This is a genomic window from Paenibacillus sp. J22P165 (assembly GCF_059692015.1).
In genome coordinates this window covers 1-57,671 of sequence record NZ_JCAUAP010000007.1, presented here as the reverse complement: position 1 = coordinate 57,671, position 57,671 = coordinate 1, and the positions used below count along the sequence as shown (strand labels likewise).

54 protein-coding genes and 2 pseudogenes (1 of these 56 running past the window's edge) are annotated in these 57,671 nt (G+C 41.6%); 47 read left to right on the top strand and 9 right to left on the bottom strand.

Going from position 1 to position 57,671, the window contains the following annotated elements:
• The 9 genes from AC58QM_RS17620 to AC58QM_RS17580 form a co-directional block, all read left to right on the top strand.
• Nucleotides 1-1,175, top strand: the 3' portion of a protein-coding gene (locus AC58QM_RS17620; RefSeq protein WP_497286151.1) for a sensor histidine kinase. Its footprint begins 637 nt before the window's first position; only the last 1,175 of its 1,812 coding nucleotides appear in the window; its start codon lies beyond the left edge, outside the window; it ends in the stop codon at nucleotides 1,173-1,175.
• On the top strand, nucleotides 1,172-2,338 hold the full coding sequence (locus AC58QM_RS17615; RefSeq protein WP_497286149.1) for a response regulator: 1,167 nt from the start codon (nucleotides 1,172-1,174) through the stop codon (nucleotides 2,336-2,338). The genes AC58QM_RS17620 and AC58QM_RS17615 overlap by 4 nt, the downstream gene beginning before the upstream one ends.
• A gap of 205 nt (nucleotides 2,339-2,543) precedes the next feature.
• Nucleotides 2,544-3,224, top strand: a complete 681-nt coding sequence (locus AC58QM_RS17610; RefSeq protein ID WP_497286608.1) for an MIP/aquaporin family protein — start codon at nucleotides 2,544-2,546, stop codon at nucleotides 3,222-3,224.
• Nucleotides 3,225-3,470: 246 nt separating this feature from the next.
• Nucleotides 3,471-5,402 (top strand): fructose-1,6-bisphosphatase, encoded by a 1,932-nt coding sequence (locus AC58QM_RS17605; RefSeq protein ID WP_497286148.1) that lies wholly within the window; start codon nucleotides 3,471-3,473, stop codon nucleotides 5,400-5,402.
• Nucleotides 5,403-5,801: 399 nt separating this feature from the next.
• On the top strand, nucleotides 5,802-6,566 hold the full coding sequence (locus tag AC58QM_RS17600; protein WP_497286146.1) for an SDR family oxidoreductase: 765 nt from the start codon (nucleotides 5,802-5,804) through the stop codon (nucleotides 6,564-6,566).
• A 240-nt stretch (nucleotides 6,567-6,806) separates the two neighbouring features.
• A complete protein-coding gene (locus AC58QM_RS17595; RefSeq protein ID WP_497286144.1) occupies nucleotides 6,807-7,427 on the top strand; it encodes a histidine phosphatase family protein in 621 nt (206 codons plus the stop codon).
• Between the two features lie 125 nt (nucleotides 7,428-7,552).
• Nucleotides 7,553-8,269 (top strand): MOSC domain-containing protein, encoded by a 717-nt coding sequence (locus AC58QM_RS17590; RefSeq protein ID WP_497286142.1) that lies wholly within the window; start codon nucleotides 7,553-7,555, stop codon nucleotides 8,267-8,269.
• Nucleotides 8,270-8,764: 495 nt separating this feature from the next.
• A complete protein-coding gene (locus AC58QM_RS17585; RefSeq protein ID WP_497286140.1) occupies nucleotides 8,765-9,196 on the top strand; it encodes a hypothetical protein in 432 nt (143 codons plus the stop codon).
• Nucleotides 9,197-9,562: 366 nt separating this feature from the next.
• Complete coding sequence (locus tag AC58QM_RS17580) at nucleotides 9,563-10,189, top strand: hypothetical protein (RefSeq protein WP_497286138.1); 627 nt, start codon at nucleotides 9,563-9,565, stop codon at nucleotides 10,187-10,189.
• A 224-nt stretch (nucleotides 10,190-10,413) separates the two neighbouring features.
• Here AC58QM_RS17580 and AC58QM_RS17575 read toward each other — a convergent pair whose 3' ends face one another.
• Nucleotides 10,414-11,418 carry a methyltransferase gene (locus AC58QM_RS17575; protein ID WP_497286136.1) on the bottom strand — a complete coding sequence of 335 codons (1,005 nt, stop codon included), beginning with the start codon at nucleotides 11,416-11,418 and terminating at the stop codon, nucleotides 10,414-10,416.
• A gap of 121 nt (nucleotides 11,419-11,539) precedes the next feature.
• Here AC58QM_RS17575 and AC58QM_RS17570 point away from each other — a divergent pair, with 121 nt between their 5' ends.
• The 9 genes from AC58QM_RS17570 to AC58QM_RS17530 all read left to right on the top strand — a co-directional run bounded on the left by AC58QM_RS17570 (nucleotide 11,540) and on the right by AC58QM_RS17530 (nucleotide 20,158).
• Nucleotides 11,540-12,037, top strand: a complete 498-nt coding sequence (locus tag AC58QM_RS17570; protein ID WP_497286134.1) for an ASCH domain-containing protein — start codon at nucleotides 11,540-11,542, stop codon at nucleotides 12,035-12,037.
• A gap of 335 nt (nucleotides 12,038-12,372) precedes the next feature.
• Nucleotides 12,373-13,005 carry a stalk domain-containing protein gene (locus AC58QM_RS17565; RefSeq protein ID WP_497286132.1) on the top strand — a complete coding sequence of 211 codons (633 nt, stop codon included), beginning with the start codon at nucleotides 12,373-12,375 and terminating at the stop codon, nucleotides 13,003-13,005.
• Between the two features lie 144 nt (nucleotides 13,006-13,149).
• Complete coding sequence (locus tag AC58QM_RS17560) at nucleotides 13,150-14,067, top strand: hypothetical protein (RefSeq protein WP_497286130.1); 918 nt, start codon at nucleotides 13,150-13,152, stop codon at nucleotides 14,065-14,067.
• 51 nt (nucleotides 14,068-14,118) lie between these two features.
• Nucleotides 14,119-14,661 (top strand): GNAT family N-acetyltransferase, encoded by a 543-nt coding sequence (locus AC58QM_RS17555; protein WP_497286128.1) that lies wholly within the window; start codon nucleotides 14,119-14,121, stop codon nucleotides 14,659-14,661.
• Between the two features lie 21 nt (nucleotides 14,662-14,682).
• Nucleotides 14,683-15,231, top strand: coding sequence for a GNAT family N-acetyltransferase (locus AC58QM_RS17550; protein ID WP_497286126.1), 549 nt, complete (start codon nucleotides 14,683-14,685; stop codon nucleotides 15,229-15,231).
• Between the two features lie 300 nt (nucleotides 15,232-15,531).
• Nucleotides 15,532-16,545 (top strand): LacI family DNA-binding transcriptional regulator, encoded by a 1,014-nt coding sequence (locus tag AC58QM_RS17545; RefSeq protein WP_497286124.1) that lies wholly within the window; start codon nucleotides 15,532-15,534, stop codon nucleotides 16,543-16,545.
• A gap of 16 nt (nucleotides 16,546-16,561) precedes the next feature.
• On the top strand, nucleotides 16,562-17,698 hold the full coding sequence (locus AC58QM_RS17540) for an amidohydrolase family protein (RefSeq protein WP_497286122.1): 1,137 nt from the start codon (nucleotides 16,562-16,564) through the stop codon (nucleotides 17,696-17,698).
• 133 nt (nucleotides 17,699-17,831) lie between these two features.
• Nucleotides 17,832-18,965 carry a serine hydrolase domain-containing protein gene (locus AC58QM_RS17535; RefSeq protein WP_497286120.1) on the top strand — a complete coding sequence of 378 codons (1,134 nt, stop codon included), beginning with the start codon at nucleotides 17,832-17,834 and terminating at the stop codon, nucleotides 18,963-18,965.
• Nucleotides 18,966-19,567: 602 nt separating this feature from the next.
• The gene (locus AC58QM_RS17530; protein WP_497286118.1) at nucleotides 19,568-20,158 is read left to right on the top strand and encodes a chloramphenicol phosphotransferase CPT family protein; all 591 of its coding nucleotides are present in this window, start codon (nucleotides 19,568-19,570) and stop codon (nucleotides 20,156-20,158) included.
• An 817-nt stretch (nucleotides 20,159-20,975) separates the two neighbouring features.
• On the opposite strand, the gene AC58QM_RS17525 is transcribed toward AC58QM_RS17530, so the two are convergent.
• Nucleotides 20,976-22,208 carry a M16 family metallopeptidase gene (locus AC58QM_RS17525; protein ID WP_497286116.1) on the bottom strand — a complete coding sequence of 411 codons (1,233 nt, stop codon included), beginning with the start codon at nucleotides 22,206-22,208 and terminating at the stop codon, nucleotides 20,976-20,978.
• Nucleotides 22,209-22,673: 465 nt separating this feature from the next.
• On the opposite strand from AC58QM_RS17525, the gene AC58QM_RS17520 reads away from it, so the two are divergent.
• From AC58QM_RS17520 to AC58QM_RS17490, 7 genes are all read left to right on the top strand, one after another.
• Nucleotides 22,674-23,063, top strand: coding sequence for a barstar family protein (locus AC58QM_RS17520; protein WP_497286114.1), 390 nt, complete (start codon nucleotides 22,674-22,676; stop codon nucleotides 23,061-23,063).
• 1,122 nt (nucleotides 23,064-24,185) lie between these two features.
• Nucleotides 24,186-29,162 (top strand): Ig-like domain-containing protein, encoded by a 4,977-nt coding sequence (locus tag AC58QM_RS17515; RefSeq protein WP_497286112.1) that lies wholly within the window; start codon nucleotides 24,186-24,188, stop codon nucleotides 29,160-29,162.
• A 323-nt stretch (nucleotides 29,163-29,485) separates the two neighbouring features.
• On the top strand, nucleotides 29,486-30,421 hold the full coding sequence (locus AC58QM_RS17510; protein ID WP_497286110.1) for a hypothetical protein: 936 nt from the start codon (nucleotides 29,486-29,488) through the stop codon (nucleotides 30,419-30,421).
• 138 nt (nucleotides 30,422-30,559) lie between these two features.
• Complete coding sequence (locus AC58QM_RS17505) at nucleotides 30,560-31,216, top strand: alpha/beta hydrolase (RefSeq protein WP_497286108.1); 657 nt, start codon at nucleotides 30,560-30,562, stop codon at nucleotides 31,214-31,216.
• A gap of 222 nt (nucleotides 31,217-31,438) precedes the next feature.
• Nucleotides 31,439-31,870, top strand: coding sequence for a hypothetical protein (locus AC58QM_RS17500; RefSeq protein ID WP_497286106.1), 432 nt, complete (start codon nucleotides 31,439-31,441; stop codon nucleotides 31,868-31,870).
• A gap of 307 nt (nucleotides 31,871-32,177) precedes the next feature.
• Entirely contained in the window at nucleotides 32,178-32,396 is a 219-nt protein-coding gene (locus AC58QM_RS17495; protein WP_497286104.1) for a hypothetical protein, read from the top strand.
• A gap of 236 nt (nucleotides 32,397-32,632) precedes the next feature.
• Nucleotides 32,633-33,232, top strand: a complete 600-nt coding sequence (locus AC58QM_RS17490; RefSeq protein ID WP_497286102.1) for a hypothetical protein — start codon at nucleotides 32,633-32,635, stop codon at nucleotides 33,230-33,232.
• A gap of 45 nt (nucleotides 33,233-33,277) precedes the next feature.
• Here the strand turns inward: AC58QM_RS17490 and pdxR are convergent, their stop codons facing one another.
• Nucleotides 33,278-34,714 (bottom strand): MocR-like pyridoxine biosynthesis transcription factor PdxR, encoded by a 1,437-nt coding sequence (gene pdxR / locus AC58QM_RS17485; protein ID WP_497286100.1) that lies wholly within the window; start codon nucleotides 34,712-34,714, stop codon nucleotides 33,278-33,280.
• A gap of 157 nt (nucleotides 34,715-34,871) precedes the next feature.
• Here pdxR and AC58QM_RS17480 point away from each other — a divergent pair, with 157 nt between their 5' ends.
• The 15 genes and pseudogenes from AC58QM_RS17480 to AC58QM_RS17410 all read left to right on the top strand — a co-directional run bounded on the left by AC58QM_RS17480 (nucleotide 34,872) and on the right by AC58QM_RS17410 (nucleotide 47,771).
• Entirely contained in the window at nucleotides 34,872-35,000 is a 129-nt protein-coding gene (locus AC58QM_RS17480; RefSeq protein ID WP_497286098.1) for a hypothetical protein, read from the top strand.
• Nucleotides 34,991-35,626, top strand: a complete 636-nt coding sequence (locus tag AC58QM_RS17475; protein ID WP_497286097.1) for a benzoate/H(+) symporter BenE family transporter — start codon at nucleotides 34,991-34,993, stop codon at nucleotides 35,624-35,626. The genes AC58QM_RS17480 and AC58QM_RS17475 overlap by 10 nt, the downstream gene beginning before the upstream one ends.
• Before the next feature lie 627 nt (nucleotides 35,627-36,253).
• Entirely contained in the window at nucleotides 36,254-37,246 is a 993-nt protein-coding gene (locus tag AC58QM_RS17470; protein ID WP_497286095.1) for an LLM class flavin-dependent oxidoreductase, read from the top strand.
• 20 nt (nucleotides 37,247-37,266) lie between these two features.
• Entirely contained in the window at nucleotides 37,267-37,488 is a 222-nt protein-coding gene (locus tag AC58QM_RS17465) for a DUF896 domain-containing protein (RefSeq protein ID WP_497286094.1), read from the top strand.
• Between the two features lie 19 nt (nucleotides 37,489-37,507).
• Entirely contained in the window at nucleotides 37,508-37,786 is a 279-nt protein-coding gene (locus tag AC58QM_RS17460; RefSeq protein ID WP_497286092.1) for a hypothetical protein, read from the top strand.
• Nucleotides 37,787-38,008: 222 nt separating this feature from the next.
• Entirely contained in the window at nucleotides 38,009-38,419 is a 411-nt protein-coding gene (locus tag AC58QM_RS17455; protein ID WP_497286090.1) for a DoxX family protein, read from the top strand.
• Between the two features lie 58 nt (nucleotides 38,420-38,477).
• Nucleotides 38,478-39,146 carry an NAD(P)H:quinone oxidoreductase gene (gene wrbA / locus AC58QM_RS17450; protein ID WP_497286088.1) on the top strand — a complete coding sequence of 223 codons (669 nt, stop codon included), beginning with the start codon at nucleotides 38,478-38,480 and terminating at the stop codon, nucleotides 39,144-39,146.
• 595 nt (nucleotides 39,147-39,741) lie between these two features.
• A pseudogene (locus AC58QM_RS17445) lies at nucleotides 39,742-40,077 on the top strand (fructose-bisphosphatase class III); the annotation flags it as partial.
• Between the two features lie 332 nt (nucleotides 40,078-40,409).
• Nucleotides 40,410-40,949, top strand: a complete 540-nt coding sequence (locus tag AC58QM_RS17440; protein WP_497286086.1) for an NAD(P)H-dependent oxidoreductase — start codon at nucleotides 40,410-40,412, stop codon at nucleotides 40,947-40,949.
• The gene (locus tag AC58QM_RS17435) at nucleotides 40,950-41,582 is read left to right on the top strand and encodes a DsbA family oxidoreductase (RefSeq protein ID WP_497286084.1); all 633 of its coding nucleotides are present in this window, start codon (nucleotides 40,950-40,952) and stop codon (nucleotides 41,580-41,582) included.
• 81 nt (nucleotides 41,583-41,663) lie between these two features.
• Nucleotides 41,664-42,401, top strand: a complete 738-nt coding sequence (locus AC58QM_RS17430; RefSeq protein WP_497286082.1) for an SDR family NAD(P)-dependent oxidoreductase — start codon at nucleotides 41,664-41,666, stop codon at nucleotides 42,399-42,401.
• A gap of 57 nt (nucleotides 42,402-42,458) precedes the next feature.
• Nucleotides 42,459-42,707, top strand: coding sequence for a tautomerase family protein (locus AC58QM_RS17425; RefSeq protein WP_497286081.1), 249 nt, complete (start codon nucleotides 42,459-42,461; stop codon nucleotides 42,705-42,707).
• Nucleotides 42,708-42,875: 168 nt separating this feature from the next.
• On the top strand, nucleotides 42,876-43,478 hold the full coding sequence (locus tag AC58QM_RS17420; protein WP_497286079.1) for a TetR/AcrR family transcriptional regulator: 603 nt from the start codon (nucleotides 42,876-42,878) through the stop codon (nucleotides 43,476-43,478).
• Nucleotides 43,479-43,734: 256 nt separating this feature from the next.
• Entirely contained in the window at nucleotides 43,735-45,969 is a 2,235-nt protein-coding gene (locus tag AC58QM_RS17415) for a discoidin domain-containing protein (RefSeq protein ID WP_497286077.1), read from the top strand.
• A 323-nt stretch (nucleotides 45,970-46,292) separates the two neighbouring features.
• A complete protein-coding gene (locus AC58QM_RS17410; RefSeq protein ID WP_497286076.1) occupies nucleotides 46,293-47,771 on the top strand; it encodes an Lsa family ABC-F type ribosomal protection protein in 1,479 nt (492 codons plus the stop codon).
• 606 nt (nucleotides 47,772-48,377) lie between these two features.
• Here AC58QM_RS17410 and AC58QM_RS17405 read toward each other — a convergent pair.
• Both AC58QM_RS17405 and AC58QM_RS17400 read right to left on the bottom strand, forming a co-directional pair.
• Nucleotides 48,378-49,100, bottom strand: a complete 723-nt coding sequence (locus AC58QM_RS17405) for a hypothetical protein (RefSeq protein ID WP_497286074.1) — start codon at nucleotides 49,098-49,100, stop codon at nucleotides 48,378-48,380.
• 224 nt (nucleotides 49,101-49,324) lie between these two features.
• Nucleotides 49,325-49,918 (bottom strand): TetR/AcrR family transcriptional regulator, encoded by a 594-nt coding sequence (locus AC58QM_RS17400; RefSeq protein ID WP_497286072.1) that lies wholly within the window; start codon nucleotides 49,916-49,918, stop codon nucleotides 49,325-49,327.
• A gap of 148 nt (nucleotides 49,919-50,066) precedes the next feature.
• Between AC58QM_RS17400 and AC58QM_RS17395 the strand changes: the two genes are divergently transcribed.
• Nucleotides 50,067-50,369 (top strand): iron-sulfur cluster assembly accessory protein, encoded by a 303-nt coding sequence (locus tag AC58QM_RS17395; protein WP_497286071.1) that lies wholly within the window; start codon nucleotides 50,067-50,069, stop codon nucleotides 50,367-50,369.
• Between the two features lie 78 nt (nucleotides 50,370-50,447).
• On the opposite strand, the pseudogene AC58QM_RS17390 reads toward AC58QM_RS17395, so the two are convergent.
• Nucleotides 50,448-51,090: pseudogene (locus tag AC58QM_RS17390) on the bottom strand (endonuclease MutS2); the annotation flags it as partial.
• 142 nt (nucleotides 51,091-51,232) lie between these two features.
• On the opposite strand from AC58QM_RS17390, the gene AC58QM_RS17385 reads away from it, so the two are divergent.
• The 4 genes from AC58QM_RS17385 to AC58QM_RS17370 all read left to right on the top strand — a co-directional run bounded on the left by AC58QM_RS17385 (nucleotide 51,233) and on the right by AC58QM_RS17370 (nucleotide 54,276).
• Nucleotides 51,233-51,571, top strand: coding sequence for a L,D-transpeptidase (locus AC58QM_RS17385; protein ID WP_497286069.1), 339 nt, complete (start codon nucleotides 51,233-51,235; stop codon nucleotides 51,569-51,571).
• A gap of 145 nt (nucleotides 51,572-51,716) precedes the next feature.
• A complete protein-coding gene (locus tag AC58QM_RS17380; protein ID WP_497286067.1) occupies nucleotides 51,717-52,199 on the top strand; it encodes a hypothetical protein in 483 nt (160 codons plus the stop codon).
• A 67-nt stretch (nucleotides 52,200-52,266) separates the two neighbouring features.
• Nucleotides 52,267-53,265 (top strand): type I glyceraldehyde-3-phosphate dehydrogenase, encoded by a 999-nt coding sequence (locus tag AC58QM_RS17375; RefSeq protein ID WP_497286066.1) that lies wholly within the window; start codon nucleotides 52,267-52,269, stop codon nucleotides 53,263-53,265.
• A 228-nt stretch (nucleotides 53,266-53,493) separates the two neighbouring features.
• Complete coding sequence (locus tag AC58QM_RS17370; RefSeq protein ID WP_497286064.1) at nucleotides 53,494-54,276, top strand: alpha/beta fold hydrolase; 783 nt, start codon at nucleotides 53,494-53,496, stop codon at nucleotides 54,274-54,276.
• Here AC58QM_RS17370 and AC58QM_RS17365 read toward each other — a convergent pair whose 3' ends face one another.
• Nucleotides 54,277-54,570: a general stress protein gene (locus tag AC58QM_RS17365; protein ID WP_497286062.1), complete on the bottom strand. Its 294-nt coding sequence runs from the start codon at nucleotides 54,568-54,570 to the stop codon at nucleotides 54,277-54,279.
• 45 nt (nucleotides 54,571-54,615) lie between these two features.
• Entirely contained in the window at nucleotides 54,616-55,557 is a 942-nt protein-coding gene (locus AC58QM_RS17360; protein WP_497286060.1) for an alpha/beta hydrolase, read from the bottom strand.
• Nucleotides 55,558-55,751: 194 nt separating this feature from the next.
• Between AC58QM_RS17360 and AC58QM_RS17355 the strand changes: the two genes are divergently transcribed.
• Together AC58QM_RS17355 and AC58QM_RS17350 are read left to right on the top strand one after the other, a co-directional pair.
• Nucleotides 55,752-56,258, top strand: a complete 507-nt coding sequence (locus AC58QM_RS17355) for a hypothetical protein (protein WP_497286058.1) — start codon at nucleotides 55,752-55,754, stop codon at nucleotides 56,256-56,258.
• A 316-nt stretch (nucleotides 56,259-56,574) separates the two neighbouring features.
• Complete coding sequence (locus AC58QM_RS17350) at nucleotides 56,575-56,952, top strand: hypothetical protein (RefSeq protein ID WP_497286057.1); 378 nt, start codon at nucleotides 56,575-56,577, stop codon at nucleotides 56,950-56,952.
• A gap of 226 nt (nucleotides 56,953-57,178) precedes the next feature.
• Here the strand turns inward: AC58QM_RS17350 and AC58QM_RS17345 are convergent.
• Nucleotides 57,179-57,671 (bottom strand): IS110 family RNA-guided transposase (locus tag AC58QM_RS17345; RefSeq protein ID WP_497286055.1); only part of this gene is annotated, 493 nt, incomplete at its 5' end.

The following is a 57,671-nucleotide window of genomic DNA, read 5'->3' as shown; positions in this document are numbered from 1 at the left end:
GGATCGTCTATGTCTGGGGAATTCTGCGATTCAATCTGCTCCGATTTACACCACTTGCGTTGACTCAAGTGTTCGACACCATCCGGGATGGTGTTATCCTACTCGATTACGAGGATCAAATTGTCAGTTACAACAAAGCAGCCGAAGGCGTCTTACCGGAACTCACATTGACGAAACATTACCCTGCCTATGTCGGGGAGGTTCTCTCCGCGAATCCTGAATTGATTCAACCCATTCTTGACGCTCATCACGGTAACGAACGGTTCTCGTTCTACAGATCCCAAGCTGATAGCAATATCAATAAATATTATCAATGCAGTGTATCGTTCATCTATGATTCAGGCACACACATTGGAAAAATGATCCTGTTTAATGATATCACGGAGTTGAAAGAAAACGAGGCAAGGCTACGTGAGAGTGCGAAGCAGCTTTTGGAATTAAATTCGTTTAAGGACAAGATGTTTACTGTTGTGGCACACGACGTTCGTGATCCGATCGCGCACCTAGTCAGTATAACCGAACTGCTTGGTGAAGAACTTGCTGCGGAAAACAATGAGCATGCCGAATTATTCGGAGTACTCCAAGGACAAGTACAGAACACGTTTTATCTTGTCGAGAATTTGCTAGACTGGTATCGCAACCAGAAAGGGAATGTCGTGTTTCGACCGCTAGGCTGGAATTTGCAGCAAGTCGTTCGTCAAGCTCTGTTACTAGCAGAGTCGAAGGCAGGAATGAAGCATATTGTGCTGAGAGAACAAATTGATGAGAAGCTCACAGTTAGCGCAGATAAAGAAATGCTAGATCTCATTCTGCGGAACTTGCTATCGAATGCGATAAAGTTTACTGGAATTGGTGGATGGATTGAAATAGGGGCTAATCAGGATAAAGATAGAATTGTTGTGACTATACGCGATAATGGAGAAGGAATGGACGAAGAGACTGTGAACATGCTGCGCCGTGACGATACATTTATTAAAGTGCCGGACACTGAACAAGGTGCAGGGCATGCCAGATTTGGTCTTATGTTGACTCGTGAATTTATTGCGATTCATGGAGGAATTCTGTCGTTTGACAGCGTGCCGGGAGTAGGAACGACGTTTTACTTCACTTTACACAGTTCAAAAGACCGGATGGATGTAATTGACCCCGATTGGAAGGAAGGCGAAAGTGCTTGAAAGTTATTTTGGTAGACGATGACGCGACAATGCATTTAATTTTAAGCAAAATGTTGCATAAGCTGCCAGAGGTTCATGTTGTTGGTGCTTTCAAGGATGCGAAATCTGCTGCTATCTTTTTACAAGAGAATACAGATATTGGCCTCGCATTCGTTGATATCTCCATGAAAGGTGAGAATGGGCTGGAATTCGCTGCAAGGTTAGGAAACGCTGGATCTCTGGTTCAAATTGTGTTCGTCACCTCTCACAAGGATTTCGCATTAGAAGCTTATGAACTTTCGGTGATCGACTATCTGGTCAAGCCGGTTTCCCAAGAGAGGCTACAGCGAACCGTACATCGTGCGCTTCAGAACTGGCGGGCTTTCCATCCATCAACAATCCAGACACCACCTGCGGAGTATAGAGGAAGGCTTGTTATTACTGTGCTCGGAGACGTTCTTGTAAGCAATGAAATGGGCCGAGTGAAGTGGATCTCACGAAAATGTGCGGAGCTCTTTGCCTATCTCCTGCTTTACCGAGGTAGACGTATTACACGTTCCAAATTGATTACAGATATTTTTGGCGGGATAGAGCAGTCAGGAGCGGTGAGCTATTTAAATACAACCGTGTACCAACTGCGCAAGTCACTAGAACCGCTTGGAATGCGCGAAGTCATACGTTCAGAGAACGATGGCTATGTACTTGAGTGGAAGGACGCTAATATTGATTATGCCGAGTTCGAATCGCAAGTGAAAGAACTGCAAACGATCAATGCCAGTCAAGTGGAACATGCCTTAAGGGTTGAACGGCTTTATACGGGTGATTTGTTCGGAGATAAAGCGTATGTATGGGCTATTCACGAAACGGAACGTTATAGTCAAATGTACACGTCATTCGTCAAACGCCTTGTCGCCGTACTTATTTCGTCGGGAGATACAGCCCCCGCTTCTAAGTTATTGCTTAAGCTGAATGAGAACAATCCGCTAGATGAGTCAGTCATCCACCATTTGATGTTGGTACGCGAAATGACTGGGGACAAAAAGGGATTGACCGTACTGTATACGGATTATGTTCGGCTGCTTCATCAGGAGCTAGGTATTCGCCCTTCTGAAGAGTTGACCGTTCTATACAGTTCGTTAGTTCGTGCATTCACGGATAAAAAGATAAAAACCGCGAAGCCTTGATGCAGCGCATGTCAGTTGTCAAGAACTTTGTCCGATTGCACGATTGATATTGTACTAAATGCTATTGAATTCCAAACAACTTTAAAAGCCGAAATTTCTCCCATTTCGTGGAGCCGTCTAGCGGTTGTTTTCACGCTAATATTTAGAATCTTGTCCAGATCTCTAGCATATAATGACAGCAAACTGATCTTGGGAGGGGTAGAATCTGAAATCATTTCATAAGTATGTGGCTGAATTCATAGGCACGTTCGTACTTGTTCTGTTCGGCTGCGGAAGCGCAGCTACTGCTGGAGGCGAGCTGGGGTATTTGGGCATCGCAATGGCTTTTGGTCTGTCGATCGTAGCACTCGTCTACACGATTGGCCCTATTTCTGGCTGCCACGTTAATCCTGCCGTATCGCTCGTCATGCTCGTCACCCGGAAGCTTTCTGCCAAAGATTTCTTCGGCTACGTCGTCGCCCAGGTCGCTGGTGCTGTCGCTGGTTCGGCGCTGCTGTATGCGATCATCGACTCGACGGGCAAGGCGGTGACAAGCCTAGGGCAGAACGGTTTCGGCGATGGGTACGGTATCGGCATTACGGCGCTGATGGCTTTTGTGGTGGAGATTGTCTTGACGTTCGTTTTCGTCTACGCTATTCTCGGCGTGACCTCGGAGCCCGGCAACGGCAGAGTCGCTGGGCTAGTCATCGGCTTGACGCTCGCGTTCGTACATATTCTCGGCATCGGCTTGACAGGAACTTCGGTCAATCCTGCGAGAAGCTTGGGACCCGCGATTCTGCTAGGGGGAGAAGCGTGGAACGAGTTGTGGGTTTTCGTCACGGCTCCATTCCTTGGGGCACTGCTTGCGGCTGCCGTTTATCGACTGCTGAACGTTCGCAAAGCCTAGGATTCGCCTGGTAGTAAACAAACGGGACACTTTACTTGAATAAACTACAAAAAGAGGCTGCCACCGTGAAAACGTGTGACAGCCTCTTTAAATTATCAGTCGCGTATGACGCGGCTTTTATATTTATGGATACAATCTTTGAAGGTTGTTTTTCCCATTACTGTTTATACTAAGCCTAAAGGTACGTAACTAGCCCATAAAAAACTCTTATACATCACGATATTTCCTTAAAGGGGGACATCTCTTTTGGATGAACAGTTTCTAGATTTATTGGCCGAGATCTATGATACAGAAGAAAAAGTTGTAACAGAAATCATCAACCTTGAAGCGATCTCCAATCTTCCCAAAGGGACTGAGCATTTTGTCAGTGATTTGCATGGGGAGTTCCAGGCTTTTCAGCACGTACTAAGAAACGGTTCGGGTACCGTAAAAGAGAAAATCAAAGCCTTGTTCCGTGAAGTTTGGACGGATCATGAAATCAATGATTTTACGGTGTTAGTTTACTATCCGGAAGAAAAAATACAGATAATTAAAGGAGACTTGTGCAATAAACAAGCCCTGACCACATGGTATCGACAAACGATTGAACAAATGCTTAAGCTCATTTCATACGCCTCTTCGAAATACACGCGCTCGAAACTACGCAAAGCTTTGCCGGAGCAGTTCGTATATATTATTGAAGAGCTTCTATATAAGACGGATTCGACCAACAATAAGGACCCTTACTATGAGGAAATATACCGGCAAATTATTTCCTTGGGTCAGGCGGACAATCTCATTATCGGCCTTGCTTATACGACCCAGCGCTTGGTGGTTGATCATCTTCATGTGGTGGGAGATATCTATGACAGAGGGCCAGACCCCGATAAAATTATGGACACACTGATCAACTACCATTCAGTAGATATTCAATGGGGGAACCATGATGTCCTGTGGATAGGCGCCTATGCCGGTTCCTTGGTCTGCCTTGCGAATATTATTCGGATCTGTGCCAGATACGACAATCTGGACATTATCGAAGACGTATATGGCATCAATCTTCGCCCATTGCTGAATTTGGCAGAGAAATACTATGATGACAATCAGGCCTTTAGACCGAAGCTACAGACCGACCATAGCGGTTCGGAGCAGGAAATCCTGCAGATTACCAAAATTCATCAAGCCATTGCCATGATCCAGTTTAAGCTTGAAATCCCGATTATCAAGAGACGCCCATTCTTTCATATGTCTGAAAGGTGTTTACTTGAGCAAATCGATTATGACAAAACTGAAATCAAGATCGGCGGAAAAACTTACCTGCTGGAAAACACCTGTTTCGCAACCGTAAATCCGCTGAAGCCTGAAGAATTGCTGGAGGAAGAACAGCAGGTGATGGAAAAGCTCTTGTTCTCCGTTCAGCATTCCGAAAAGCTGGCCAGACATATGAATTTTTTTATGAAAAAGGGTAGCCTTTATCTAAAATACAACGGGAATTTGTTATATCATGGCTGTATTCCTTTGGATGAAGAAGGAAACATGAAAGAAATGAAAATTGAAGACAAAACGTATGCGGGCCGTATGCTGCTCGATGTTTTTGAATATTATTTGCGTTATGCCTTTGCGCATCCGGAAGAGACAGATGATCTGGCTACGGATATGGTATGGTACATCTGGACAGGGGAATGCTCCTCACTCTTTGGAAAGAGAGAAATGACCACCTTTGAACGGTACTTTATCCAAGATAAAGAAAGCTATAAAGAGAGAAAGAACCCTTATTACCATTTGCGTGAAAATGAGGAGATCTGCCGGAAAATCCTGCTGGAGTTTGACATGAATCCGGATCATGGACATATCATTAACGGGCACACGCCGGTTAAAGAAATTCGCGGAGAGAACCCCGTTAAAGCAAACGGGAAACTGGTTGTCATTGACGGCGGATTTTCCAAAGCCTATCAATCCACAACGGGCATCGCTGGATATACCTTGTTGTATAATTCGTTTGGTATGCAGCTCGTCGCCCATCAGAAATTTATTTCAAAAAATGATGTGTTATGTAACGGTACAGATGTATTATCTGTAAAGAGGCTGGTAGACAAAGAACTGGAACGAAAGCTGGTGAGGGAAACCAATGTCGGGGAGAAGCTGTTGCAGAAAATCTCGAATTTAAAGAATCTCCTGCAATATCGCTACATGAAATGATTTGGTAAGTAGAGGGGTTTGTTGTTGGTCAGGGACTTAGAGGGTGAACCGAGGTTAGTTGTAGTCAGAATTTTTCTGATTGAGGATGTGGGGTTAGTTTTCATCCTTATCTTTGTCATACGGTTCGCGATCTTCTTCGTAATACATGATATGAACACCTCCTTGAGCCTAGGATGGTTTCATTATAGATGATGTTTATGAACGGGGAATAAACTTGAATGTATTGTATATGTAAAATGGAATGTTTTAACCGTATCAAAAGATTAATAAATAAATACCGCCAATCGTGGTGACATAAACATTATGGGATCTTCCCAACGAATTAGAGAGCAACATTTCAATATTCACCTTGTGTTATAAATATCGTGTACGTATTAAACACAAGAGGTGATTAAAATCATGACTAAATTGAAGGGGAAAGTTGCTTTAGTTACGGGTGCAAGCCGGGGGATTGGTCGTGCCATTGCGACACGATTAGCGCAAGAAGGAGCATTAGTAGCTGTTCATTATGGCGCGAACCGAGAAGCTGCAGAAGAAGTAGTGAATGAAATAGAGCAGAATGGAGGGAGTGCATTCGCAATTGGTACGAAACTTGGATCTTCTGAAAGCATACAGACACTTTATAAGAAATTGGATGAAGTGTTGAAGGAACGTACAGGTGACACTCAATTCGATATACTAGTGAACAATGCAGGGATTGCCCTAGTAGCACCAATCGAGGATACTACGGAAGAGTCGTACGATGAAATCATGGAAATCAATGTGAAGATGCCCTTTTTCCTGACTCAACAAGCTTTGCCACGTTTACGAAACGAAGGTCGAATTATTAACTTGTCATCCTCTATAACGAGAATTTCCCTGCCTGCCATTCCTGCATACAGTATGACCAAGGGGGCAATCAATTCACTAACGCTCGCGCTATCCAACCAACTCGGTCCACGTGGGATTACGATTAATGCCATCCAACCTGGATTCGTTGACACAGATATGAATATCGCAATGCTACAAGATCCTGCCTCTCAAAAGTTTGGTGCAGATTTTTCTATCTTTGGAAGATGGGGGCAACCAGAAGATGTCGCGGATATAGCTGCTTTTCTAGCTTCGCCCGACAGTCGCTGGGTAACAGGGCAATTGATCGATGCCAGTGGGGGCTCTCATTTGTAAAGTCAAGCTTCAGGACTACTTACGGGCTATGTCAGCTTATTTTAAAAAAAGAGGAGCATAGTAACCCAAGATTAAGCTAACAGCAGAACCTTAGTTGAACCCATCATGGAGCAGTTTGCCTAGCGGCACCTGCTCTTTTGTCATTCAAGGGGGAGGATAGTTAGAATCGTCTTTCTAAATAATTAATAGTATTGTATCATCTAATTAGATTATTATCTAATTAGATGAGTGTAAAATTTCATGGACGGAGTGGTGAAAATGAATGCAGATTTTTACCTTGTTAGACATGCTATAAAAGAAAGAAATGTTGGTGATGTCTCCATTACAGCCGATGGTTTAGGGCAAGCCCATGCGACAGCAAGCCATTTTAAACCAATGCCCATATCTAAAATCTTTAGCAGTCCACTTAACAGAGCTAAACAGACCGCTCAGATTATTGGAGATGCTACAAGAATACCGATTCTTGAGGATATTCGCTTACGAGAGCGTGCTAATTGGGGAGACATACCAGGACAAACCTTTCATGAATTTGTTGAAATGTGGAATCGATGCACAAAGGAAAGAGACTATTTGCCTCCCATCGGAGATTCCGCAAGAAGAGCTGGTGAGCGATTATCTTCATTCATATTAGAAAAATCTGTTCTATACCCGCAGGAAAGTACTGTAATAGTAACTCACGGTGGATTAATTACGGACTTTTTGTTAAATGAATTTTCACAAGAAGAGCTTAATTATAAATACCCTAATTTTATTATTGAACAAAGCAATTTGGTTCCTGAATGCTCTATAACTAAAATAAGATGTGGTCCAGATGGATTTACATTTGTTGATTTTGCTAATATTACTCATTTGCATTGTTAGGCTAACGAGGAACTTTAACGTAGTAGCCTTTTAGATATTCAGCAAGAAATTGAGGTGGAATTATTAAAGAAGAAGTATATGGACTATAATAGCTGTATTGTTAGGTAATGGAGGCGAACTTTAATTTGTCATTGCTTGTTGGAGAAGTCAGTGAAATAACACGTTATCCCGTGAAATCGTTTGCGGGAGAAAGTCTGGATGTGTGTAAAGTGGATTCATATGGATTATATGGAGACCGTTTTTGCGCCTTTTATGATGAAAAAAAAGAAGGCTGGGATCGCTTTATCACTGCTAGGGATATCCCTAATATGCTCTCTTATACGGGAAAGCTCGTTGATAACGGAGTAAGCATTACATCGCCAAATGGACAAATCTTTAGCTGGAATGAAGATTTATTAAATGAAATTCAAAGTTACTCCAATAGAAAAATTTCTATGGGGGACTATAAATCGCCGAACCCCGAAGAGCCCAACCTTATGTCTGTCGACCTAGCTAGTGTCCTTATTATTACGGACTCTTCTTTACGAACACTTGAATCTTTATGGGGAAGGAACTTAGATAAACGAAGATTAAGAGCAAATCTAATTGTATCGTTAGAAGAAAACACCTTGAAGGAAAGCGATTGGATAGGAAAGAGACTATTAGTTGGGGATGCAGAACTACAAGTTAATGCTTTTTGCAAGCGCTGTTCGATAATCACGATTGACCCTGATACACTGCGCCGAGATTCTTCACTATTAAAAGTAGTAAATGAGGAAATGAATTTATATTTTGGCGTGTATGCATCAGTAAAAAAGACTGGGCAAATTCAAATCGGTCAGAAAATATATGTATCCGATTGAACAAGTTCTTATTTCGACGGATAACAATTGCTCAATAATTTACACCATGACAAAGCTGCCGCGTTAAAAGGCAGCTTTGTTGCGCTAACAGGTAGTTTAGTTCAATACAGGAGGATGAGTGATGTGGTAAAATTAGTAAGCTAAGGAAGGTGATATATATGAAATCATTTCTGGGGATTGCTTTTTTAAGGGACGTAGATAAGAGTTCAATAATAAACGCTATCGGCAGAAGGGATAGGTATTTAATTGAAAAGGAAAATTATGAATTCACTTGGGGGAGCAGTTGCCTTTGGATTGGTTTGGAGTTTGTTAATTGACGATAAGCAAACTAATTACTCAGGCATCTACGGGGGTATAGTTTATTTTGTGGTTAGCATGTTGATTGCCCTTATTCCTCGAAAAATTGAATGATAGCACAATAAACAGAGAGCAAACTGCCGTGACAGCTGTTCCCTGTTTTCATATGAGGTAGAAAGTGGATAGGGAGGATGAATTATGAAATTCACATTGCGCCATCTCCTATTTATCATTTCTATAATGGGCTTACTAACATTCATCATTGGCTGTAAAGATAGCAACGACACAAAAGAGTTTTCTGAAATCGGAAATGGTTTAGCCAAGAATCTCAATCAACTAAGGGACGAACCAGGTGTCACTCTTACAGGCTTTGCAAGCAATCCTGATGAAAAATTATTCAGTATAGGGATTCGCATTGACCATGACAAAATAACAACTGGACAATTGAAGCTAGCTTTTGATTCTTATTTCAAGAATGCCCTCTCGTATACTCACGAAATAGACCCAATGAAAATGCTACAACCCTACAATTTACGTATTGATGAGATTGTCACCGATAAGGAAATCCATCCCATTTTAGCTGAAAAACAAGCTGGTTCTAACGAAATTAAATGGAATGAAATAAAGTAGTGTAAAAGGGTAGAGATAATCTCGAAGAAACTGGACTAGTGTTTAATTCATTATTTCAAGATGGATGATCTCCTCGAAAGTGTAAAATAAACAACTAATAAATCGGTGCCTATATATGATGATAATGAGGATGATTTCGGTGTTCCATGGATATTTCCATTATATTACTATAAGGAAATTGAGGATTGAACTAGTGTATTATGAAGGGAAGTATAAACGGCACCCTGTCGGATGCCCCAAGTTCTTTCTTACCGTTTCCGATTCAGTACCCCCTTATAAGCAAGACTACCGAGAAGGGGTAGCTAAAGATTTTGAGATGCAAACAGGCAATACAAAATATATTAAACCATTAAATGGGAGGGTCTTATGGAAATTATTAATCAACTATCATCACAGGTTGGCGATCGAACTCAGGAGGCTAATCGGGTTGTCACTTTGCAGTGTCTAGATAATCCAGCGCTACTTTCGGAGGTTGCTGAAGCACTTACAGGCTCAGATGCTTCATTACTTGGCGATTGCTGCGAGGTGATGACAATGGTTGCGAATTCACGGCCTGAGCTGGTTTCGCCCTATTTCGACTTGTTGGTGCCGCTGCTGTCTAGCAAAGTGACACGAGTAAGGTGGGAGGCTATGCATAGCATTGCCTTGACCATTGAACTAGTGTCGGGGAAGGGCAGCGTGTTTCTACCTAAGCTGATTGCGATTATTCAGAAGGATTCCAGCACAATCGTGCGAGATTACGCCGTGGATGCTTTGGGAAATTTGGCGAAAGCCAATGAAGAAGCTGCCCTGTTGGCGTATCCTCATTTGAGGGATGCCATGCATGTTTGGGAAGGCAAACATGTGGGACGGGCACTTGCTGGACTTGGTACAGTTGCGGCAGCCGCGCCATCGTTATCCTTAGAAGTTCTACATATCGCGCACGAGTATGCAGATCATAATAAGCCGACAGTACGCAAGGCGGCCAAGTCGATATTAAAAGCGTTGAAGTAATGATTATTGCAAGGCAAGTGCATCCATGCTAGTTATAACTTCTCCCTGGCACTTTCAATGGCTCCCCGGTGGATGTTTCAAAGAAAAGAAGAATTTCCCCAAGAAAGCAGCTCATCCTGCAATATAAGGATGAGCTGCTTTTCTTTGACCAATGTATCGCGTGTATGTGCGAGGATATTATTTTAGAGTGTTCGGGGTTGCTGCTGTTACTTTTTTCTTGATCCTTATACGGGTATCCCTTCAATAATAAAGTTATTCATTGGTGTAGGGACTATTTTCGATATCTTAAAGCCTGCTTTTTCGAATAGTTCACGAAACTCAACTTCCGTACGCTCTTTGCCAGTTAAGAGAACAGCCATTTCCAAATCCACAAAATTAAGGAATGGATCGGATTTACTATCTGTTTTAATAATATTTTCAATTAAAATAATTTTCCCATGATCAAGTATTCCTTGTCTGCAATGTTGAAGGATCTTGATGGACTCCTCATCACTCCAGTCGTGAATAATACTTCTTAAAATATAAGCATCCCCGCCTACCGGAACAGAATCGAAGAAGCTTCCAGCAATGCATTCGCAACGATTTTCAAGCCCTACGCTCTGAATGAATGTTTTAGTTCCTTCAATTACGGCGGGAAGATCATAAATTGCCCCTTTAACATGAGGGATTTTACACAGTATCGATTCCATCAATCGGCCATGTCCGCCACCGATATCAATAATCTTGTTGAATTGAGAAAAGTCGTAAATTTCCAACATAGGACCAATTACTTTTGATAATCCTGACATCGCATTATTAAAGATTTCTCCAGCTTCTTGATTCTCCGATAAGTAATCGAAGAAGGGAATGCCGTATGTTTTCAGGAATGCTGGCGTCCCGGTTTGAACAGCATGCAGAAGATTACTCCATGAATTCCTATCCCATTCTTCTCCTACCATAATGGCGATGCCTCTGGCAGAGCCTTTAATGTCTGTCTGTAGGAATACACCAAGCGGACCATTTTCAAAATACTTATTGTCCAACTCTTTGAATATCCCTGTAACTGAAAGCGCTCGCAGTAGACGATATAGCGTAGGTGCATGCGTGTTTGTTTCTATAGCAAGTTGCTCATGACTTTTAGGAGAATCTTTTAACAAATCCGGAATGCCCAACTTTGCGGCAACAGATAGGGATTGTTGAATCCATCCACCAAAAATCAGTTGGTATAAATGCTGCGATTCGCCTGCCATGCGATCTCTCCTTCATTTAATAAATTTAAGATAAATTTATTCGCTTCTCATATAATGTAGAACGTAGGATCGGAGAGATCTATATTCAATATTGTCTGAAAGAAAGTAGGTTGATAATAATATGGAAAATGAGTCGGTTATTCATTTATGGGAAGACTACCGTAAAATAAATGCAGACGCACCAAAAGAATATGTCGCATGGGCATTCGGAGATTCAAAAGAAATGGCTGATGAACTTGCTATATTAGTAGTAGAAGGAACTAAAACAGCAACTGCAACTACCTGTACGTTTTTCGAAATACGAAAAGAACCTATACCAGTTGTTGGTCAACATAACATTATTCTTGATGGCAACGATAATGCTGTAGCTATTGTGGTAACCACGCATGTGAAGATTGTTTCTTTTGATGAAGTTACTGCTGAACATGCCTACCTTGAAGGAGAAGGAGACCGTTCATTAACATATTGGCGTCACGTTCACGAACTTTTCTTCAAGAAAGAATTGGAGCACATGAATCTAGAGTTTCATAATAAAATACCGATAGTATGTGAAAGGTTTCAGATAGTTTATAAGAAAAATATGCAGCGATCCGAGCCCAAAGAGCCGGGGAAGCACTGACTTGTAAATTTTCGGGGAGTACATCTGGCAGCTTGGAGACTTATACTTTCTGAGAATGAATGGAAACGACCAGAGAAATTCGTATATTACGATGGCTGTCGGTTGTCAAGAACATTGTCCGAATGAAGTCCGCGTAAACCGCGGGCTTTTTTAATTAATGGCTCAAGTTCTTGTCCGATTGCCGATAAGCAGTACTGTAGACTGACTGAGCGGTAAATTGCTAAACGAACGGGCAGTATATTGAAATAATCTGCGTGAATAAAATATTATATGGAAACTTATTACAATACCGTCCGTCTAATTCATTAGAATTAAACATTGGGAGTGATGAGTTTTTGAAAAAGTTTATTTTAGGATTAATTTGTGGAATCACTTTAACTGCAACATCTGCTGTTTATGCTACTGAATCTATTCAGGCATATTTGTTTCCAGCCAAAATTGAAATTAACGGACAAAGCAAGGAATTACCTAGTGAATACAATGTTTTGAATTACAATGGTCATGCTTATGTTCCTATACGCTTTATAGGTGAAAGTCTTGGTTTAGGCGTAAGATATACAAATAGTTTAGAATCAGGCAAAGTAATTTCGATAATGAATGAACCGACGGACGTGGATGAAACTACAAAAAAAATATGGCAAGTTCAATATCAGTTGAAAATAATGCAAGATCAAGCATCCGTAAAAGGACTTCTTGGAGAACCCACTGTAATCAGCACTGATCAAAAGCAAGAACTAGTATGGAGATACGATATTTCAGCAAAGCCAAATTATCAATTCATGGATTCAGGACAGGGTTATCATATCGATTTCAATGCGTTGGAAAAAGGGGATTTAGGTGCCCAACTTTTTATTCGCTGGTCAGATGAGGGAAGAATTATGCTGATTGATTTAGGGTATAAACAAAAAAGTTGGATATACCACTACTATCTTTCACCTGATAATTCTGGTATAAATCTGATGGAATAACAAAAGGGTAATAAAAAGCCTTGCCATGGCACGGCGAACTATTATTGGAATGTAACAACTGTGTGATTACGCTAACGAGTAACGTTTGTTCAATATACAGCAATAGGAGACTGCCAGCACGATCGGCATACAAGGGGGAATCATATGCAAAAATTTCAGATTAAAATTTGTCTGTTTGTTTTTACGTTTACTATTTTAACTGGATGTACAAATCCCTTTCCGACTTCAACCAATACACCATTAACGTCAACTACACCTGCGCATGAGACAGCTACACCTAAAGCAACAGCTACATCTACAGCAACTCCAACAGAGTCAGAAGGTACATCAATAGCAGCAAATGTCAGGCGGCTTGCCTTTGATACATCATACTTCGACCAAGTTATTGCTGCTTACAATAATGCGCCGGCGTTTGTCGATACACAGCCCTATTTGGTGATGATTGAAGACAACTATCAAAAACTGACATTCCAATACAAACTTAAAAGTCCACTCTTAGATGTTTCACAAATGCTTTCAGATGCGGGCTATGGGCCGGTTACGGATAGCACTTTAATCAACAAGATTTTTGGCAAAACAGAGAATAATGTCTATGGCCGCTCAAGCGATAACACTCTCATAACATGGTCGGTTGAACATGGCATAGATGACGTTCTGACAGTGGTCTACGCGAATTCATCAGATGGAAATTTACCCGACATTAAGTCGGAGCCCAAGGTAAAATATGTTTTTGACCCATCTCTCATCGAAAAGGTTGTAAACGTATATAAGGATATAGCGCCTGATTTCAGCATAGCGATTGGAACTCCTCCGAAAAAGATAGTTATTACCTTTATGGATGAGCTGGTGTATCGCTTCTACGTTAATATTAATAGTAGAGACGCTCATGTAAAATCGCTGCAAACCACATTGGAATCGGCAGGATTCTCACCGACAGGCGAATCATTTTTTAAAGGCTATGTATACAAGAAGGGAAAGATTACCGCAAGATATGATTATGGCGATCCAGTGGATGGTGTTTCGGAAATTGGTGTGATCTTGGATGATGTGCCTCTTGGTTAATGAATGAAGGTAATCAACCTCAATTCTCTTTGTGAAGGAGATAATAGCTTAATGAGCAATCTTATAGGTGACAAAATATATTTACGTGAATTCAATTTTTCCGACTGGTTAGATGTACATAAATATGCATCACAGGATATCGTATGTCGTTTCCAACCTTGGGGACCCAACAATGAAGAACAGACTCAAGCATTTGTTAATCAAATTATAATAGACTCTAAAAAAATACCTAGAACACGTTTTGTTTTTGCGATTATCGAGCAAAGTACGGAAGTTATGATTGGGACGGGAGAATTTAATATAAGAAGTGCAACAAATAAAAGTGGTGAGATAGCCTATATAGTCCATCCTGACTATTGGGGTAAAGGTATAGCTACGGAAGCTGCAAAATTATTAGTAGACTTCGGCTTTAAGGAGTTTCAGCTTCATAGAATCTATGCAACATGTGATCCTAGAAATATTGGATCAGCTAGAGTTATTACTAAATTAGGTATGACACAAGAAGGAAGATTGAGGGATGCACTATTAATCAAAGATGGATGGCGAGATTCCTTAGTATTCAGTATCTTAGAGAATGAATGGGATAGGATTTAACCATATACATGGAGGGGAAATATGCTATACGGACAACGAGTAACATTAAGGCGTGTTGTTGAAGAAGATTGGGAAAAGCGATATGAATGGCTGTCCGATCCTGTAGTTAACCGAACGTTACCATCAGGAAGTGGTATGCCCTTAACACCGGAAGTGGTCAGAGAACGTACACGGAAGTACGCGCAAACAGATCTATCGTCTGTCTATTTTACCATAATAAAAGAAGACGGCATCCCGATTGGCAATACCCAATTGTTTAATATCCATCCTTGGTCCAAGCATGCTGAATTTGGTATTTGGATTGGGGACAAAATGGTATGGGGGCAAGGTTATGCTACAGAAGTGACAGGTGTTGTCCTGGATTTTGCATTCGAGCGTTTAAACCTTCATAAAGTGTATTTGACGGTAGATGCTGATAATCCTGGTGCTATTCGGAGTTATGAAAAGGCTGGTTTCAATAAGGATGGTATACTAAGAGACGAAGTCTATAAAAATGGTCAATATGTCGATCGAATAATGATGAGTATTTTGAAGCATGAATATTTAAAACTATCTAGTTGTTCCAAATAACAAAGCATATTGGAAAATCATTGCTTAGATCTTGAAAATGAACTAAACAAATTCATGGCAGTAAACTATGGAGGAATTATTGACTGGAAGCAGCGTGTATCGGTGGATGATGTACTGAAGATGAGGCGAAGATAAAGCGTGGCGATGGAACAGATCCATCGCCTGTTTTCGTTTCTGGCAATCCGCTTTTGACAACTCAAAATATTTTAGAGAACGTTCCCTAAAATCAGTTGAATTCCTATTGTATATGCATTAGTATGATATTATATTTTGCAAACGTTCCCGAAATGGAGATAGTATATGAGGGTTTCTATTAAAGATATAGCACTTAAGTGCAACTTATCCGTTAGTACGGTATCCAGGGCACTAAATGGTGATTATGGCGTCAAAAGTGCGACAAGAACTAGTGTTATGAAGATAGCCAAAGAACTGGGCTACGTGCCAAATATCGCTGCAAAGGAATTAGTAAGCCAAAAGAGCAAACTAATCGGAATTATACTAAACGAGAGTGACGGTGACGGTGAGGCACGTCCTGCCTTTTTCGAATTACTTCCTCACATCAATAAGACTTTAGCTATTTTTAACTATCGAGCGATCATCTACACAATTAATTCGAACAGTTACTTAAGAGGAGAAATAACCGATATCATAAACCTGCGTAATTTGAGCGGATGTATCGTTGTTAGCGTTTTTAGAGAAAACCACCCGATATATGATGATATCAAAAGCATAAATAATCCGACTGTCGTGCTCGAAAGCTCTATTTTAACTCGATTCTGTTCCAATATTAACACGGATGAAGTCATGGGTGGCTATATGGCAACACGTTACCTGATCGATAACGGTCACAAACAGATCGGTTTCGTTAATGGTCCTAAAAATTTTGAGATTAGCAACGAAAGATTTGAGGGTTTTCAAAAAGCAATGGAAGAATCTCAATTGCAAATATCAGACACTGCAATCATTTGGAGTAATTACACGGGGAGCGGTGGAAAAGATAGCATTCATCAGCTGATTCAAAGCAATCCTGCAATAACAGCTGTTTTTTTTGCGAATGACTTAATGGCTATGGGGGCAATCTCATCAATGGCTGAGTCAGGAATTCTTGTTCCAAAAGACATCTCAATCATTGGATATGACGGTCTATTTGTCTGTAAATATTACAATCCGCCATTGGCATCCGTTGTCATTGATAATGCAGCAATCGGGGTAAGAGCAGCAGAATTGCTTCTTGAATTGATAAATGGTGGCAGCGGTAAAACGGTAAGAGTGATGCCACAATTATTCGAAGGAAAAAGCGTAAGAAAATATTGAAATTGGAGGAATGGTCATGCAACAAAAGAAACGTAAAATGACAGTTTGTATATTTTCGATTAGTTTTCTCGTATTGATTGGATGTTCATCAACAAATTCCGTCAACAATATGTTGATTGAGTCAGCATCGGCTAGTAAATCAATCGTTGTGCCTATAAACGAATATTCTCCTAAGCATGATCTGCAATTAATTCAAAACATTCGTAAAAATAAAAATTCTGGAAAAGAACTATATGAGATTTATCGGGATCTTACGTTAATTGACATCCATAACCACGATGCTGGTAATCCGAATGTCGTAAGTAAGTGGGGGCAATATGGAATAGACAGAATCGTGTTATTTGGGGATATATCAGAACCAAGTGCACAAGCTACGGATCTATTGGCTTGGCAACGCTATCAATTAGAGCCAACTAATATTTATCCCTCCTTCGCAGGTTTTCCAATTTATGAACCAGAAGGCTTATCCATTATTAAGGAAAAATTGGAGCAGGGTTATTTGAACATTGGAGAAGTCGCCGCCGCGTCTACGGCATCGCCAGTTGTGTCCAAAGTAAAGTGGAAAGCCGCTCATCCAAATGACGGATATTTACCGCAAATCTATGAGTTGGCAGCAGATTACCATGTACCGATTCTTTTGCATATCGATCCACCAAACGGTTCAGCAATTGTGCATCTTGAGGAAGCGCTTAATGAGCACCCTAATACCAACATTATTTTTGGGCATGCGAATGCTTATAACTCTCCTGCTAACATTAAAAAGATATTGGAAAAGCACTCAAATTTATATATTGACTTTTTTCCAGGATTTACGTCGTATAACCCCGACAGCAGCAACAAATTAGTGGACTTCATACCACTTATAGAGCAATTTCCAGATCGGTTTATGTTGTCTACCGACTCGGGATATGGTTTAACAACTGAACAAGCAGCAAAGGCACTTTACGAAACTATTGATTTACTTTCACCTGAAACAGCACTTAAAGTAGCTTATCAAAATTACGAAAGATTTATTGAGCTTCAACCACCAACAAATACACAGATCAAAAAGATAACTGAGTTATCCGATAAGCTTGGTAAAGTAGAAAAATATCGTTTAAATAAACGTATGGCGAACGAATTGATTTTTAAGTTGGAAAGTGAAGTAAAGTAATGGTTTATATGAACCGAAACAAATCCAAAATGGATAGCAGCGATGAAATTTATGACTGATGAATGGTTGGAAAAGGGTAGAAAAATTTCAAATCAGAACTAATTTCCCAAATACATGAGTTGGAGGAATTATTATGTATAAATTCGTCTTTTCACTCCCGATCAAATCCCTACTTGTTTTAACAGTAGGATCAGGCATCCTGTTATCTACTGCAGGATGTACGCAAGATGCATCGTCCGTCTCCAGTCACGTTGCCACAGCTAACCTGAATGACGGATTTAAATGGCCAACAGACAAGTGGAATACATCCTCCCCTGAGAAACAGGGCTTGGATTCAAGTATTCTTGCAGCTTCAGAAAAACGAATCAATGAAAACTACCCCAATGTATACAGTTTGCTTGTTGTCCGGCACGGGTACATGGTGTACGAAAAGTACTACCAAGGCATGGATAGTAATAGTTACAATCCTGTTTATTCCGTAACCAAAAGCGTCATGTCGGCTTTGACGGGCATTGCTATTGACCAAAAGCTTCTGAAAGGTCCCGATCAAAAGCTGTCGGACTTACTGCCGCAATATTTTACCGATGGGAACGCTCCTGAAAAAGCATCCATTACTGTCAAGAATGTATTGACTTTGACTGACGGTCTCGAACCTGTTGACAGCAACTATGAAGCCTTTTTTTCCAGCAAGGATTGGATGGACTATACGATTAAGAAGCCGATGAAGGATCAACCCGGCGAGAAATTTTCCTATAATACGGGCATTCCCCAATTCTTATCAGGCGCTATTGCCAAAGCCTCCAAAATGAGCACGAAAGATTTCGCCCAAACAAATCTATTTAAGCCCATGGGGATCCTTCTTCAAAAATGGGACGCCGATGCTACCGGGGTATATGGTGGAGGAAGCGGATTGTACCTAACGCCTCACGAGATGGCAAAATTCGGTTTATTGTATTTGAAGAATGGTTCTTGGGATGGCAAGCAGATCATCCCCAAGGAATGGGTTCAGGAATCCGTGAAGCAACAAGTCATGTCTAAGGACGTTCGCGGTTACGGATATTTGTTCTGGGTGCAGACGCTTAAAAGTAAAACCACTGATAAATCCTACCCTACATTCTTTGCTTCCGGTGCGGGCGGACAGTATATCGTGATAGTCCCTGATCTGGACTTGGTAGCGGTAGTCACGGCCAACCTGCAGTCCTCTTCTTTGGATAAGAAGGATACGAAGGATTTGATCTCCGATTACATCATTGCCTCTGTCAAATAACAGGCTTTTTACGCGAAGGATGAGCGGGCAAATAATTAGTAATTAATGCAGGAAAATGACAAGTCAGGTCATTACTTCATGCAATTTGGAGGATGCCGTCGTGCGCGAAACAAATTTACGAGGAGTCAGTATTGAAAGTTGCGATATTGAAGGGTTGACGATAAACGGTGTCGATATTTCAGCATTGTTGCGGCAGCACAAGTTGGATCTGAGTTGAGCACATTGGAGTGCTCTAACGGATTATGATAGATGAATAAGATACAGCGGCAACTGACATGTTATTAGCTGCCTCTTTTTGTTGAACTAATGGGCAGTTATGCGTGGTCTCGATTTACATGACAGTAAGCAAGTAGTCACATTGGCAATTAATTATTTGTAGTATCACTATTTTAAAAAGTGTACATGCATATCGGGGAAAAGTGTATATCTATTCCATGGAAAATTGTAGATTTACTAATTAAAGTGCTATTAGTAGTATGGTGAATAGAGATTAGATTAGCTTTGCTATTGGATGAAATTAGAAGAAGAATCCATAACAAGTAAGCTCGTATGGTCGTTATCTTAAAAATATGCAATGATTATTAATTGAAGGGATGATTAATTTGAAGCAAGGGATATTAGTTTTTCTAAATGGAACTTCAAGTTCTGGAAAGACCTCCATATCGACAGAATTGATAAATCAGAAAGAGATTCCTTTTTATCATTTATCAATTGATGATTTTTTTAATAATTACAATGATTTTATTAATAATAAATTTCCAGATGAACCGCCAAGAGGAATAGATCATCAAGTTGTCTCACAAATACTTGATGATTCCATTCTCACATTGTACCTTGCGACAATTAAATTGTTATTAGAATTGGGTTTTAATGTAGTAGCAGATACTGTACTCAACAATGACAAAAGGTTTAATGCGTTTCTTGATCAATTTTTCGATCAGCCAACATTATTTATAGGAGTAATATGCTCGAAAGAAGAACTCATAAGAAGAGAGCAAGCAAGAGGAGATAGACAGATTGGACTTGCAGCTTCACAGTTTAGCAAAGTATATCGTTTTAATGAATATGACCTTGAAGTTAATACTGAAGAGTTGAATCCAATAGAGTGTGCCGAAAAGATATTAAGTTTTATTAAGTCTGATCTGGATTACTCTGCATTTAAAAAAATTAGTAAAAAAGAGATTATCAGTTAACAAACAACACAAAACAGAAATACACTTAGTTATAGGAAAATTAGGAGGACAAGTTTTATAAGTTGAAAGTGTAAATAAGGTTAAAACCCCTATAAAAGTAAGAGGTAAGGGGAATGTGTTCTATAAAATTACTTACTCTTTGAATGGTAAACAGAATATTGCTTTTTACAGAGCTATTTTGAATCTACTTGATATTCATACCCCAGCTAAACTAAGGATGTATCCAGAACAGTGGATTTTCCCTGAAAGTTGATTGGGACGTTGGCAAGTCTTCCGTGATTATTTATTGAATGACAATGAGGCATTGTTTGAATACCAAACTCTAAAAGAACTCGAACGCATCAAACCGCTAAAATTGCGTATTCCCACACAAAAACGGATTTTATTAACACGATTATGGAAAAAATAGGATTAAACTAAAGGATAACGATGAAAAATGGGAGTTGGATATAAGACATTTTTAAAATAAATATTGCTTTAAAAAATGTATAGGTATTAAGAGTTTATTTTACCGCTAGCAGGTATAGAGTGGGGTAACCATTGAACTAACGGGATAACGATAGCACAACAATAAACAGGGAGCAGCTTGATGTAGCAGCTTCCTGTTTTCGTTCAAAGAATAGTTCAAACAAAAAGGGTATTGTTAGAGGGAGTTTAATAGTTAAATGATAAAGAAGAAATGGAAATTCAATGATTCGGAGAACACGGCAGTAGTATCAATAAGAGAAGTTATATTTAATAAAAATCCAATATTAGTTGTTCAGTTGTGATTCCAAATTGAAAAACGATTAAGACGGGACCGCATTTTAACAAGGTTTTAAGAAAGTTGTTCGATGGCGCTCCATGTCTTCGGCACCACGGATGCCACATAGACGTTTCCAGCCAAGGCATATTTCTGCGCAACTTGTAGTACCTCATCTGCGGTCACCGCCTCTATTTTGGCTACGAAAGCATCAACATCAAACTCCAGTCCATACAGTGTGCTATAACTCAGAGAATCATTTTGAGTGAGCACATCATCCATACCGATTACCAGCTGTCCGGTCAAACAGGCGATGGCGCGGCGGAGCTCCGCAGCACTGACGAGACTTGTCTCCAGATCCGCCAGGTGCTTAAATAGAATTTCTCTTGCCACGTTTACGTACGTTGCCGGCAGTCCCATATATCCCAAAAGGTAGCCGCGGTCATGAAAAGACTCGTAATCCACATCGACCGCATACGCGAGTCCCTTTTCTTCACGAATCTCATCATACAAACGAGAAGACGCATTTCCATACGCTCCTAAAATCGTGGCAATAACTTCAAGCGCCGGCTCATCGCCGCTCCCGTAACCTGCTACCGGAATTGCCCATGAAATATGCGCCTGTTTGACGCTGCGTTTGACAACCGCCTCTTTTTGCTGCAGATCATATTCACGCCTCTCCTGCTCGGTACGATCCTTTGGTTGATGAACTTTTAGGCGTTCCAAGTAGGAGAGCACCGCAAATTCATCAAAATTGCCCGTCGCTACAAAGATCACAGCGCCTGTGTGATAGTGCGCATTATAAAACTGAAGGAGATGTGAGCGCTGGATCTTCCGCACGCTTTTCTTAGTACCCAGAAGCGAGCTTCGCTTCAACAGACCTTCGAGCACCTCGCCGGAAACCGAAGACGGTTGATCGGCATACATATGAATTTCTTCGATGATGACCTGCTTTTCTTTTTCGATTTCTTCTTCCGGGAGCGCCGGCTGCCAAAAAAAGTCCGATAGAAGGTCAAGCGCTTCCATGCCGTACTTGCTTTGCACCTGGATGTAGTACTTGGTTTCATCCTCCGAGGTATAGGCATTGGGAAGCGTACCGAGGTCCGCTGCGTCCTGGTTAATCTTTTTTGCCGTTTTCGTGGCGCTGCCTTTAAAGAGCATATGTTCGAGAAAATGAGCAGTCCCGGCAGGGACGCTTACTTCCATGTTACATCCTGCTTTAATCGCGTAGGCAAAGACCGCACTGCGCGAAGACGAATCTGGCTTCAGCACGACTTGTAAATGATTTTTTAATGTCATGATCTCCATGCGCAGATCCCCCTTTACTTTTGCATTATGAATTTTCCGGAGGTAACCTTCGTATCTGGCTTCCGTGCTAATTTATATCTATATTACACTATTTTGATTCATACTTGTAGGAGGGTTGGTATCTTCGAGTCGAATAAGGAACTACTCGAAATATTAGAGTCTGTATTAATAAAATATACCTTGAAACAGGACAATTAATTGAGGATATTACTAAGTGTTATAAAGGAAGGATTCATGAATTCCAAACTGATTATGAGCGTTTTTGGGTTATTTAAAGATATGATGAAGTTATCAGGAGAGTGCTTGTCCGTTATAGGGCATTTGTAAATGATGTATTCGAACAATCAACGGATTGCTTTATTATCCTTAAGGATACGAGAACTCCATGGAAACAAGCTGCAGCGCAGCCTATTAAGCTAAAGGGCAGGATTGTTTAAATATGAATAAGGAATAGGAGCATTTCGAATGAGTAAGACATTCATTATAGATGGAAATCAGATTTCCAACTTTGAAGACTTTTGTAAAGAGTCTTCCAAAAATGTATTATCAGGGAATCATAAATGGAATGGAAATTTAGATGCCTTTAACGACATTTTAAAAGGGGGATTCGGTGATATAGAGGACGATGAAACTTTCTCAATCCTTTTGAAGAATTTCAGTAAATTAAAGGAAAGTTTAGGGTACTCGGAGACAGTAAAGCTGCTTGAAGAGCGATTACTAAGATGCCATCCTTCAAATGCTCCCCTCGTTGCGGAAGAACTGCGACAAGCCAAGAGTGGCGTAGGACCTACTATATTTGACTGGCTGCAGGAAATTATTTCAGACCACCAGCATATCACCATTATCTTTGACTAAAGGGTAGATTTCTTCAACAGGTGGGCAGTAGAACGTAGTAGTTGCTCGTTAAACAATTCCCATAATAAGCCAATATATAACCCTAAATATGTCAATATTGTATATCGACTACAAAATATATTGATTTATAATTACAAGCATACTCCTCATTAAAAGGGAAGTAGCTACTATAATGAAGGTATTAATCATTGATGATGAACAACACTCTCGTGATGCAATTATGCTGTTAGTTAATTGGAGTTCCTATGGAATCAAGGAAATTTCGGACTGCAAGCTTTCCTAATGAAGGAAGGAGGTGTAAAGGTGCCTGAAAAAGAAACTGGTCGGCAAAAAAAAGGTTGGTTTTGGGCGTTAAAAGTGTTTTTGATAGAATCTCGGTTGAAGTAACTTAAGAATTTAACGTATTTTGTACAACAATGATTTTCAGTAGAGTTATTAAAACATATGAGCAGACCTAGGGTAACAATGCAGTATTTTACTACATTTAAAGGAACAAGTTGGGAACTTCAAGTTCAATAATGTAAGTTGGATGAACATAATACACTTATCACAAAAGCCGTCGCAACATTGTGCGACGGCTTTTGGTAATGTATCTTTCCATAAGGATCGGAAAAAGCACTGCAATTTGGGCAATGTGACCAGCATGTTATCTATAATAGAAGGTTCAAATAAAAACTTCGAGCGTTCGTAGGATTTGTAGGTATCCGTACTCAGATCTATTTTGACCCTATGCAGTTGTCAGTAGAATGACTTCCTTTTCACGCATCGCAATACAGCAACATTTTAACACAATGCAGGGCAAAGACATTACAAAAGTATGAGGCTACAATGGAATCATAATTACGATTTCAAAAAGGAGCAGACTCAAATGATGACAACAAGGCAATGTATACTCAAAGAGAATTTGTAAACGTTTCCACTTCTGGTTCCGCATTCAAGTGCATTGGAGGAGGTATATAGTGCTCCCATGTAACGGGGGGATGAAAAAAATTGCAATTTCAATAAATAAAGGTGGATTCTTTAATAATTTTAATTAAAGCAGGTTGGAGACCACAAAATGGAACGGCGAACCCAGCGTAATCCCCGAAAATAACAAAAAACTAAGAAAATGAGGGAGTAGGAATGACAAACAGATTTTTTCTAAAAATGAAGTTCTTGGTGGTAGCACTTATCGTGTCGCTGCTGGCCTCGTTCATATCACCTGTTGGCAGCCTAATGGCGCATACAGCGTTCGCGAGTACCATTAGCAACGAAAAGGTTGAGGTGTATGTAAACGGCCTGTTCGTGCGCGTACTTGACAGTAATAAGTACGATGAAAATGGAATCCTTTGGGTAGCGTCGGAGGCAACGGCAAACGACTTTCGCGCGGTATCCTACAATTTGCTTGACGGCAGCGGCTTTGCTATGAAAAATGACTACTATGAAATGATAGCCAAGCATGGCGACAGCTTTGTTACCGTTAATAACGCTAATAGTGGTGTCGGAAGCAATGGGACTAGAATTAATCTACCAACAGGTACGCAGATTTACAGGGAAGGCGATTTAAACTATATACCGCTTGAAACCCTAGTAAAGGTGTATAAAGAGGTATTTGGCGAGGACGCTATAAGCCTGAATATAGAAGCGACTTCCTCGGCGGTAAAAGCTTTTGTTACGCTTGACGTTAATTTGTACGATGTGAATAATATCCCGCAAGCCACAACAAATCAAATAAAAACCGACGGCTTATCCAGAGACGGGAGGTATGAAATCCCGCTTGACGACCCGGACGCTAAAGTAACGGTTTGGCGCCGGTCAAATAATCCTGAGCAGTTATTCAGCCCACAGATGGATACTGTAAACACAGGATTTGCTTGGGTAATCGTGCCCGAACCGCAATTTGTTAATGAGTTGTCAATATTCTTCCCCGGACAGGCGGGTTTTGTAGGTAGCGTGGGGCATCTTAACGAGAATGAAACTCAGCTACTTAGGGTACGGATTGAGCCTAGCGATAGCAGGCCCCCGTATGAATTCCAAACTACCGTTACAACGAAGGCGGGGCGGTTTGGGATCGGTTCAGACGTATATAACGAAAATTTCTTTAGAAAATTTGTTCCTTATACCAATAATGAACTGATGTTGAGAGCCACATTTGAAAATATCAGCGTGTACTTTGACTATAATTATCCGGCCAACGAACGGTTTGATTGGAAACCCACCGCGAGTTGGGTACCATCGGTAACGGCTTCAATCCCCTTTAACACAGATCATACCCTAGAGTACAGAAAACAGGGCGAAAATAATTGGGAAAAAGCTATGAACATGATGTATGACGACCGTTACAATAACTTCAGAGGTTCTATCGTGGGGCTTGAACCGGGCACTACATATGAAGTAAGGCTAACGATTGAAAGTAAAAATATTGTCAAAGAAGCTTCAATCACAACTTTGAGTGAAGAAATCACTTATTCTTCTACTGAATATGACATAAGCGATTTCTACACTCCCGAGATGGCGGAAGCAGGCAAACCTTTATCGCTTCAGGGCTTGAAAGGTACCGCCGACGCATGGATTAAAATAACGAACAAAAACGGAATCGTGATTAACGCCACCGACGAGTTCTTGGATGCGGTCGTCCTGGGCAACTCTGAGTATGTTGAACTTAACGGCTTGATTGTAAGAGGCGGCTTGCGTAACGGTATAACCGTTCACAGCTCGGCAAAACATATTCGCATTGTGAATTGCGATGTCTCTGGCTTCGGCAGGTACGGCACGCATTATCTGGGCAATAATCTTCCTGGTGCGGACGCCGGCGGAAGGACTATAGTGGACAGGCGCACGGGGTGGTTCTATGATGCTAACGTACGGCCTATCAACACCGATGCCGGTATCCGCATCAGCGATGTAGATTATATCCTTGTTGAGAAAAACTATATTCATGACCCGAAAGGCTCAGCCACAGGCTGGGGCAGCAACTCCGGTGTAAATGGATGGAGCGAGCGGCATCCGCTTGGCGTGGACGGTTTCTATTTAAGGGGCGGCGAAGGCGTTGTTATTCGCTATAATGACATTGTAGCGGGCAACGACAAATACTGGAGCTATGGCCTTTCAACCTATAACAACTCCGCTTATGACGGTGGGATAGGCTGGGACTCCGATCTTTACGGGAACTATGTTTTAGGCGCGAACGCCGATGGGCTTGAGGTTGACGGCGGCTCTATGAACGTTAGGGTTTACGGCAATAAAATAGAAGCCGCAAGCCAGCCGATAAGCCTTGACAGCAGTGCGCTAGGCCCTATATACGTGTTCAGAAACCTTATTACCAATCAGGGGGATCAGCTTGAATATACCGTTGGCGGTTTAAAGCATGGCACAGCCGATGCAAGCCCCTCGAAACCTGCGCACTGGTATCACTATCGCGGCCTGGATCATGTATTCAACAATACAATCATACTCCCCGAAGGCGCTGTTGGCGCGCGCGGTGGTATAGCGAATACTAGCGGGCTATTCAACAGGTCATTTTATAGAAATAACATAATTGAACTAGTCAGCCCTCAACTGGTGGGCATGGCCCATGTGTACGCTGTACCCGGCTCCAGCTTCGACTATGATATTTCTAATGGAGCGATACAGCTTAACACATATGTCGGCGAGCCTAAAGAAGAACACGGCTTTACAGCACTTACGGGTTATGACGGCGAAACAGCCAAGGCTGCGTTTGTAAACCCGGAGAGAGGCGACTACCGCCTTATGGCCGATAGCATTGGTGTAGACGACGGTTGGGTGATTCCCAACTTCAGCAAAGGCTATAAAGGCGGGGCCCCCGACATAGGTGCTTTAGAGTATGACGTAAACGGCCATATGGATCTAATGCCATACAGGCCTATCGATTACTTGAACGCAGATGGTTATGAGCTTAAGCTTGATGGTAACCAGACGAAAACCATTGAGATTTTCGTAGGCGACTCAGTGCCCAGTGGTATGGGTTATACCCTGCTCAAGAACAATGAAGCTGAGTTCTTCACCGTTAAAAACGCGTCTGGCCATACATCCGGCACTCTAACGGCCGGTGTGCTTACCCTTACAATAACCAGCGACATGACCAAGATCAAAGAAGATTTTAGGGGCTGGCAATATCCCATTGGTAAAGGAGCTTTCATCATTAAGCTTGACGATGGCAACTCTGTCCCGGTATTGGTTTATGTGAAAAACACCACGGAAGTGGCCGTAAAACAAATCGTGTTGAATCTTGACACTACTACAATTTACGCTGGAGACAAAAGGCAGCTTATCGCCAATGTATTACCCGGCAATGCCACTAATAAGAACGTTGTTTGGACATCGAGCGACTCGGATATAGCTTCAGTAGACCAAAACGGGCTTGTAACCGCATATTTAGAGGGGAAGGCGACCATTACAGCGACGATTGGCAGCATCAGTGCCACTTGTGAGGTTACTGTAAATGCTAAAAAGGGCGAATTGATTGAAATCCGCCAAGCGGATCCGATACCTGGAACAGGTGCGGCCAGTGCTGTTTGGATATCTTGGTTTGTTCTCGGGGATCGCGCTACTCTCTCTTCCGCTAAAGTTTATGATTCCAACGGCAATCTGGTTGTGCCCACTCTAGAAGATTTCAGGGCTCCAGATGCCAACAACCCAAGGGGCTTCTACCGCTGGCAATCGAAGGGCAAAATAAACGATGGGGTATATACAGTTGTAATCACAGCGAAATACGGCAGCAAGTTTGAAACCTATACCGCTACACTCACTGTGAAGAAGGAAGGAAACTCTTATATAAGTTCTGTTCTCTCCAATGAACAGTGGGTAGGTCCGCTTGTCCTTACATTGGATCAACAAAGCAGCTCCATAACTCAAGCGAATTATTCAATTACGGGCACCTTGAATAGGGCGGCGACGGTAAAAGTAAACGGAACTTCTGTTTCAGTTGGTTCAGATTTGAGATTTACCGCTCCCCTGCAGCTTGCGCAAGGCAATAATAAGATTACCGTTGAAGCAATTGATTCGGCGGGAATTTCAGCGGAGCCGGCCTCCATCGAGCTGTTCGTCGATTCCATTGCACCGATCGAAGCCGTGTTGTCAGCTGACGTTACAGTACCAACCAATAAGGACGTTACCGTTACGATCAGTTATCCATCCGATGCGATAGTGAAGGAATTCAAAGTAGGAGATAAGGACGCTTGGAAGGCATATGATTCACCTGTAGTTATCTCCGAGAACAGTACAGTGTACGCAAGAGGAATGGATGCAGTCGGTAATATATCGAATGTTACCAATTATCTCGTAAGCAATATTGATAAATCTTCTCTGACTGCAATGGTAACATACAGCCAAATTACTTCTACATCAGACAAAGTGGTTGCAACCATTACACCGAATAGACCAGTAACCATCACGAATAATGGTGGTGCAAACAGCTATTCCTTCTACTTCAATGGGAGCTTTACTTTCGAGTTTGTCGATATTTACGGGACAAAGGGTACAGCTACGGCGACTGTGAACAATATTGTATCCAAAAGTAAAGCTAAGCCGGGCACAGCTGTCCTTTCCGATGACAATGGGGTTGATACTGGCCTTAAGGATGGTTATTTTAATATTCTGATGAATATGTGGTACGGAGAAAACGGCAAGATTTATAAGCTTTATGAAAATGATGTATTAATCGAAACCAAGATTCTTGCAGAGAACACGCCAAATGCCCAATCAACCGTTACTTCAATTACTTATAAGCCGAATGGCATTTATCGTTACTACGCTGAGCTTACCAATGCGTATGGGACAACGAAGAGCAGTGTGTACACTGTAAACGTAACGCAAGCAGCGCCAGCCAAACCGGTTTTATCCAACGATAACTGGGATGGTAACGGAAGTTTCAATATCAACATGAACATGTGGTGGGGTATGAATGGGACGACGTATAATTTATATGAGAATGGGATTCTCATCTATACACAAGCATTGACGAATAACACTCCGAATGCCCAATCGGCTGTGATGGTTGCAGCCAATAAGGCAAAAGGCACCTTTGTGTATCGCGCTGAGCTTGTCAACTACGCGGGTGCCACATCTAGTGATACGATGATTGTCAATGTAACCAAGTAAGTATTTGCACTATGTTGAGGTAGAGGCATATGTATTAGAAAGCGTATCTTCATTTGATACTGATAAAAAGATCTATCGAACAATCTGGCACCTATAAAGGTGTCAGATTGTTTCTTTTTCAATAGAAAGAGTGGTATTTGCGAAAAACCATGATAACTAGAAAAATGGCATCTGCTCCTTTGGTTTCTATGTTAAAGGGCAGGATAGCGTGACAAGCATAGTAATATGGTAATTCGTGTTGACCATAGCCTATTCTCCTAATATAATATTCTACAAATTTCTAATTCATTGGGTGTCTCCAGACGAGAGAAGGAGTGAGTTATTTGAAACCTACACTTTCAGCAGATCTTGAAAGAATACTGAAAAGACTTGAGAAATCTGATTTGATAACTCTTCTTACAGAACAGATTTCGGGAAGCGATCTGAATACACTTTTTTTGAAGGTATTTAATGAGAAGGTAAAAAAGTCTTCTCCAAATGACCTACTTAAGAGATACATAGAAAATCGGTTTGTCCATCCAGCAAAGCTAGAACCGCTACAGCTAAAACAATTGGAGATGGATATTCTGAAAGTAGCTGTTAGTCAGGGAGTAACCCCACTACAGTTGTCACCTGTTGCCCCATTGGGCTGTACCTCTGTAGTGGGTACAGTCGATCAAAATAAGGTTATTTCCGCACTTCGGGGGACGGAAGTTGTTTCAGATGCGACGAATCTTATCGCGTTACATATCGCTGATCTGATTAAATACCATAAATCCTCTAGAGAGGATTATATGCGATTTTGTACTACTCATAGACATGTAAGAGCACAGTATTTTGGTGATACTCCAGGAATGCTCGCTCATTTTCACTTATTCGGTATGGTGACCTCTGGAGTTGACCAGGGATCATACGATTTTGAGAAAAAGGCATTGTGGGAACATATAGAAGTTTACCGAACTATTTTCAAATCACTCTTCAACTCTAAGATCGAGGTTATTTTTAGTGAGCGAGGTGGATATACAGACAGCTCAGGTTTAATAACAAAAATTATTGAATACGGAGATAATTTTGAATTAAATGATGTGGCCGTTAGTGAAGGTTCTCAAAAAGAAAATCAGTACTATAAAGGTCTGCAATTCACTATAAAGACAGTAATCGGGGATAAGGAGTATTACATTGGTGATGGAGGGTTTGTAGACTGGACACAAAAAATGCTCGGAACTAAGAAGGAGCGATTATTAATCAGTGCAATTGGATTGGATCGATTGTTAGTTTGAGATTCAACGAACTGAAAACTATAGTTGAACGCATTTTAGAGCGGTTTATTAAAACACTGAGTTATAATAAATTGGAACATACAGTCCCTCATGCGTTACACGAGATAAGTTTAATTATGAATACAGGAGATGCGAGATATGAAGATCGCAGGAGAGCTCGTCACAGAGACGCTCGAGTATGATGGTGGTCGTCAGGTTACGGTATACGTCCCTCCGGATCCACCCCAGGCAATCGTGTTCGCCGGTGACGGTCAGCTTATCTCACAGTGGGGTGAGTACCTCGAGGCAGCTGACGTACCGCCCACGATGATCGTCGGTGCCTACCGAGCGTCTGATGAAAATGAGATGGTGCGCATCCATGAGTACTCACCGCTGTTCGACCAGGAACGGTTCGCGGCACATGAGAGGTTCTTCGTAGAAGACGTCCGCCGATGGGTGCGATCGCGCTTCAACGTCGCGCTGCCAGCCAAACGCACCGCGGTGTGCGGCGTGTCTGCGAGTGGAGAGCTGTCACTCGCCATAGGGCTTAGGCATCCGGACATTTACGGTACTGTCTTCTCCGCATCGCCAGGCGGCGGCTACCGACCGCCTGCCGTGATGCCAAGCCCGCTACCGCGCACATATCTCGTAGCTGGCACACTGGAGCCGTTCTTCCTCAAGAACGCGACCCGGTGGGCGGCTGCACTGCGCGATGCAGGTGCGGACATTGAAATGAGAGAGCGGATCGCGTCGCACGACGATGTGATGTGGAGAGAAGAGTTCCCGCTGATGGTGGCATGGGCGTTTGGACGATAAACATCCGCCGAGACCGGGTCAAGTAGTCAACATTCCACTAACGGCGAACGTTTGTTCAATACACAGCAATGGGAGGCAGCCGGCACTATAGGCAGCCTTTTTTTTCACCTAACCGGCAGCATAGTTCAACAACCCGAGGTCTTGGTAAAAAGGGTAATATGGGTAAATAGAAGAGGGTTGTAATAAGACAAATATTCTATTAGCTAAGGGGTAAAATGTTAAATGAACAGAGGCAAATTACAAAGCAAGTTTTTAAACGGGGAGATAAATGAAGTAGAATTAAATAAGATTGAAAACGAGTTTGTTTCGGCGATTAAAGAAATTGGATTTGAATTTCATCAGGACATTGTACTTTATGAAGAACATGAAAGTGTATTTAGATATATTAAAGATGGGAGTTTTTATCTACGACTACAGACGTCCGATTCCATTTATGAAGATGAAGATACTCCACCTTTAACTAGCTGGGGTGAATGGCAAATAATTGACGATATTTCTAATTTGCCGATATCGTCTATTGCTTATTATATTTCTCCAACCGAAAAGTCGAATGTCACATCGCCTGAAGGTGAAGCAACAGCTTGTTATGGTTTTTGGATGGAGGGTGTAGACCAAATACCTGAATTCATTAATAAATATAAGCAATTTAAATAAGGAAAAATACAGATTTCGGAGTTACAAGGGATTCAACTTTACCCAGAAATTAACCAAGACATTGTTGATTATTATTGCTATTGTAATTGTCTCAATGATGTTGAAGAACAAGAGATACAGTCTGATGGTCGGCTTGTTTGTATCTAAATATTTAAATGGTTTCGATTCTTTACGGGACCTTTCATCAAAATGATTCGAAATTGGATGGTATAAAATGAACCAAAGTGGTTGATGAGTTGAAGAAGTATTTCATTTATAATTCGATTGAGATTGGAATTTGCAATAAGAAAAAGAAAGGTGGTTGCTTATGAGTTCATCATTGTATTATATAATATTTTCAATTATTTTATTATTTGGTTTAGTTACTACTTTCATTGTCGGTTTTTCTCGTAAAAACCGTGAAGGGGATCAAACATACTTTCAAAAAACTGGTGTGAAATGGGTCAGACTTACTGCTTTTTATGTGATTGCAATTGCTGCTGGATTACTAGCCCTAATCGCATTTATTTGGTACACGGTTGATTAATAAAAAGACAATGTCTTCGCAAAAGTCGAAGTCGTTGTCTTTTTTATTTGTTTTAAATGAATCGCGGATTAGCAAAACTTAAGCAAATACAGCTCATTACTTTAATAATGAACTTGGATGGGGATATTCCAACTTAATTGGATGGTCACATACCAGTCATACAACAGTATGATGAGTACAATTAGTAATGCTAGTTGATCAAGTAAAGAAATTAAGAGTAGGGGTTACGAGTCACGATGAAGCAAAAAAATATGACAATTTGGTTTTGGGCGCGAATATTACTTGCCATCGCTCTTATGATAGCCTTTTTTTCAAGACATCAAGAGCCAAAAGTAGATAATAAATTTGAACGGTTACAATGGGTGGGAGGAGCAGAGTATTGGTTGAACACGCAAGTAGGTACAAGTTCTAATCAACTGGAGGGAGTAATTCCAGCGCTTATTATAAATCATCTAAACCCAAGTGCTAGATTACAATTAAGTCTACGATTAAAGCCTGTCCTAAACAAGGATAGCCCTGAAGTATATCCTGTTGGAAGTGGTGTATTGATGAATGGGAATGAGAAAATATCTATTTTAGTTAATTCTACCTCTATATTAACTAAAACCAAATTACAAGATGGGTCCATATATTTGTATGGATCAATGAATGCAATATTAAATTCAAAATCCAAACAAACAAATGTATCTCTTCAGATCGCTGGACTCATGGGTTCGGATGAATTTGAAGTTAGGTATCCTTACGCAGACAAAGAAGGATACATTGTGTTTGGCAAAGGAATTCATACTCATCTTAATGAGATTTCTATGATAAACAAAATACTAGGGGATAATTAAATAAAACACCTATGTTAAAAGTATGGCTTCCATCTAAAAAAGTTTTCATTCAATCAACTGACGTAATACAAGAGCAAATTTTGATATCCCAAGTGCAATCTCTTCCGGCTTCGTTCTGGCGAATGTAAACCGCACATAACCCAAATCGGAACCATAAACACTTCCGGGTACAAAGACAATCCCTTTCTTAATGGACTCTTCTAACAATTTACTGTCTGAAACATTCGGTATCAATTTGCACCACAGATGCAATCCTCCTTTTGGAATCACGTATTCTATTAGACCTGAAAGCTCTTTCTCTATGGACTGAATGAGTAAATCCCGTTTAAATTGAAGCCCTATACGTAATCGCTCCAAATGTGGACCTAAATATGATGACTGTAAAAATTGTCCGACTACCTGCTGTGGAATAATGCTCAATCCAAAATCCATCTGTTGTCTAGCATCGGCTAGCCGTTCCACAATGGCGTGAGGTGCTACCATCCATCCTATTCGTAAGCCAGAAGCTGCAATCTTGGAGAAGGAGCCAATATATAGCACCGAACCCGTAGAATCCATTGATTTGAGAGGCAGAGGAGGGACGCCTTCATACGAAGTTAAGCTAAATGGATCATCTTCTACAACGGGGATTCCTAATTCAGAAACTATATCAAGAAGTTGTTTGCGCCTTTCATTACTTAGTAATGTTCCAGTTGGATTCTGGTAATTCGGATTCAAGAACACCATCTTTATACGGTGTTTTTTATATAAAGCGCGAATATCTTCTGGCTGTGCGCCATGATTGTCGACCGGTAAGCGGAACAAACGCAGCCCAGCGGATTGAAACATAGGAAGCGAATAGCAATAGGATGGATCTTCAATTGCAACTGCATCACCTGGAGACAGAATACATTGTGCGATTAAAAATAACGATTGCTGAGATCCCGAAGTGATGAGAATTGAGGATGCCGTTGTTCGAATACCTCTATATTTGTTCAGATATTCTACTAAAGCCTCTCTTAATGGCAACGAACCTTGGGGGTTATCGTAACCCAAATAAGATGTATAGGCATTTTCACCCATTAATGCAGTGATTTCATCTGTTGGAGCTAAGTCAGCCGATAGTTCACCACTTGCAAAATCGATCAGTAATGGATTTTGAGCTAGTGCTTCACGGATCCTTCGTAAAAAAGCTGGGTTAGGAAGAAAGTTGCTTCCTTCGGCAAACCGACTCCAGTTTGGAGTATTCTTCGGAGTGGTTCCCCATTTGGATGTACTTACTCGAGTCCCGCTACCTGTGCGGCTTTCGATAATACCCATGGATCGTAGTTCCGCGAATGCCGAAATGACGGTGCTACGATTCACATCAAATTGTTCAGCAAGTTTCCGTTCGGATGGTAGCAAACTGCCCGGAGGAAACTCTCCATATGAGATTCTTTGCTCGAGATGGTCGGCAATTTGCTCGTAAATAGCTATATTACTTTTTCGATCAGGTTTCCACATCTTCTTTTCCCCTTGAATATTCTATCAAACCAGTCAAATTTTATTTTTATAATACCACTTATCTATGAAAAATAACCGATATTTCGACTTTATCATTTAACATTCAGTGACTTTGAATGGTTTTTCTTCTATTAATGGTAAGCGGGAGGATATTATTATGGGTTCAAAAACAATAATGACTGGTGTTATGTCTGCATTTCTAGCTTGTACCAGTGGAGCAATCATGGTCATTCAAGCAGCGGATTCTGCCGGCTTAACACATGCCGAACTGGTCTCATGGTTCTAATCGGCCTTAGTTTCGAATACCAGTATACTGACTTACCGCAGTCCGTGTTTATTCCTCCGTTACTAGTGGTTCCTCAGTTCACATTTGAAGGTTTATTAACAATTGCAGTTCCGATGTCTTTGTTAATTTTGAGTAACGATCTTGCAGTAGCGATTGCATCGTTGAGAGCTAATCAATTTCGTCCTCCTGTGAATAAAGTTCTTACGGCATCCGGATTTTCAAGTGTAGCCGCGGGTCTATTTGGTGGGAGCGCAGCGAATGTCGGAGGATTGATGAGCGCTCTCTGCAGTAGTGAGGATGCGGGACCCAAGGGGAAAAGATATGTGGCAGCAATCATTTCAAGCTTGATTGTCATAGGTTTTGGTGCCTTGTCATGGCGTGTGATTAATCAGATACATGCTTTGCCATCATCATTTGTAACTATGATGACAGGATTCTCTTTATTGGGGTTGTTTTTTAAAGGACTGAAGAGCTCATTTGCCAATAAGGTCCTGATTCTACCTGTTCTCATCACCTTTATTATAGCTGCGCTTCATGTGAATATATTAGGGGTATCTACACCAGTCTGGGCGTTGTTAGCTGGTATGGCAATAATGAAGTTACGGAGGAGGAGTATAACACCGTAATTTGTGTAAACCAAAAACAACCTCAGACCGGTATTATCAGATTAAGTAGTGGATGGCAGTAATAACTGATTAATTGGTTGGTTACTTACGTACTCATTACTATTATGATATTTATGAGTACTAGGTTAATGTCATTAACTATAGAGAGGTGATGGACGAATGGCAGCATTGATTTCTTTTATTATGCTTTGTATTGCACTTGTATCAAGTCCTTTGCTTATCGCTATTGGAGGGGCTATTCTAATCCGAGAAGATGAACTAAATACACCCTAATTTTCAGGGGTCTTTTATTTTGTGAAAAAATCCGTTCAACTAACAGCGGACTATAGCAATTACCAAACCTCAGGCTGCCGCGAGAATGAACGGCAGCCTTGCTTCTATGAATAAACGACAATTTAATTTGTTTGTTGTTTAGGCGATAAAATAGCAATACTGATGATTGAGCATAAATGAAATTTACTTTAGAATCAATCGAGTAAGCAACATTCATTGTTTAAACAAAAGAGTTTGGATTGATCCAAAATGATGACTTTTGGAGAGTTGCTAGTAATTGATTCTTGTTCAATAGAAGGATGCACAATTATAGATATTAAGAATCTATATTAACTATGAAAGAAGGGCTTGTTTATGAAATTAAGCGTTTTGGATCAAACTCCAGTTTCAAATGGACAGGCTCCTCATGAAACTATACAAAATACGATTGAATTAGCTCAACTAGTAGATGATTTAGGATATCAAAGAATATGGTATTCCGAACATCATGGATCAGCAAACTTCGCAAGTGCTTCACCTGAAATATTGATTGCCCATATAGCATCAGTGACCAACCAAATTCGTGTTGGTTCAGGTGGAGTCATGATGATGCATTACTCACCATTAAAAATGGCAGAAATATTTAAAACATTAACGACATTATACCCGAGTAGAATTGATTTCGGTGTAGGCCGTGCACCCGGTGGTGACCAATTTTCTACTCTTGCATTACATGAAGGAAAACAACCGAACCTGTTCAACCAATACGATAAATTAGCAGAAACGATGATGTTTATGTCAGAAACGATGCCTGATGACCATCTATATAATCGTACAGTAGCAGCTCCATTGGGTGCTCCATTACCTGAAGTCTGGCTACTAGGATCTAGTGGCAGCAGCGCTGCACAAGCAGGTCGATTCGGTATTGGTTATTCATTTGCTCAATTCATTAGTGGACAATTATCTGCCGAAATGTTGGAGTCCTATCGTACAAATTTCATTCCTTCGGAGTTTTTACAAAACCCTCAAATTAATGTTGGTTATTTCGTAATGGTAGCAGAAACAGATGAAGAAGCTGAATATCATGCAGCTAGTTTAGATTTAAACTTATTATTTTTAGATAAAGGGATGCCTTTTCAAGTATTATCTCCTGAGGAAGCATTGAATTATTCTTATAGCGAAATGGATAAGATGCATATACAGAATAACCGTAAACGACTCCTGGTAGGGAGTGCAAAAAATGTTGCAAATACCTTGCGTGCACATGAAGAAACCTTTGGCATTAATGAAGCTGTGATTGGGACGATAAGTCATAGTCATGAGGCAAGACTAAAGTCTTATAGATTACTTGCACAAGAACTTTTATAAAAAGAAAGGTGGAGAAAGAAATGATTGAAATTTTAAATCGAATTAACCTATTAGCTAAAAAACAAAAAGAAAATGGTTTAACAGAAACAGAATTAAAGGAGCGACAAGAATTACGTCAAGAATATCTTCAAATTATTCGTGGACAAGTCATCAATACAGTTTCAGGGTTAACAATACTAGACCCTTTAGGTAATGATGTTACACCTGAAAAATTGAAAAAAGAACAGAAAAAGCAATCATAAAAAAAGATGACGCATGAAGATGACAGCTAGAATATATTTGTTCTCATCATCTCTATCATTGTCAAAAGAGATGGACTACGTCATTTTGAGTGTAATGTGGGCGCAAGTTCCTGCAACTTTGTCTGCGGTTCCTGATTGGACAGGCCGGCAAGACATGAAAGCCGCCATCGAGGTGGGAAGCAGTTCGAAGTCCATGCTCGACAACTATAAGGAATTCGATCTATCCGAAATCAAGCATGCCGTGGAAGCTGTTACTGCGCCTGAAAAAAAAGGCAACGTCGTTTTGAAATTCGAATAGCTGCACTTGCGGCGCTGCTGCACCCCAGGGTGTATCAGCGCCGTTTTTTAACATACATGAAGCACAGGCTGGTTTCGTGGAAAGGGGTAGTGCGCGTTCATGGAAATTATCGTAATTGATCAAAAACATTTAAACATAGTTACTTGACAAAAGTAAGTAAACTACGTATTATGCTTATATAAAGTTTATAACTTTAAAAAAATAAGCGAAGGGGTTAAAGGGATGAAAAATTATCCTCAGCTAGGCGTACTAATATTAAGATTTATTTTGGGGATCACCTTCTTTGTGCATGGGGTTTCTAAGTTTCAAGGAGGGATTGACAATATTGCGGGTTGGTTCACTAGTATAGGCATTCCGAGTTACATGGCTTATATCGTCGCACTTATAGAATTAATAGGCGGAATTGCACTGATTCTAGGGTTAGGAACACGATTGGTATCAGCAATCTTGGCAATTTTGTTAGTGATTGCTACGTTCAAAGTGAAAATTGCCGTAGGTTTCTTAGGGAATGGGCAAATGGCTGGTTACGAACTTGATCTGTCCATGATTGGTATTGCTATTTATCTGTTCTTAAATGGCAGTAATATACTTTCTATTGATTCATTATTCAAAAAAGAAAAATCATTTAATTGATTTTAGTTTTATTAATTAGTAATTCAATTTAATAAATAAAATTAGGCGGTGTTTTATAATGGGTTTTTTAGATAAGATTTTTGGAGATGGAACTAAAAAGGAGCGTACTCAAATGGCAAATGTAAACCTAGCAATCATATATTATAGTTCAACTGGAACCAATCATCAGCTTGCTAACTGGGCAGCAGATGGGGCTAAAGAAGCAGGAGCGGATGTTAGAGTTCTGAAGATTCCCGAGCTTGCGCCGCAATCTGCCATTGATTCCAATCCAGTGTGGAAAGCTCATAGTGAAGCTACAAAGGATATTCCAACTGTGGGTTTAAGTGATTTGGAGTGGGCTGATGCTATTATTTTTAGTATTCCAACACGATTTGGTAATATGCCAGGACAGGTGAAACAATTCATTGATTCCACAGGTGGACTATGGTTCCAAGGTAAATTAGCGAATAAAGTAGTTAGTGCCATGACTTCGGCTCAAAACTCTCATGGGGGTCAAGAGCAAACTATTCTTTCTCTATACACGTCAATGTATCACTGGGGAGCAATAGTTGCAGCTCCTGGTTACACAGATCCAGTTATTTTTGCTTCAGGTGGTAATCCTTATGGGACTAGTGTGACCGTGGATCAGTCCGGTAAAATCGTTGAAGATGCTGAAAAGTCAGTTAGACATCAAGCCGTGCGTACAATTCAGGTAGCCCGTGCAATCAAAAATAGTTTTACAAGCTAAGGGATAATATTATTAGGCTGCTCTAAGCAGCCTTTTTTCCTATAGGGGTATCAACAGAAGCTGCGCTTAAACTGGCAAAAGTTGGCGGGTGACAAGAACATTGTCCCATTAATTGCCGCGTAAAACGCGGTCTTTTTTTATGGGATCAAGTTCTTGTCACGAGCCAATGACAAGAACTTGATCCCATTCCCGACGGCTCAGGTCGAAGAATTTCAATTGGCCATATGTTTTCTTGCAGCTATCCCAATCTTACTTCTTTGGGGATATCTTAAATATTTTAAGTAAGAAAAGGATTGAGCTAACGGGAACGATTGTGCAACAAGAAATCAGAAGGAGGCTGCCGGTATGAATAGGCAGCCTCTTTAAAGTCCCGGACAGATTTCATTTATTGAAAGGAACTTAAAATGTTATGGCGAAGCATTATGAATTGAATAGAAGGAGTGATAAAATGTCTTTGCCTATCTATGTGCTCGATGCCTTCACTAATAAAGCATTCAAGGGGAATCCAGCGGCAGTCTGTAACTTCTGAACCTCTTGATGATGTATTAATGCAGAATATCGCAACTGCTGGAGTTTGATATGAATGCGGATTAGACACACGCCAGTTAAAGAGATTCGTGAAGAGAGCCCTGTTAAAGCAAACGGGAAAATGATTGTTATTGACGGCGGCTTTTCCAAAGCCTATCAATCTACAACGGGCATCGCCGGATATACCTTGTTGTATAATTCATTTGGCATGCAACTCGTAGTCCATCAGAAATTTATTTCAAAAGAAGATGTGTTATGTAACGGAACGGATGTATTGTCGGCAAAAAGATTGGTAGACAAAGAACTGGAGCGTAAACTGGTTAGGGAAACGAATGTAGGAAAGAAACTGATGCAGAAAATCTCAAATTTGAAGAAACTCCTGCAATATCGCTATATGAATTGAACTCAAAGAACTTTTGGAACGAAAGAATAATAATGGTCGGGAACTTCTTGCGCGAAGGGTTCCCGGAAATTCATTAACTTGATACTAGTATAGCCGAAAAAGGCTCTTGACATTCTATCTACTGAAAGGTAGAATGCATACATGAACAAAAACAAAACAATATTTCGCGTACTGCTGTGAAAGTCGACATAGGCACCACGTCGAGTATTCATTAGTATTTTGCGAATAAAGAGAATGAGCTGGATTTTTTTGAGCTGTATCTACCTTTTAATAGGTAGATAATGGTGGGAACATTTTCCAAAAAAATCTATAAATTGAATGGAGCGAATCATATGAAAACACTCGTAATCGTCGCACACCCTAATCTAGAATCATCTAACTGGAACAAAGCATGGGTTGACGAACTTAAAAAGAATGGTGATATCACGATCCACGAGCTGTACAAGGAATATCCAAGCGCCAACATCGATGTTCAGCGCGAACAGCAACTGGTCGAAACGCATGACCGTATCATTTTCCAATACCCGCTTTACTGGTACAACATGCCGCCGCTACTTAAAACATGGTTCGATGCAGTTCTGCAATATAACTGGGCTTATGGTCCGGAAGCGACAGCAACAACTGGCAAAGAAATTGGCGTAGCTATCTCGACTTATGGCACAACAGAATCGTATCAGCCTACTGGGTCTAACCGTTTAACATTGGAACAAATTTTGGCACCAATTCAAGCAAGCGCGCGTTTCATCAGCGCCGTGTACTTGCCGCACTTCTCGGTTAACGACACTTCCGATGTAACGCCTGAGCGTTTGGCACAAAGCAGCAAAGCGTATGTTGAGCACATTAAGACAGTTAAACCTGTGGAGGTGGCGTAAATGAAAAACGTAACGATCGACGTATATATGGATACCGTGTGCCCATGGTGCCGAATGGGTGATGCTAGTTTGAGAACTGCTTTAAAAGACCTGCCTGAAGGCATGAATGCTACAGTTCGCTATCATGCGTTTCAGCTGAATCCTGGTATTCGCAAGGAAGGCGAGGATTACCGTAAAGTTATGATCGGCCGCTTAGGTGGAGAAGCCCAATTCGAAGCAAGAATGAAACAATATAATCAAACTGGCGCTCATTTTGACCTGAATTATAATATGGATTTGGTCAGATATACGCCGAATTCCGTATTGTCTCATCAACTGATTGCCATTACGCCGGGGCATCTGCAGTCACAATTACTCGAGCGATTGTATACAGCATATTTTGAGGAAGGCGTTAATATTGGCGATGTGGACAAGCTTGTGGAAATCGCGCAAACGAGTGGGATCACGAATGATCCTGCGGTACTAAAGGCAAGACTCCTCGACGGAGAAGGACTTGACCATGTGGAAGAAGGACAGCGCGATGCGCAGAAGCTTGGTATCAGAGGCGTTCCTTATTACATCATCAACGATAATCACACATTAACTGGCCTTCAGTCGCCTGCAGATCTGATCAATGCATTCAAACAGCAGTAAGAAACCGTCTTATAAAGGCAGCTGAGCATCAACCCAAACGTTTTGAGCAACAATATTAATAGAGACCGGGAGGAAAATAAAATGAGCAATCAAGATAAAGTATATGTGATTACTGGTGGCAGCAGTGGACTTGGTAAAGCAATGGCAGTCGAATTGGTGAAACGCGGCGCAAATGTCGTAATTAACGGACGACGTGAACAAGCGTTGGCCGATGCCGCGAAAGAAATTGATCCTACAGGCAAGCAAGTGCATATCGTAGCTGGTGATGTTATGGAGTCCAATGTCGCGCAGCGTCTAGTCGACGAAGCATTGAGTAAGTTTGGCCGGATCGACACACTGATCAATAATGCGGGCATTTTCATCGCGAAGCCATTCACGGAATACACGGAAGAGGAATTTACGAGATATATGGGTACGAATGTAGTCGGGTTTTTCCATCTGACGCAGCGCGCACTTGTGCAAATGCTGAAACAAGGTGCAGGTCATGTCATCAATATCACGACTAGCCTGACGGATTCGCCATCGGAGCAAGTGCCTTCCGCGCTTGCGAACTTGACGAAGGGCGGCGTGAACTCGACGACGAAAGCTTTGGCGATCGAATATGCGAAACGTGGCATTCGCGTAAACGCGATCTCCCCAGGTGTAATTAAAACACCAATGCATGCTCCTGAAACGTTCGAATTCTTGTCTAAGCTGCATCCAATGGGACGCATGGGTGAGCAGCAAGAGATTGTTGATGCCGTGCTGTACCTAGATTCAGCGAAGTTCGTAACTGGTGAAATTCTTCACGTCGATGGCGGTCAAAGTGCTGGGAACTAATTTTAGATGAAGAAGTGAAGCAAAAATACGATTGTAAACGAATGGAGGAGACTATTTATGCCGATCGTAAACATTCAAATCACACGAGAGGGCACGACGCCGGACCGAGATTCAGTGACTGCCGAAGAAAAAGCAGCGCTCATCAAGGGCGTAAGCGAATTGCTGCTTAAGGTGCTTAATAAGCCGTTGGAATCGACTTTCGTTGTGATTGAGGAAGTAGACACGGACAACTGGGGTTGGGGCGGACTACCGGCATTGGAATATCGCCGTAAGGTTGCTGCTCAGAAGGCAGCCGCTGAAGGCTGACTGTAGAAGGAAAGAAATAAGAAAAGAAGCGCACTTTTTGTGTGCTTCTTTTTTTATTCATGCACCAACTTCAGGGGAATTATTTTATTATAGATTCCATCATTCATTTTTTATTGATCAAACGTTCTTGAAATGGTATTGTTTCTTTTGGAAGGAGGGGATCATACGATGGGAAGGAATAAAGTATTCGATGAAGATGCCGTGTTGCTTAAGGCCATGCATCTATTTTGGAAACAAGGCTACGAAAAGACATCCATGCAAGATCTTGTCTCACACATGGGCATTCATAAAGGGAGCTTATATGATACCTTCGGAGATAAACGATCTCTATATATCAGAGCACTGAAGCGTTATAATGAAAGGTCTGAACAGTCGTTTAAGCTTCGATTAGCGGATACACGTTCTGTCAAAGAGGCAATTCGAATGTTGTTTGATTTAGCCATACACCAGCGGGAAGATATTCCTCAGGGCTGCTTTATCGTGAATACCGCAGTAGAGCTCTCCTTACATGATGAGGAGGCCAGAGACTGCGTACGTTTGAACTGGGAGCGAGTAGAAGAGATAATCGCAGATTTGATTGTGCAAGGAAAACTTGAGGGAGAGCTTGTTGAAATCAGTGACGCTGAACAGCTTGCAAGTTTTTTAAATAATGCGTTAATTGGCCTTCGAATCATGGCTAAAACGATTACTGACAGAGAAAAATTAAATCACATTATTGAAATGAATATGTCCTTATTAAAACAAGAGATTCTAACAGTTTTGTTCTACTAGCACCATAGTTCATAAACCCTATTTTCATCCTCGTTGGTGTTCCATAAAAAAGCAGCACTTTAGGACTTTATTACTCTTCCTAATATGCTGCTTTTTCGTTTTTTGGGTCAAGACTAGTTATTTAGACCAATCGTTCAACTATTTTGTTGACCAAACGTTCTTTTAAATGATAATGTTGCCTTGGGAATAAAAAAGAAATAGTTTCCAATTCCCAGCTCGAGCAATTTGGTCCATTACCAGAGGAGGAAAACGAAGAATGAAAGCACATCTAAGAATTGTAAGAAAAAAAGCACTAATCGTCACTTCAACGTCTATCGCTTTATCTGTGCTTTTGAGTTCCGTTCCCTTGGCATCCGTCACGTACGCTGCCTCAGCCCCCCACCCGACAGCCGTTAAGGTTCCCTTACTCGGAAACCGTGCTCTAAGTGCACAAGAGCTATTGAATCCGCCGAAGCTAGTTGCGGATAGCACAAGGAATATCATTGGGCGGTTTATCGAAATCGAGTTTCCGGATAATGCTGAATGGAGAAACGCGATCTCTGCTGTAAGGATAAATGGATATGCGCTACAAGATCCTTCAAGTTACGGTATTACACCCGGCAAAATTCTGTTGGACGGTGCATTTTTTGGAGGGGAGGGCGATTACGACATCAGCATTGAAGCCAATGGCTATGCGAGTGCAGATCTGAAGCAGCCTATTATTTCGTATTATTCACAAAATCTTGCATTGAATAAACCGGTACTTGCATCGGCAAATGCGCTTCAAGACGCAAAGAATGCGGTTGACGGAAACCCTGAAACAAGATGGGAATCCAAATTCGCCGACAACCAATTCATTACAGTTGATCTAGGTGCCGTGTACGATGACATTACATACATCGTTCTGAACTGGGAAAATGCAGCTGGAAAAAATTATGACATTCAATTTTCAGAGGATGGTTCCACTTGGACGACTGTTTTTACAACCGATCAAGGTGAACCCAACCATAAAGATAAAATTCATCTCGCGCCTAAGAAAGCAAGATATGTGAAAATGAATGGCAACACGCGTGCAACAGACTACGGCTTCTCGATTCGCGAATTGGAAGTGTACGGTGACGCTTTTTCAGGAATTGAGTCAGCTCCAGTATTACACGCGGATCGGACGGAGAATGTGCTCGGTCAACCGATGGATATCGCGTTTGCTGACGACGTAGAGTGGAGAAACGCGATTAGCGAAGTAAAAGTGAACGACGCTGTCATTAGCCCTTCTCAATACCAACTTACTGCAGGTCAATTGACGTTAAGCAGCACTTTGTTTAACGAAGCGAAGCCATATTGGATTTCCGTTCAGTCTCAAGGTTTTAAGAATACGGTAGTCTATCAAACGGTTCTAACGAAAGACGGGGGACCTACGGATCCTACAGATCCGACAGACCCCACAGATCCAACGAATCCGCCAGTGAACCCAGGCAGCAATCTTGCGTTGAATAAGCAAACATCATCATCGCCGGATTACCATCGTGCTAGCTCTGATGCCGTAGACGGCAGGTTGGATCGCCGCTGGGAATCTGCATTCGCGGATAACCAATGGATGAGCGTAGACCTTGGCACGAAGCAAACCATTAACCGCGTACTTCTGAACTGGGAAAATGCTTACGGCAAAGCCTACACCATTGATGTATCTGCTGACGGTGAAACTTGGCATACTGTATATGCGACTGACAAAGAAAATGGCGGCATTGATAACATCTCTTTCTCGCCTGTAGAAGCGAGATACGTGAAGATGAACGGTATTAAGCGTGGTACGCCTTACGGCTTCTCCTTATGGGAGTTCGAAGTATATGCGGGTACTGCTGACTTGATCGATAGTCCAGCTCTTACAGCTAGTACTAAGGCAATAATTGGAGAGCCAGTTGAACTTACTTTCGATGATAACTCGGCATGGAGAGCTGCAATTCATGCTGTAGAATTAGATGGAGTAGCATTGAACTCCTCCCAATATCACTTGGAAGCAGGCAAAATAACATTGGATGCCTCGTTGTTTATTGAAGCTAAAGCTTATGAAATTTCAGTTGCGGCAACTGGCTATAAGAATGACGCAGTTAATCAATCAGTCACGCTAGGATCTTATCATAATCTGGCGTTGAACCAATCAACCACTACTTCTGACGGTGTTTTGCAAAGCGGCAGCTACGCAGTAGATGGCAACAAAGCTACACGTTGGGAGTCCCAACATGGCATAGATCCACAATGGATTAGCGTTGATCTTGGAGAAGCAACTACAATCAAACGTGTTGTACTTAACTGGGAAAACGCGGCTGCGAAATCTTACCGCGTAGAAGTTTCCATTGATGGCGTGACTTGGACGACTGCGTACGCCACAACGAATGGTCACGAAGGCATTGCTAATCTGCTTATCAACCCAACCAATGCTCGCTACGTTAAAGTAACGGGTACAGCGCGCACTACGCAATACGGCTACTCATTGTTTGAACTCGAAGTATATTAATTTGTAAACAAAACCATACCGTACAAACAGAGGCTGGAACACCTATTATAGGTGCACCTGGCCTTTTACTATTTAAGAACTACTATGATGTGGTGGCGATTCATATTGCTATGGAACAGGATTTAACCTATTATATAAACTTGAAATACTCTTTAGTTACTGCTAAAGGAGGGGTCACATGAGTACAGACAGTATTATTACACATGATTTACTCCGTATAAGTCGTTAATATCCATTTAACTTATACGGAGAAATTGAGATTAGATGGATATGAACCGACTTTTTATAAAGAAGTAGTGTGTTATAAAAAGGAGGAACTTACCATGTCAATGATTCATGTACAAAACCTGACATTTTCATATCCCAGCAGCTTTGATCCTATTTTTGAAGATGTTAGCTTTCAAATAGATACGGATTGGAAACTTGGATTTATTGGCCGTAACGGCCGAGGCAAAACAACGTTTTTCAATTTATTATTAGGTAACTATGAATACAACGGAAACATTACTTCTTCAGTCGAATTCAACTATTTTCCATACCCACTCTCAGATAAAAGCAGATTCACATATGAAATACTAGAAGAGATATGTCCAGAGGCAGAAGATTGGGAGTTTCTTCGAGAAATTTCTTATTTAGATGTCGATGCTGAAGTGATGTATCGGCCATTCGAAACATTATCCATTGGGGAACAAACGAAGATATTGTTGGCTGCACTTTTTTTGAATGAAGGGCAATTTTTATTAGTCGATGAGCCCACCAATCACCTAGATATCAATGGACGAAAAATGGTTTCTAATTATTTGAAAAAGAAAAAAGGGTTCATTCTAATATCTCATGATAGGAACTTTTTGGATGGCTGTGTTGACCACATCTTATCCATAAACAAAGCGAATATAGAAGTGCAAAATGGCAATTATTCCTCATGGAAACTGAATTTTGATAGACAGCAAGAACATGAGGAAAAAACAAATGAGCGTTTACAAAAAGACATTGGAAGGCTGCAGCAATCTTCAAAACGTACGGCTAATTGGTCTAACCAAGTAGAAGCTTCCAAGAATGGAACAACGAATTCTGGTTCCAAATTGGACAAGGGATTTGTAGGACATAAAGCTGCAAAAATGATGAAACGTGCAAAAAATCTTGAATCAAGGCAACATAAAGCCATTGAAGAAAAGTCAGCTCTGCTAAAAAATGTGGAAAAAACGGAGTCCTTACAATTGGAGCCCTTAGCATTTAAATCTAAGGAACTCGTTCAGTTAACGGACGTGTCTGTCATGTATAAGGATGAAGTAGTGAATACCCCTATAAGTTTCAAGGTTAAAGAAGGAGAACGGGTCGTTCTAGATGGGAAAAATGGTAGTGGAAAAAGTAGTATTTTAAATTTAATTCTGGGGGAGCCACTTCAACATACAGGTACATTGAACGTTAGTTCTGGTCTTGTCATTTCTTATGTACAACAAGATACCTCTCATTTAAAGGGAAAGTTATCTGACTTTATTGAAGAAAATCAAATTGATGAACCGATATTTAAATCTATTCTAAGAAAAATGGATTTTGAGCGCATCCAGTTTGAAAAAGATATATCCCATTATTCTGGTGGACAAAAGAAAAAGTTACTAATAGCTAAAAGTTTATGTGAAAAAGCTCATTTATATATTTGGGATGAGCCCCTTAATTTTATTGATGTTTATTCTCGCATGCAAATTGAAGAGCTGATCAGAAGCTTTAATCCAACAATGATTTTTGTCGAGCATGATCAAGCATTTCGAGAGAAAATTGCAACGAAAACGGTAACCTTATAAGTAACCGAAAAGAGATGTTGGATTTTATGATTTAACCTCTCCGTAAAGATGAATAAAGGCCGAGAACTTCCTACGTGGAAAGTTCTCGGCCTTTATGTTTAACGTAATAGTTTCGCATGGTTATATGCTATTCCGCAGGAGCAGCGGTGAGTGCCAAACATGGCATCATAGGAGGGAGGGAATTCCGAGTACACCCGGATGACCTGTTGTGCTAAGTGAGCTATAGAGACTCTGTTGCCAATAAAGATAGAATACGACTTGTTAGCCACCTGAATCGTTGTATTAGCTAATCCGTGTAAAATCACGCCATCCTGAATATTAGAGCTCGAAACGATAAAGAATGGCGTTCCTTCATCTCCTCTAAGCGTTGCGCTAGGCGCAACAAACACTTTATCGGAGATGTGCACATCGCCTATAACCGTAGTGAACGGACTAAGAAAAGCCGTTGGATGGATGGAAGGATACCGCGGTGCGGGATTCGCCGCTGTTATAGGATGGGTCCAATTAATCTTGCAAATAGATTAACAGGACCTCTGGGAAAAGAATCGGGACCTTGCTGCCAGGTGCTGCCCTGGATATAGGGCACGATTGTCGATACTCAAAACATTACTCAAACGAGATTTCACTCATATCGATGCTAACAATTAGCGGCTCCGGTTGCTTATGTCCATCTGGTTGAGGGATGTAGACACGGCGTTTTGTTGGCACAAGGATGCCATTGAATTCTTGGTAATCAGAAGCATAATTCGCACCAGCTGCGCCAGGACTTACATCAACTGCATAGTCATGTCTACGCAATATGCCATCTTCGCCGAAATAAGAAATTTGTTCGCGGCTGTGACTGGCGATATAATCTGGGAAAATAACTTTCAGCCGGCGCCAAGTCTCACCATTTTCCTGCCACGGCGTCAACTCTTCCGTCTCGAAGCCGGGATACGTATACAAAAAAGGTTGTGTCAGGTAGGTCCACATGGCATAGCTCGCAAAGTATACTACTTGCAGCTCGTCCCAAGGTGTTTCTAACACATGACCTTCATAAGAGGCACGTGGATTTTCACGGCTTTGAAGGGTTTCTCCTGTGTTGATGTTCAAAATGGAAACGTGGTCCGGGGTATAAGTGCTTCGACGATCAACAGTACCAAATCGATTTATTATAACGTCCTGTTTGTGTGTGTCGGCTTTAAGGTTGTAGTCGTCCAAAAGACCAGGATTCCCTTTTAAATGCCAGAGAACACCGCCACCAGATACGCGTGCATTTATTTTTGAGAATTTCTGCCACTGATCCAAACCACCATGTGCTTTAACCGCAAGTGCCAATAATTCGTTCATTTCGTTTTCGTCTCCTTAAGTAATCTAGATTATGTTGGTACTATCGTTTATTTTGATATAAAAAATACCGACCGTTCATTTTTATTATAGTGAATATTAGTCATTTGTCAACCGACTTGTTTGGTTTGCATGATATCTAAATGGGGATAAAAAAACAGACCTCTCAAATTAATGAGGGTCTGTTTGTGGGGACTTAAATGGACTTACTTCGTGACAGTTGGAATTTAAACATAAAGTTTATCGATGTAATCCATTAATTGATCGTTTACTGTCTTGATATGCGATCGATCGTTAAATACGTTACTTAGTAGAATTCCACCTTCAACCGTAGCCATCATATATACCGCGGATTGCTTCGGATTCACATCAGAACGAATTTCTTTCTCCGTGATTCCATCAGCAATCATGTCCGAGAGAAAATCAATAACATTCTGCATGGCAGATTGTGTTCTTTGCATCAAGGGCTCGGATTGCCCGAAATCTGCTTCAACACTTGCATTCATAATGGGACATCCACCAGGAAGCGTAGGATTCTCTCCAAAGGAAAAATAGGATTCGATAAATGTTACTATTCGTTCTTTTAATGTGCTCTTATGGGTAAGTTCCTTAGCAATGTAATCATGAATGATTCGATTGCATTCATCAAATGCTAATAGAGCCAGTTCTTCTTTATCTTTAAAATGGTTATAGAGCCCACCTTTTTGCATGCCAGTAGCTTCAACAATGTCGGAGAGTGGGGTAGATAAAAAACCTTTTTTATTCATCAGAATCGCTGTTTGCTCAATAATATGCATCTTCGTTTTTTCGCCTTTTTTCATTCTCACCACACCCAAAAAATAAGATCGTTCGTTTTTAAAATTATAGCATTCGCTTTCACTTTGTCAATATTGTGGAGATCTAAAGCTTGACAACACATACTGTAATCGATTAAATTACAGTAATAAAATAAGAATAGAGGACACTACTATGAAATGTAAAATTAATCGAAACGCTGCAACCGTCATAAACAATATGCTGTCTAGTCAAGAAGCGGCCGGGGGGAAGATGATTCGTGTTTTTATAACTCAGAATCATGGCGATCATGGTCATTATGATATAAAGCTCGATACACCTACTGAACATGATGAAATCGTGAAAACAGACAAAGACATTGAGATCCTCTTAGATAAACGCGAACCCCTTTTAGATGGTGTTTGGATTCAGTATTTCTATGTACCTGATCCAGGGTTCTTCATAACAAATCCTTCTACAGGTTTTCTTGAGAAATAAAGAAGCAGGTGCAGAGTTGACTGGCTAAGACTTGATCTAATCAAGTCTTAGCCAGCTGCAATTACCCCAAAACCCCGTTTATTGATTTTCCTTATACTCAATCGTTACCCCCTCAACATGACGTTTGCTCATCTGCTTTCGCTTCTTTCTAGTGCTTTTCGATTCGAATACGATGTCCATATCGTAGTCTCCTTCCGGGTATAACATGCTGCGCTCGATATAGAGAGATAATCTCTTACGGTTGATGCGCACTTTTTCCTTCTGAATTTGCACCGTAATGTCCACGATGATCAGGCTCGCTGCAAACAATGCCTGTACGGCGCAGCGAATGCACCCATACGCAATCACCTATAGCAAAATGGGGTATCGCTGCTCGTTCCTCTTTTTCCTTCAACGGGACTGTCACGGACGGTTTTCCTGCAACAGCGGCAGCTATAGCCGGTGCTTCTGGTGAGTGCTGCGCCACCTCATTTGTGATCTGCTTCGATCTCTCAATGAGCGCAAGCGGCATGCCGAGTTTTTGCGCGATATAGAAGGCATAGGAGGAGCCCGCTTGGCCAATCGTCATTTTGTAAAGGGGCTCCAGTGTTTCCGTATCGAATTCAATGCGTGCATTCTCGAAGCCGGGCGCAGTGGCGGCAAATTTCTTTATTTCGTTAAAATGTGTCGTTGCCATGAGCCGGTACAACTCCTCAAGAACTGCAATCGATAGGCCGATTCCTCCCAGTAGAGCACGACGAAACAAACCTGTCCAATTGAAAGGTTCACACGCGTACGCTAAAGCAAAATAAACTTTCCATTTGTTATCCTCCGTCACTTCTGAAACTAGGCAAGCATAGAATGGTGCTTAGGAGGTGGGAAAAATGCCAAACTATCGAATTATCGTCGATCTGTCTGATCGTAATCTGTATTTGCTTGATGGAAATACGGTTAAACGTTCATTCCCGGTTGGAATCGGCAAAATGATAACGAAGACACCTAAAGGCGAATATACGATTATAAATAAACAAGCTAACCCAGGAGGTCCGTTCGGAGCCTATTGGTTGGGCCTATCTAAACCTCATTACGGCATCCACGGAACCAATGATCCTTCTTCCATCGGAAGGGAAGTTAGTCATGGTTGTATCCGTATGTACAATGAGGATGTCCTACAGCTCGCAGATCTTGTCACCATTCATACTCGGGTTACGATTCGGAGGTAATCAACGCTTTTTGGGTACATAATTTCAAAATAGAGCCAAGCTTCAGGACGCGTAGAGATAATAGTTAATAACCCATTTACTGGGTACATTAAGAATGATGAGCATATAAAATTTCACCCAAATATGTAAGGAGCGATTAATAATAATGACAAAAATAGAGCTATTAGAAACAGAGGAACTAAAAAGAGAAGATTTTGAAAAGCAATACAAGGCATATATGGAAGCGCAGTGCACGAAAGAGTTTGGGATAAACAATGAATCAACATTGTACGTTTGCAAGATCGGATTGGCGCAAGGAGCTGATACGAATGGTGCAGAACCCGGCGAAAATTTCAATACAGGTAACGTTGCTTTAGGTGTTGAGCTTCAGCCAGGCAATAGTAGTACTGTTAATATTGTTGATAGAAACATTGCTGTAAATACAGCAACTCTTTCTATCATATATAGAATAATAGCTACTGGGGAAGAGCTGGTAACGGAATTTGATGAAGTTCGTGTGCCAGATGGCGAATATTTAACTACCATTATGTGGTCAATAAAAGATCCGGAGAATTTCGAACAGGAAGGTTATCCAAAACCAGAAATTGAAGTGATTATTAAAACAAATATTCGGGGAATAATGTATTAATTGGAGGGGGAAAGTAGTGACTTCTTTCAATTGTCATCGAGAACAACAGGTAAATGGAGGATGAGGAATGGGCAAGATTGCAATATTTGGATTTGGACGCATTGGCAGAATACTATTGCGTGTAGCACTTCAGGATAAGCTCTTCGTTCCGGTTTCTGTATCGGATATCAAGGACGAGGGCACGCTTGCCGCGCTGTTTGAAGTGGATTCAAACTATAAACGTTGGCACGAGGACGTATCCACCAAAGAGGGTGTGATTGTCATCGGCGGACGAGAAATTCTATATATTAATTCATCGCAGGAAGTGCCAGACTGGAAGGCGCTAGGTGTGGATCTCGTCGTCGATTGTACAGGCCGTGCCGTTGTCCGTTCCGTGGCACAGATACATTTGGACCGTGGCGCGAAACGTGTCCTAATCAGCGGGCCGAGTAAAACCCTCGACGATTGCGACGCCGTATTGTTGAAAGGTATTAATCTTGACAGTTTCGATCCAGAAAAGCACCGAATCATCAGCGTGGCTAGCTGCACGACTAACGCATTGGCCGCTGTCATCAAGCTGGTCAAAGAAAACTATGGGATCAAATTCGGACTGTTCTCAACAGTCCATTCCTATACGAACACGCAATCGTTGACGGATCAGCCGATGCGTGATCGCCGAGACTCTTGGGCGGCGGCCGAGAACATCATTCCGTCTTCGTCTGGCGCGGCCAGGGCACTTAAGTTCATCTGGCCGGATCTGCAGATCACGGGTAAAGCGTACCGTATACCGACCCGCACGGGCAGTATAGCTGAACTTAACCTAATCACGGAGAAGCCGTGCACTGTGCAGGAAGCGAATGATATGTTCCGCCGCGCCTCGAGAGAAGGCGATCTGAAAGGCGTTATGGATGTGCTTGAAGGAGAATGGGCGTCTTCGCGCATCGTCGGTGATCCGCATACATCGATCATTGATCTACCGCTCACTCACGTGGAGGGTGAACTCTTGTCTGTCGCGACATGGTACGACAATGAATGGGGCTTCGCGACGCGTCTCGCGGAGGTTGCCGCTTTCTTGGCGGGAAAATAACGTCCGGTGAGGTCTCCAATTTAAATAACCATTCGTCGATAATAATGGACGAATGGTTATTTAGTTTAGTTTGAATCGGATCGATCTACAGCACCATATGAGGGTTATTCAGACAGTTATATGGTAGATAGCAAGAAGTCCGAGCCAGGAATTCTCAGAACAGGTATATAGTTATGAACGTTCCAATATATTTCTAAGGTGTTTTACGCTCAGTTAGGAGGGAACATCTTGGAATACTTTATCACGGTAGAACCGGGAGTTCGGGTATTTGTGCAGGATTTGAACCCGACGGGAAAAAAGACGATCTTGTTCATTCACGGCTGGCCTTTAAGCCACAAACAGTACGAATATCAATTTAATATTCTTCCGTCTATGGGCATTCGGTGCATTGGGATGGATTGGAGAGGGTTCGGAAATTCGGATAAACCCTTCGAAGGATACAGCTTCGATAGATTGGCAGATGACATCCGCATTATTATCGAGACGTTGAAATTAAAAGACATCACATTAGCAGGTCATTCGGCAGGCGGAGCACTAGCCATTCGATACATGGCGAGACATCAAAGTCACGGGGTTTCCAAGCTTGTTCTAATTGATGCCCAAGCCCCTGGCACTGTACCGCTTCAAGCTGCTAACATGTTTATTGAAGGAACGTTAACCGATCGGCCTAAAATGCTTGCCGGATTACCTGATTCCTTTTTTTTTAAGCATATTACCGGACCTTTCTCGGTTTGGTTCTTCCAAATTGGATTGCAAGGAGCTGGCTGGTCGACTGCAGCCGTTATGGTTACGTTGAGAGACGAAAACGTGCGAAAAGATCTTGGGAAAATCAACATGCCTACATTGATAATTCACGGTGTCCATGACCAAGTCGTTCCGTTTGCCAATGCCCAGGAAACCAATAGACTCATCCACAATTCAGTTCTTATTCCGTTTCAAAATAGCGGTCATGTTCCTTTCCTTGACGAACGCGATAAGTTCAACCAGCTCTTGATGCAATTTGTCGAATGATTACCCCAACTTAATTGCGATAACGGTCATTGGCGCCGTATGTACTGCTTGTGTACCCGTAGTCAGGAGCCATATGTATCTGCACTGAGCGACCTGTAGTCGCGGAAAATCCGATACGCCAAATTGGCGCGGGCGGGGTCGTTCTGCGCTTGCTACTTCAATGTGATCCAGATCGTCACTGTTGCGACCTACAACCGAGAGTTCATCTGAGTGAAATCCGTCTGCTTTCGATTGGTTAATGACGCGAATCGCTTCTTCTTCCGTGTTGAATACACCGATAATATGTTTGCTCATGGTAATCCCTCCTGGTATGTTGAGTATTTAGCAATGCAATACCCTTCATTCTCGAAGCCAAGCGTTCGCCAGCAAAAGCGCCCCGCGGCACGCAGCGGTATCCGCCAAGGCATGCAGCATCACGAAATCATGGATGATGCCCTGGAACCGCACTGCCGTCACGTGCACGCCGGCTTCTCGCAGCTTATTCGCGTAGGCTTCACCTTCATCGCGGAGCACATCCGCCTCGCCCGTGATGATGAGGGCGGGCGGCAACCCGCTCAGCTGCTCAATCGTGGCGCGGAGCGGCGAAGCCGTGACCTCTTCACACTGTCGCGGATCGGCCGTGTACTGCTTCCAGAACCACTCCATCGCATCGCGGCGGAGGAAATAGCCTTCAGCAAACTGCTGATAGGACTCCGTCTCGAACGAGGAATCCGTGACGGGGTAAAACAGCAGTTGCTTGTGAATAGCGGGACCGCTGCGAGCTTTTGCGGTCAGTGTGATTGCGGCGGCCATATTGCCGCCAACGCTGTCGCCAGCGATGGTCAAGCGGTTGGCGTCGAGGCCGTGAGAGTGCCCACTGGAGGAGACCCACTCCAGCACTGCGTAAATCTCCTCAAGCGCGAACGGATACTTCACCTCTGGCGAGCGTGTATAATTCACAAACACGACAGCCGATTGCGAGCCGACGGCCAGTTCTCTAACGAGCCGGTCGTGTGTATGTGAGTTGCCAAACACCCAGCCTGCGCCATGAATGTACAGGATGACGGGCAGTTGCTCCGGCGCGTTCTTCGGCTTCAAGATACGAATCGATACTTCATCCTTCGGGCCACCTGGAATTATCAAATCTTCGAAATCCACGGGCTCTTTGTGTACAGGCTCAGACTGCACTTTATCGACCGTTTCGCGGCCCTTCTCCGGACCCAGCTCGTGCAGAAACGGCGGTGCACTATTTTGTTCAGCAACTTGTTTCGCAGCTTGTTCTAACTGGAATTTTTTGCTCATAGGGGTAATGCCTCCTTTGATAGTGACCTCGCTTTCTTCTCCTCAGGCCGCAAGTGCCCATGAAGCGGGTATACGCCAATCATTACACGCCATGATGGAATTTGAATCACAGACATGCTGACCAATGAAGTCGGTAGAGTTCATGATGATTGTCTTCGTTGTGTTAGGCCTTGTCCTGTTGGTGATCAAACTAGATGTGGTCAAAAGAGTTTCAACTGCAGGGAATTAACTCATCTGGTGTTGAAAAAAACGTAACGGTTTCTTCTTTTCACCATCTAGATGACGGAGGATACATAGTAGGAGGAACTGTCCCTGGATTTCACTTTCGTTATAATGACTATGTCATTGCCAAAACAGATGAGAATGGAGTCATTCAGTGGACACAGGTAGTTGACTCTGGTGCCTACGGTCACTTTAATATGATCCGAGTTACAAAAGATGGTAGTTATATCGATGCTATTTTATCGGAGAGTCTAAATGTAGGGTCGTTTCAAACTGCTGTTCAAAAAAGGGATCGTAGCGGTACTAACGAGTGGACGACAGTTTTAGGTGCAGGTGCAGGTGGGCCAAATAGTCCGCAAGTACAAGCACGCACGATCGAAGAAATAGCAGATGGCGGCTATATAGTCAGCGGCACTAAGGATACGAATGTTTCCATTTGGAAGCTGGATTCTTCGGGTAAAATAGTGCGCTGGAATTGAGAAAAATATGGGCTATTATTCCATCAGGCCGATAAGATTTTTGAACATTTATATTCAGGTTGAAAACCTTACCTCTTAAAACAAGCAGCTCTGAAATAGTAGTATTTAGGAATGGTATTAATAAAGCCAATTGAGATATGTCGGGTGACAAGAACTTGATCTCATTCCCGACGGCTCAGGTCGAAGAATTTCAATTGGCCAGTGTATCGACTGCCTTTTCTCAACTAACGGGCAGGATTCTTGAGTAAATGCTATACTATCTACAAAAAGAATTGGAAGAAAAAAGTAAAAAAGTAAATGTAATTGAGGTGTCCAAGTGGCGTTGGCATTAATTGGAAGTGTTGCATTTTTGGTGGTTGCTATTTTTTACGTTTTGTTAGCTATGGGTTTACCTTACGGAGAGTTTGCAATGGGTGGTAAGTATAAAGTTATGCCAAAACAAATGAGGGCTGCATGTGCAATTTCAGTATTAGTTCAGTTGGTTGCAATCATCTTTATACTTCAAGCAGGGAATGTAATCTCGATAGATGCTTTAACAACCATTGCAAAAGGAGTATGTTATTTTATTTCATTTTATTTAATAGTAAATACCATAATGAATGCTTTGTCCAAAAGTAAAAAGGAAAAGTTTTTTATGACACCATTATCTTTTCTCATTGCAATTTGTTTCCTAATTACAGCGATGAATGGATAGATAACTCGTTGTAAATTCAGTTAACGAAGAACGTTAGTTCAAAATCAACAAAAGAAGGCAGCCGACCTAGTGATCGGTTGCCTTTTCTCAACTAAACCAGCTAATAACTTGTCAAGATTTTTCAATAGAAAAGCGAGAAGAAGGTGCTATACTAATTACTGAGCATGCCAAATAACCCTCCAAAATTGCTTTGGAAAGTTTTTCTTTGATTTCGTTTGATTTCCAATTAAATTAACTCGAGGTACGCTACTTTTCGTTTAAGCATGGCAAATATCCAATGTAGTAACTTGTTCACACATGCGATCATCGCTACTTTGTGAGGTTTTCCTTCAGCCATTTTTTTGTCGTAAAAAGCTTTGAGCTTCTTACTTCCAGTACGCCTCAGCCCGCAGAGTACAGCCATGTACAAAGCGTGCCTAAGTCTGCTGGAGCCACGTTTTGTGATTCGATTAATCGTAGCCGTAAACTTTCCTGAGATGTGAACACTGGGATCTACGCCAACAAAGGCAACGAGCTTTTTAGGATGATTAAACCGATTAATCTCACCAACTTCAGAGATAATCGTTGCCGCGATTTTCTCACCGATGCCGGGGATGGATTGGATAATTTCATATTCTTCAACTTCATTAGCGAGTGCATCTATTTGCTTTTCTAGGGTCGATAGATGCTCTTTATAATGGAGGAGCATGCTAATGTACATATTTATACTAAATAAGTGA

Coding starts and splice junctions, on each gene's coding strand:
- AC58QM_RS17600 (WP_497286146.1), top strand. CDS start 5,802: ATGACTAAATTGAAGGGGAAAGTTGCTTTAGTTACGGGTGCAAGCCGG.
- AC58QM_RS17595 (WP_497286144.1), top strand. CDS start 6,807: ATGGACGGAGTGGTGAAAATGAATGCAGATTTTTACCTTGTTAGACAT.
- AC58QM_RS17585 (WP_497286140.1), top strand. CDS start 8,765: ATGAAATTCACATTGCGCCATCTCCTATTTATCATTTCTATAATGGGC.
- AC58QM_RS17580 (WP_497286138.1), top strand. CDS start 9,563: ATGGAAATTATTAATCAACTATCATCACAGGTTGGCGATCGAACTCAG.
- AC58QM_RS17575 (WP_497286136.1), bottom strand. CDS start 11,418: ATGGCAGGCGAATCGCAGCATTTATACCAACTGATTTTTGGTGGATGG.
- AC58QM_RS17570 (WP_497286134.1), top strand. CDS start 11,540: ATGGAAAATGAGTCGGTTATTCATTTATGGGAAGACTACCGTAAAATA.
- AC58QM_RS17560 (WP_497286130.1), top strand. CDS start 13,150: ATGCAAAAATTTCAGATTAAAATTTGTCTGTTTGTTTTTACGTTTACT.
- AC58QM_RS17555 (WP_497286128.1), top strand. CDS start 14,119: ATGAGCAATCTTATAGGTGACAAAATATATTTACGTGAATTCAATTTT.
- AC58QM_RS17550 (WP_497286126.1), top strand. CDS start 14,683: ATGCTATACGGACAACGAGTAACATTAAGGCGTGTTGTTGAAGAAGAT.
- AC58QM_RS17545 (WP_497286124.1), top strand. CDS start 15,532: ATGAGGGTTTCTATTAAAGATATAGCACTTAAGTGCAACTTATCCGTT.
- AC58QM_RS17540 (WP_497286122.1), top strand. CDS start 16,562: ATGCAACAAAAGAAACGTAAAATGACAGTTTGTATATTTTCGATTAGT.
- AC58QM_RS17535 (WP_497286120.1), top strand. CDS start 17,832: ATGTATAAATTCGTCTTTTCACTCCCGATCAAATCCCTACTTGTTTTA.
- AC58QM_RS17525 (WP_497286116.1), bottom strand. CDS start 22,208: ATGGAGATCATGACATTAAAAAATCATTTACAAGTCGTGCTGAAGCCA.
- AC58QM_RS17520 (WP_497286114.1), top strand. CDS start 22,674: ATGAGTAAGACATTCATTATAGATGGAAATCAGATTTCCAACTTTGAA.
- AC58QM_RS17515 (WP_497286112.1), top strand. CDS start 24,186: ATGACAAACAGATTTTTTCTAAAAATGAAGTTCTTGGTGGTAGCACTT.
- AC58QM_RS17505 (WP_497286108.1), top strand. CDS start 30,560: ATGAAGATCGCAGGAGAGCTCGTCACAGAGACGCTCGAGTATGATGGT.
- AC58QM_RS17500 (WP_497286106.1), top strand. CDS start 31,439: ATGAACAGAGGCAAATTACAAAGCAAGTTTTTAAACGGGGAGATAAAT.
- AC58QM_RS17495 (WP_497286104.1), top strand. CDS start 32,178: ATGAGTTCATCATTGTATTATATAATATTTTCAATTATTTTATTATTT.
- AC58QM_RS17490 (WP_497286102.1), top strand. CDS start 32,633: ATGAAGCAAAAAAATATGACAATTTGGTTTTGGGCGCGAATATTACTT.
- pdxR (WP_497286100.1), bottom strand. CDS start 34,714: ATGTGGAAACCTGATCGAAAAAGTAATATAGCTATTTACGAGCAAATT.
- AC58QM_RS17480 (WP_497286098.1), top strand. CDS start 34,872: ATGGGTTCAAAAACAATAATGACTGGTGTTATGTCTGCATTTCTAGCT.
- AC58QM_RS17475 (WP_497286097.1), top strand. CDS start 34,991: ATGGTTCTAATCGGCCTTAGTTTCGAATACCAGTATACTGACTTACCG.
- AC58QM_RS17470 (WP_497286095.1), top strand. CDS start 36,254: ATGAAATTAAGCGTTTTGGATCAAACTCCAGTTTCAAATGGACAGGCT.
- AC58QM_RS17465 (WP_497286094.1), top strand. CDS start 37,267: ATGATTGAAATTTTAAATCGAATTAACCTATTAGCTAAAAAACAAAAA.
- AC58QM_RS17460 (WP_497286092.1), top strand. CDS start 37,508: ATGACAGCTAGAATATATTTGTTCTCATCATCTCTATCATTGTCAAAA.
- AC58QM_RS17455 (WP_497286090.1), top strand. CDS start 38,009: ATGAAAAATTATCCTCAGCTAGGCGTACTAATATTAAGATTTATTTTG.
- wrbA (WP_497286088.1), top strand. CDS start 38,478: ATGGGTTTTTTAGATAAGATTTTTGGAGATGGAACTAAAAAGGAGCGT.
- AC58QM_RS17440 (WP_497286086.1), top strand. CDS start 40,410: ATGAAAACACTCGTAATCGTCGCACACCCTAATCTAGAATCATCTAAC.
- AC58QM_RS17435 (WP_497286084.1), top strand. CDS start 40,950: ATGAAAAACGTAACGATCGACGTATATATGGATACCGTGTGCCCATGG.
- AC58QM_RS17430 (WP_497286082.1), top strand. CDS start 41,664: ATGAGCAATCAAGATAAAGTATATGTGATTACTGGTGGCAGCAGTGGA.
- AC58QM_RS17425 (WP_497286081.1), top strand. CDS start 42,459: ATGCCGATCGTAAACATTCAAATCACACGAGAGGGCACGACGCCGGAC.
- AC58QM_RS17420 (WP_497286079.1), top strand. CDS start 42,876: ATGGGAAGGAATAAAGTATTCGATGAAGATGCCGTGTTGCTTAAGGCC.
- AC58QM_RS17415 (WP_497286077.1), top strand. CDS start 43,735: ATGAAAGCACATCTAAGAATTGTAAGAAAAAAAGCACTAATCGTCACT.
- AC58QM_RS17410 (WP_497286076.1), top strand. CDS start 46,293: ATGTCAATGATTCATGTACAAAACCTGACATTTTCATATCCCAGCAGC.
- AC58QM_RS17405 (WP_497286074.1), bottom strand. CDS start 49,100: ATGAACGAATTATTGGCACTTGCGGTTAAAGCACATGGTGGTTTGGAT.
- AC58QM_RS17400 (WP_497286072.1), bottom strand. CDS start 49,918: ATGAAAAAAGGCGAAAAAACGAAGATGCATATTATTGAGCAAACAGCG.
- AC58QM_RS17395 (WP_497286071.1), top strand. CDS start 50,067: ATGAAATGTAAAATTAATCGAAACGCTGCAACCGTCATAAACAATATG.
- AC58QM_RS17385 (WP_497286069.1), top strand. CDS start 51,233: ATGCCAAACTATCGAATTATCGTCGATCTGTCTGATCGTAATCTGTAT.
- AC58QM_RS17380 (WP_497286067.1), top strand. CDS start 51,717: ATGACAAAAATAGAGCTATTAGAAACAGAGGAACTAAAAAGAGAAGAT.
- AC58QM_RS17375 (WP_497286066.1), top strand. CDS start 52,267: ATGGGCAAGATTGCAATATTTGGATTTGGACGCATTGGCAGAATACTA.
- AC58QM_RS17365 (WP_497286062.1), bottom strand. CDS start 54,570: ATGAGCAAACATATTATCGGTGTATTCAACACGGAAGAAGAAGCGATT.
- AC58QM_RS17360 (WP_497286060.1), bottom strand. CDS start 55,557: ATGAGCAAAAAATTCCAGTTAGAACAAGCTGCGAAACAAGTTGCTGAA.
- AC58QM_RS17355 (WP_497286058.1), top strand. CDS start 55,752: ATGTGGTCAAAAGAGTTTCAACTGCAGGGAATTAACTCATCTGGTGTT.